Here is a 57,671-nt window from a genome sequence, read left to right as displayed (position 1 = left end):
TTTAACCGTCCGGAACAAAACTTATTTGGTTCGGCCTTTGCCCTATTTCCTGACGGCCATAACACGGTGTTCGACTTTTGTTTACAACTATGGACCAGAGGCGGTAATCTATTGGATAAAAATGGTTCAATCAATATCAATACCCCCGAAGCCATAGAAGGATTGGAATTTTACAGAAACATCATTAAAGACACCAATGCCATGCATCCAAAATACAAGGATTTCGATTCCGTAAAATCCGGTATGGCCTTTGCCAATGGAGAAATAGCCATGATGGTCAACTGGTTTGGTTTTGCATCGATGTGCGAAGTATACCAGGACTCCAAGGTAAAAGGATGTGTAGACATCACTCACGTTCCCGCTGGTAAAAATGGACAAGGCGTTTCCTTAAACGTTTATTGGCTTTACACCGTTGCAAAAGGCAGTAAACACAAAGACATTGCCTACGACTTTATAAAATATGCGGTAAACCCCGAAAACGATAAATTACTCACCCTAGAAGGTGGCATAGGCTGTAGACAATCGACTTGGACAGACCAAGACGTAAACCAAACCGTACCGTATTACCATAAATTAGATATGCTGCATAGCAACGCAAAAACATTACCTCGCAAAATGAACTGGAGTAAAATCTCTGAAGTTATCGATGTGATGGTTACAGAACTTTTTAGTACTGATAAAAAAGTAGCCGAATTGGTTAGTGAAGCACAACAAAAAATTGATAGTATAGAAAGCCCATGATACCCATTATATCCAAACAAGAATTACCTAAAACCAACATACCCATAGTCATTATAGGCGCTGGAGGCATTGTAAAAGATGCCCATTTACCTGCATATAAAAAAGCAGGTTTTGATGTTATTGGGATATACGACCTCAATCCTGATAATTCAAAAGCATTAAGTGAGCAATACAACATTAAAACCGTATGCCATACCATTGAATCTTTGGTTGCATTGGGGAAAGAGCACCATGCTATTTTTGATGTGACCGTTCCAGCGTCAGAAATCGCAAATATCCTACCTAAGTTACCCGACAATTCAGCAGTCTTAATACAAAAGCCTATGGGTGAGAACCTTCAAAATGCTGAACATATTTTATCCATTTGCAAATCCAAAAACTTAACTGCCGCCATGAACTTTCAGTTGCGTTTTGCCCCTTTTGTAAATGCTGCCAGATCCATTATTAATTCTGGTGCTATTGGTGAGGTTTATGACATGAAAGTAAAACTATGCACTTATACACCGTGGCACCTGTGGGATTTTTTAGCCAAAATTTCACGTGTTGAAATCTTGTACCACAGTATCCATTATATTGATGTTATACGCTCTTTTTTGGGAGACCCCAAAGGTATTATGGCAAAAACCGTAAAACACCCAAGTTCTAGAGTGGCCTCAACAAGAAGTAGTATTCTATTCGATTATGGTGATGAAATAAGCGCCTCTATTAACACAAATCATGACCATAACTTCGGAAAGGAACACCAAGAAAGTTTTATAAAATGGGAAGGCACCAAAGGCGTTATTATAGCAAAAATGGGATTGCTTTTAGATTATCCCCATGGTGTTCCAGATGCATTTGAATATTGTGTTTTAGATGAGCATGGAAAACCCGAATGGCATTCGGCCACCATTGAAGGAAGCTGGTTCCCCGATGCATTCATCGGCACCATGTCCAATATCATGCAATTCGTCGAAGGCTCTCAAGACGTATTGATATCCTCGGTTGAAGATGCCATAAAAACCATGGAAATAGTTGAGATAGCATACCAATCGAGTGATTCGGGAAGCAAAACATTAATGGACAACATATAAACCCATCAAAAAAACACTAAATTTAAACCACAAATGAATCAACTTTTAGTACCTCATTTACACTGCTCAGTTTAAACCGCCCGAGGTGGCTCACTTTGACCGCCCTATCCAGTCTTTACTCTCTTTATCAAATGCAATTAAATTGAATAGTTGCCGCATTCTGGAATATACTCCATTGCTGAACCATTTTAATTATTAATAATTCTTATAAATTCCTTTTTAATTCCATTTCTTACCTTTTCTGGTATTTCTAATTCATTTGTAATATGTTCCCAACTCTCGATTACATTTTGAACTTCTTTAATAATTCCTTTTGGATTTTTTATTGCATAGGTTTCTGCAATGGTCATGATATCTTCTAAAGTAATATCTGCTCTTTTATCATTTATAGACAGCGCTCTAGAAATATTATTGTAATTGAAATTAATATTTAATGGATATGTTAAATCGTAGGCTGGTGCCAAACCCCAAGCATCGGTTTCCTTATTGTATATAAAGCTGTGGTTTTTTAAATGGTCGTCTATATTTGCAAAAACGAGATTAAAGACCATCCGTTTAAACAATTCTTGAATATCCTTGTAGGGTACTTTAAGATCTAACGCTAACTTGAACACATTTTCATAGCTCGCGTCATCTGGTTTTTTGAAATCCCAACCCGTCAACCCAGTTGCTGTTAGTACATGTTGCTTTTCTCCATTTTGCCTATCGTATCGCAGGGTAGCGAAATGTTTATTATCTATTAATTTGGAAGGCATCATTTGGATACCTGTCCCTTTGGCCATTAGATAGTACGCATATTCCACTTTTTCCTTATTATAACCCCATTCTTCGTTCATATATAACTTTACCAAATAGTGATTATATGCGTCTGAATACTCAATATCTCCAGGTATTATTTTGCCTGTCTTTTTATGTTCAGAGATTAAAATTTTAGGACGTGCGCCTCCTGCAGAGGTTCCTATTTTGAATATATTTAACAGTGCCGCATCGTTCAATGCTTCTGCCGCCGTTTCATTTTTTAAATCCAACACTTTATTTAATACCTCTACAATTTCATCAATATTGATTGTTGATGATTTTGGTATTTTGGCTGTAGGATGATATTCTAATGCACCCATTCCACGATTAGACACATAGGTTAACTGCTCTAATGGTTTTATTTTTTTGAATTCTTTATTTTTAGCTTCAAACCATTCCTTGAAGATGATGTTACCAAACATATCAGGTAACGAATCGGCAATCATTGGTGGCAAGCCTCTAAAGGTTTCCCCTTCAAATTTATTAAATACTTGTACTGGTTTTATTCGCTTAAATACGTAGGGAAAAATGTTGGTGTATTGATTGGATTCTAAAAAATCAGGGTTGTATTGAAAATAGGATGCCCTTTTGTCTACATCATAGACCAGTTTTCCTATCTCTTGACCAAATAACATAACTTCTATGATATTATTTTTAGCCATCTTTAATATAATGAGTTTATATCGTTAGACTTTTCAATATCCTTTAAGGCTTGATATAAATTGTTTAGTAAATCGAAATGGTTAGCAATTTTCAACACTGTATCTAATGTTGCATTTTTTCCATTCTCAAATTTTTGAATGGTATAGCGAGAGATATCCAATGCTTCTGCAAGATCTTCTTGAGACATTTCGTAACTTTGTCTCTTCTGCTTACAAAGCTCACCCAATTGCAATTTTACATCTTTTATTGTAACTGCATCAATCATTTTATTGTTTATTATAATACACAAATATAGTAAAATAAGCTTAATTGTTTATTATAATACACATTTTTTAAATTCTTTTATCTTTACTCATTTGGTTAAAAGCAATCAAATTGAATAGTTGTCGCATTCTAGAACGCACTCTAACCGTACCTTTCTTCTAATTCTTGAGCATTTAAATTGGTTGTAGCGTGTATTCTAATTTTACTTTGCATAAACAAATCATATCGAGATAAAAGGATTTCTCCCATCACATTACAGTCCTTCCCAAAATGTCTTCCAGTTGTTTCTACACCCAAATCGTCAAAACAATAAAAATTAATGTTACCATATTCTTGGATAGTTTTATACCCAATGTTATTGAAAGCAAACGTTATATTTCTTGCTGGAATAACTTTATACGATTTATGATGTGGCACAATGTGCCTTAACAGTTTCATTATAGGCTACGACTGAAATGCTTGTGTCTTTTAGTTTTAATCTTGTTTTGATGGCTTCCTTATCTAGTAACTTTATGGTTCTTCTTATTTCTAAAGTAAATGTTGTTCCTGAATAGTTTTCTAGTGTTTTTTGTTTTTTGAATATGGCGGTTTCTTTGGTTTTTGATAAGAGTTCGAATGGTTCTGTATCTATCATATTGGGTACTTTCCAATTCTCAAAATCGAAGGTAGTTCCTTTTTGAAAGTACAATGAAAACTGTCCACCTTCGGGTCCTAACCATAGGCGTTCTTCGCCTCCAAAAGCGTTAAACTGAGGATTTATTTTTTTTGAGGCAATTAGGTCATGGTTTATCCAACCGAAACTTTTTCCATTATCTCCTCCTAGGGTACTGGTCATTACTCTGCCTTGTAGCTCTGGCGAGACGAGTATTGCTGATTGCTCTGCTTTATTTTCTAAAACTATGGTGTTTTTATAATGCTGTGTTAAAAATTGCTTGTCGTAGCCAAAGGTACCTTTAGATAAGATTACTTCCTCCTTGGATTCTTGATTAGTTATATTTTTTGCAATATTACCCTGGCAGGACATGAATAATGAAAAAACACTTACCAGAATTATTTTAAATGTAATGTTAATTTTAATCTTCATTTTGTCTTACTTCATATCTTATCAAATAAGCTTCATCTCCATTATGTATCATTGATATTCCCCATTTCAAGCCCTCGCCCTTAATTGTTGAATCGGTTAAATCTTGTCGATATACACCTGGTGCTTTTGGTCTATTTTTTACTTTAATGCCTAGCTTATTACTTGTGAAATCAACACCGTTTGGTGCGTACTCTAATGTATTACTTATAGATGCCAAAGCCCCAATTCCAACTCCTTCTTGCCACAACATTACTTCATGGCTCCCTGGCAACAATTGTCTGTCTAATTTAGTGAACGGCCCCTCTGGATTCTTGGAAAAGGCAACCCCCATTTCTGTATGCCTCGGTCCTCCAATCCCATGTCCACGGCTTCGTCCTTTATAATAAAGCCAATAAAGTCCATTTCGATACAAAAGTACAGCATCATCAATTCGGTAACTATCAAACTTTTCAGGCTCAACACTTACCCTGAGAATAGGTTCTATGCTTGACCTCACAAATGGTCCATTTGGTAAATCTGATATGGCCAATCCAATGGCTGTGATGTCTGTAGTTGAATTGTTTTCGAACTCTCCATTTTCATTACCTGGAGTAGGTTTAACTCCTGTGTAATACATATAATATTTATTATTTGCAAAAATGATATTGGGAGTAAACGTTGCTTGTGAATCAAACGCATTCTTTTCTCCTAAACCAAGGATTTCACCTTGTTCTGTCCAAGTATAGCCTTCATCGGTTGAAGTGGCGTACCAGATTGTACCCCAATAACCTGGGGAAACCCCATACACCTTGGTATAGTAGACGTAATATACATCACCTACCTTTATGACATCACTCGGGTCTCGGCGTGTACAACCTGTTTCATTACCGATACCCGTTATTTTATCATATTCAAATTCTATTTTAGAAAATTTCTCTTTTATGGATTCTATATTTTGCCCTTGGGTTAGTAGGTAACTTAACAGGCATAGAATTGTTACTATGGTAATTGATGTGTTTTTCATTTTAATATTTTCTGTGTGTTGTAAATAATCATTTTCTTATTGCTCTATAGGTATTAATCCTGATCTTCTTTTGTTTTTATTTAAGCTTTCTTCAAAATCCTTTGAGCGTTGTGTTAACTGTTTTACTATTTCTGTATGTTTCTCTGCAACATTTTGTCTTTCTCCAATGTCATCCTTTAGATTATACAATATTGGTTTTTCTCCTAGAAATAATTTCCAATTCTCGCTTCTTATGGCTTTCAGTCCCCTATTCTGATCCATGTAAAAAAACTCCTTTCTCGGTATCCTATTCTTTTTGCCCAATAATAAATTGGTAATATCAACACCATCTATTATTCTTTCCTCTTTTAAGTCAATATTGATCAATTTCGCCAAAGTTGGGTAAAAATCAATGCTGGCTGCTATTTGTTCACATACACTTCCCTCTTTAATCATTCCTTTCCACTGCATGATGCATGGCACCCGAAACCCTCCCTCAAAACATACACCTATTGCGAATCCCATCTTACGCACCTGAACTCAACCCCTGTGAACAAATTTGGCAGTATATCAAGCAACGCTACAAAAATCAAAGATTTGAATCCATGGAAGATTTAAAAAAGTGGTTGCATGGAACGGTCAACAAAATGAGTGCCGAAACTATTAAATCAATTACAGCAAATCATCATTATATAGATGCCTTTATAGCGACATCATAAAGTTAAATTGGTATAGTATGCTTATATCCTCTTTTAATAAAAAAGCCACCAAAAAAATACAATTTTTCTAGTGACTTTTTAATTAAACTAAACTAACTCAAAAAATTAAGGTGCTATAAAACTCAATGTCCAATCTCTTACAGTACCATCAGCTGAAATCAATTTGTATTGATAAGGACCACTGGAAAAATCATTTAAAAGTCCGGCCTTTGGAGCATTACCTATTGGTTCTATTTTTTCCGCCCTATGAACAAAAAATATTGCGACATTACTAAGATCTGTACCTGCCAATAATGTAGTTACCGCAGTAGCCGCAGTACTGTCTATAACTGTTGATACATCGACTAGATTCCTACGAATTCCATCAGTTAATTCTCCAGTTTCAAAAAACTCTTGTAGTTCGTGACTTTCTACTAAGTGATTAAACACCCTTACTCTATCTATAAAGGCGTGATCTCCAAACTGACCGCGATCTAACTCTACTCGAGGGTCACAAGACGTTAAAATAGTTACTAACCCAATGATTATATATATTGTTTTCTTCATCGTATATTATTTTATGTATTTAACTTTTTATATTAATTCCACCCTGGGTTTTGAGTAAGCGTGGTTCCATTTTCTCCATAGAGATCAATTTGACTACTTGGAATAGCATTCAAATAACTTCTCGGATCTACAAAATACCCTTGTCCGCCTTCAATAAATTCAGGGATTTTAAAAAAGGGATTTATCAATCCGTTAGGATCTGCCTTTACATCTACATCAGCTGTTATTTGAAACGGAGTTGCCGATCCTGTTAGGCCATCTGCAATTAATTGTGCCGGATCATTAAAGTAATCTAAAAATTCTTGTAAGTGAGCTCCTTTAGGCCGATAGCCATTAATTGCGCTTTCAAATATTGCCCATCGTTTTAAATCATTTATCCTAAAGCCTTCGTTTACAAATTCAATAGAACGTTCTCTACGTATTTCATTAACAATATTAGTTCCTGATGGGTCAAACCCTTCAGTGGCACTATAACTAATCGCCCAAGAATTAATAGCATTTAAGTTCATTGCTGGTGCTCCCACGCGTCCTCTCAACACATTTACAGTAACATCTATATCAGACTGCGTAATAGTTCCTAAAATAGCTTTTGCTTCTGCCATTGCCAATAGAGCTTCGGCATACCTAATAAAAATATCATCTGCTGTTCCTGCACGATATCTTGTTACATCACCTAAAACAGCACCTTTCCATTGTCTATATCCTGTAGATGTAGAATTCCCTGCTGTGGGTTTTATATTAGGGTAACGAAAAGGAGAATCTCCTTGACTCGTTCTTCCTGGTAATAGGTTCATAGGGCCTCTGTCCGGAGTCCATATGGTCTGTTTAAACCTTGGTTCCAAATTTTGTCCTTTTTCATTAAGTGTGGTTAAAGGTCTAGCACTTAGACTTTGCGGTATTCCATCGGCATCCAGATATAAATTCACTAGACGGTCTGTAAATCCAGGTCCAGAATCAGTAATGTTATTATAAAAGTTATGACTGTTGGTCGTTATGATTTCCGTATCATAAACTCTATACCAAAATACCCCGGGAGTAGATTCACCATTTGTTATGGCAAACAATTGATTATATGGTTCATTAAATATGCCTCCATTGGTATAAATACTACTACCATTTTTAGCAATTAATTGCTGTACTGTTGGCTCTACCATTTGTAAAAAGGTTGTCCCATCACTATTTGGTTCTGAATGTGGTGTCGCATTTTGTGCATGATAATACTGCCAAGTACCTTCAAATAGTGCTACACGAGCTTTCATTGTAAGTGCGGCATCTTTATTTATACGTCCCGCAACCGCTGGACCTGTTCCTTTCCATGATAAATTAACAATGGCGGAATCTAAATCTTTAAGAATAAATTTAGCTACTTCAGAGCGAGAATTCCTCTCTTTAAATAGTTCTTCATCTCCAGTTCCTAATGCTTTATCTATAATAGGAACACCTCCAAAGTTATTTAATAAATTAAAATAATGCCATGCTCTAAAAAAGTAACCTTCTCCAATAAAATGATCACTGTTATTGTCTCGAGAACCTAAGTTAGTAGTAGAATTTTCAATAAAAAAGTTAGTCCTTCTAATATTATCATAAGCAGTATTCCATGTACCACTATTTATAGGAGCAATACCAGAATCTCCTTGTTGAAATAATGATCCCGTGGGGCTAAAATTGTTAATCATAAAATCAGAACCAATATCTTCTCCTTTATTATTAGATCCTGCAAGGCCAGCTTGAAAGTCATAGCGAGGCATAGTTGCACCATATAATCCATTTACATAAATTTCTAAATCAGCATTACTACTAAAAAAAGTATCAACACTTAAATCATCTAGTGGCACCCTATCTAAAAAATCTTTACTACAAGCAGTAAGGGTAATACATGCCAACAATACTAATGTAATTTTATTTATATATATTTTCATAATTATAGTTTTAAGTTATTTATAATCCAATATTCAAACCTAATGAGAACGTTCTTGAAGGTGGGTAACCTTCTCCTGAAGATGCTGCAAGTAACTGTGGATCTAATTTTATAAATGATTTGTAGAAAATAAACCCTAGGTTCTCACCACTAGCATAAACATTTAGGCTTCGAAGCCCCATTTTTTGCACGAGGTGGGTTGGTATATTATAACCTAATCTAATGTTCCTGATTCTTAAATGTGCTAAGTTTAATAAATATTGATCTGTTGGTAGTCTGTTTTTTCCGTGATAACCATTTCGTGGTAAAAATGCTCCAGGGTTATTGGCAGTCCAATACCCTAGGTCTGTAGTTTCCTTGAAAAATGGCGCAAAAAATACACTCCCCCCTTGACCCCATATATATTGGTTCCCACTAAACCTTTTCCAATGTCCAACCCCGTCTGCATTCATTGAAATATTAAAATTGTTCCATTCTGCGGTCAACGAAAAGCCATACCTGTATCTCGGGTAGCTATAGCTATCTGTTAATGTTCTATCACCCAAACTATACCATACACCACCATTTCCTTGGTTAATAACACCATCTCCGTTGGTATCTTGTATTGAAAGATCACCTGGATAAATCCATGTGCCAGTATGAGGTACAATATTATTTAATTGTGTGCCATTTTGGATAATTCCATTTGATGTATATAGTCTGTTCTGTCCAAATACCTCTCCAGGAGTCCATTGCCCTCCAATAGCCCCAGTACCATTATGCTCATATTTTGTAACATAACCTACATAATCATTCATTCTAGCACTTAAGCTATATTTAAATGGTTTACCTAATACACTAAAAGATTGGTCTTGCCATTTTACACTTACCTCCCAACCTCTGGTCTCAGATTCGGAATTATTGGTAGCTGGAGGTGTTGTTCCTAATACTTCTGGCAATGGGTTTGGTGGCCCGGATTGATCTCTTGTGGTACGTTGGTACCAATCATAATTCAGCTCTAAACGATTGTTAAATGCTAAAACATCTAACCCAATTCCTATAGAGGTTGGTTTTTCCCAAGTAAGGGTTTCAGGAACTATGGCAGGTATTCTAGCTGCCGTAATTGTAGAACCTCCTAAAGCAATATTGTTAACTTGGTTAACTGGAATAGTAGGAGAAAATAAATAAAAATTATTATCACCTCCCAAAGCATTTACATTAGCATTTCCGGAAGTAGCCCAAGAGCCTCTAATTTTGAAACCGGAAATAACGTCTTTAACAGGCCAGAAATTTTCTTTCGCTACATTCCATGCTCCAGAGAATGATGGAAAAAACCCCCATCGCTTATCAGCTCTAAACCTTGAAGTAGCATCATATCGTCCGTTAAACTCCAAAAAGTACTTTTGATCATAGTTGTAGGAGAAGCGTCCAAAGTAGCCACGAGTGGCCCAATCTAATAAGTCTGTCTGTAGCATTATCTATATCTCTCGATGTTCCAACAGTTGGAATAGCCGGAGATAAAAAATTGCTGGAATTAACTTGTAACTGGCTTAAATTATTTTCTTCTTGTTGGTAACCTGCCAATACATAAAAGTTGTGTTTTTCCGCAATAGTACGTTCATAAGAACTAAATAGGTTCACAGTACTATAGGCTGTGTTTTGTGTGCGTTTAATTAAGCTGGATCTGGGTGCTGATCTTTGCGTGCGCACTTCTTGACCATTAGGTAGTACCTGAAATACTGGCAGTGTAATTCTTGTAAAATCATTAGTATTAGCTCTCCAGGTATACTGTCCCGTTATTTTCCATCCTTTCAATGGTTTAAGTACCATCTCTCCAGATAAAGTTATATCATTTCTTTTAACACCTTCACTACCGCCTGGGCCTAAGGTGTTCGCCGTTGTATTAAATCGATAAACACTTCCATTGGGGTTGTGGGTAGGAAACCATGGGTAGGAACGTGCTATAACATTCCAAATTGTTCTATAGTTTCGACCTTGTCCCAAAACATTAGGACCTTCTTCTTCTGTTCTTACATAATTAGTACTTAATTTTACTTGCATCCAGTCTGTTACATCGGCTGTATACCTACCTAAAACAGAATAACGATCTTTATAATCATCAATACCTTTAAATATCCCATTAGTCTCGTTATAACCCAAGCCCATATAAAATGAAGTTGTTTCACTACCTCCAGAGACGTTAAGGTCATGCTGTTGGCTAAATACGGCTTTTTTAAGACCCTCATCAAACCAATTGGTATTGGCAAATCCATTTTTCCAAGCTGCCCATTGGGTAGGATTAAGAGCAAAAGTACCAAAAGGCACATGTTCAGGATCTAATCCATCAAAAATGGGATTGCTAAAATCTCCAGCTCCAAAAGCTCTGGCTCTGTCTATATTTAGTTGTGGATAAAAATCTGGTCGGTTATTGTTTCTAAACGCATTATTTGTGAATTCCATATGATCCCAACTATCGTTGGGTGTTGGTTGGTTGGGATTTGTAACAATTCTTGTATTACTGGAATAGTTAATTTGGAACTTTTGGTTTTTCTTTCCGCCTTTTGTTGTAATCAAAACAATACCGTAAGGTGCTCTAGACCCATAAATGGCGGTAGAAGCAGCGTCTTTAAGCACAGAAATGTTTTCTACGTCATTAGGGTTTATATCATTGATATTTCGTTCTACACCATCTACCAAAACAAGTGGTGATCCTTGTTGGTTTATCCCAGTAAACCCACGAATGTTTAAATTAACACCCGCCTCTGGTGCTCCACTTGGCACGTTAACATTTAACCCTGCAACTAATCCTTGTAATCCATCTCCTAAAGAACGTAATGGTCTTTGTTGAATCTCTTCAGCAGATATGGTAGCAACAGCTGTGGTTAAGTTAGATTTTTTTAGCGAACCAAATGCTACCACTACTATTTCGTCCAATCCAGTTGTGTCTTCTTCTAATACTACAGATATATTAGTCTCTTTATCAACAGTTATTTCTTTTGTAGCATAACCTATATAAGAAATTACAAGTATTGCATTTTCATTAGTAGTCGTTAAAGAAAATTTACCATCAAAATCTGATTGTGTGCCATTTGTAGTTCCTTTTTCAAGAATTGAAGCTCCTGCTAAGGGAATTCCGCTAGCATCGATTATAGTCCCTGAAACTTGGAATTGCTGTATTTCCTTTATAATATTTAAAGCTTTTTCTTTATTTAAAGCTTTTTCTTTTATAATGATACTATTATCTTCTTCAATCTCAATATCAAGATTCCCTTGTGACAAACTACGTTTCAGTAATTTGTTTGTTTTTATAATTCCTTTCTTTATTTGAACTTTAGGAAAAGTTTTAAATATCCCTTTTTCAAAAAAGAATTTATAGTCCGTTTGGTCCATAATTAGTTCAAAAACCTGCTCAACTGTTAAGGTTTTATCTTCTTCAACTACAATTTTAGAATTTTGAGAGACAATATTGATAGGTGTTAAGGAAAAAACCACTGCGCAAAATAAGAAAATGGATGTTCTCATAAGGTTCATTAAAAGTCGCTTTCTGAACAGAAAACAACTATTACTTAATATAATTTTCATAAATTTGTATGTTATTAGTTAGTTAGTTAAACATTATTAATTAATTGATAATAATTCAGCGGGGATATAGTTTTTTCTTTCACGGGCTAAACTTTATCCTCCTTTTTTAATTGTTTTTTTACTTCATAGGCGTTGTTGGTTTTAGTTTATTATTATTTAGAGTTTCTAAGTGTTATTTTAAATCATTGAACTCATCTTGACTTTTTGTGTATAGAAAACATATAAGTTTTTCATTTTTTTAAATTCTTAGATTTTTGGTAACTTATCAAAATCGGCTTCTCTATTCTAGTATTAAGGTTTTGTTATTTATTTTATAATTATTTATTGAAGCGGATTTCATAATTGATAAAACTCTCTCAATACTTTGAGTTTTATCTATAACACCTAAGAATTCGACTGATTCCAGCTCTTTATTCATAAAAACAACATCAACATCATACCATCTAGATATTACTTTCATGATATCTTTTAATGGTTTTCCTTTAAAACTAAATATTCCCTTTCTCCAAGATGTTTCAGAATTCACATTTACCTCAGTAATTTTAACCTCGTTAGTTTCTATATCTAAAATTGATTGTTGATTGGGTATCAAATTTTGTTTTATTCCTAAGCTACTCACTTCAACCTTACCTTCTATTAGTGTTGTATATATGTTTGATTCTTCTTTGTAGGCTTTTATATTGAATTCTGTTCCTAAGACTTCTACTTCCTGAGATTGATTAAACACCATGAATTTGGCTCCTTTATGTTGAGTACTTGGAGACACATCAAAATAGGCTTCTCCATACACTAATTCTACGCGTCTGGTTTTACCCTCAACAAAATTTACAGGATATTTTAACTGAGATTCTGAATTTAACCAAACTTGAGTGCCATCTGCCAACTTTATAAAATATTCACCGCCTCTGGGGATGGTTAGGTAATTATATACAATCTCCTCTGTTTTTTGTTTCTTTTCTTTATAAACAATCTCTTCACCATTACTGCTTACATTTTGTGTTTTAAAAGTATTGCCTTTCTCTAAAAGTACAGTTGAACCATCCTCTAATGTTAAGGTTGCTTTGTCTGTCCCTGGTTTAATATTTTCCTGAACGACAACAGTAGTATTTTCAATATCATTGGTTGATATTTTAACGATAAAAGGCAATGAAAATAGTAATGCAATAAGTGCGGCAGCACCTAATCTATAAAATGGATTTGACTTTATTATATATATTAAAGATTTGTTCTTTCTAATTTCATTAAATAATTTTTCTTTGATGTCTTCAACATCTGGCTCATTCATTCCTATAGTGATTTCATAATGTGACCTAACATAATCTTCGAATAAAGATTCATTTTTCGGATTTAAAATCCATTCTTTTAAATAATCTAAATCTTTACTATTTAAAGATCTATTTAAAAACTTGATAATTAATTTTTCTGTATTTTTATTTATCATATCCCTCTTCCTTATTAGTATTACAAAGCAAAATTGTTAAACCACTACTATTTATTTATTTTTTTTACATTTGCCTTAAAGTTTAATGAAATTCTATATTAAGTTAATAAAAATGTTTAATGAATTTTAAAGAAAATAAAATATTAGTAGAAGCTCTAAAAAAAGGCAAGAATGAAGCCTATTTATACTTAATTAACACTTACTCTAGAAGACTTTTTGCCTATGCATTAACTTTAATTGACGATCATGCTCTCGCTCAAGATATTTTACAAAATGTATATCTAAATGTTTGGAGACATCGAAAAAAGCTGAAAACAAAGTATACTATTCAAAGTTTTTTATACAAATCGATCTATAATGAATTTATTAATCAGCATAAACACAAGCAAGCTTTAAGTGTTTTAGAGGAAAAATATGCTAATTCACTTGAAAAAGTTGTCAATAATACTGAGGAATTAAACATTGATCGAATAATAAATCTTGTAAATAAAGAAATAGATAAGCTTCCTCCTAGATGTAAACAAATATTTATACTTAGTAAAAAAGAAGGGCTTTCTAATATAGAAATATCTGAATACTTGGGGATATCTATTAATACGGTTGAAGTGCAAATAACAAAAGCTTTTAAAGTTCTTAGAGAAAAACTCGGTGATAAGGTTAGACCCTTACTTTTGTTATTGTTTGGCTTCAAAAACGAAATTAGAAGATCAAATCTATATTGATATTGTTACACCATTTTAGCACAACTAATGGTTTTATTTATGATAATACTTATTATAGTTTCTCTTAATATCTAGGATATATAAATATAGCAACTGAATACAAAACAGTCTTTTATCCTCTGTAAACGTTCAATTGTAAATTCAGTGTCTTCTAATAACCCTAATTCTCTTTCGTTTAAATATGCTCTATCGTATTTATCATATTTTAGTTGAAATTGAATAAATGGGTTTTTATGCATCCATTCCAATTTTATTGCTAGGTTTATCATTTTCTTGAAACGTTCTAAATGTTTCATAACGCCATTATTGGATAACATCAATTGTTTTTTGGAGTTTTTATACGTTCTTAAGTATTGCTCAAAATCTGTGATGAACCTAAAGTTCAATTGTTTTAAATAACTTTTTTTCTTTTGTAAATACTTATTTAGGTATCTCTCTGTGGTGTAATAGTTCTTCATGGTTCCTGCTTTTAGAACATGCCCCATATTGTCATTGTGGTAAGCTATTAATTCTTTTAAGGTTTTGCTATTATCATCTTCTCCTAAATATCTTGACTTAATTGCTTCTGAAGATAATACCTTGTCTTCTGCTATCAGTTCTTTTTGGCACTCAAGTAGTTTACTATATACTTGGTCTAAATAGGTATTTAAGGCCTTTATTTTTTCTGAGTTGCCTCGACCTCTGTTCTTTGAGCTATCCCAATGATTCTGGAATACGCTTCTTTTTAGACTCATCTCTGCTCGTTTACCTTTTACGGTGATACGTACATAGATGGAAACTTCGTTGGGATTGCTTCTTGATTTTCTTGTAAAGAAAATAACTGTGAAAGTGCTTTTTGTTTTCATTTTAAATGACTTTTTGTTAAACAATAATTTGTAAAGACGAAAGTCAAATTATGTCTTAAAGCTCTTTTAAAATTACTACATTTTCAGTGAACAATTGCACACCGATTTGCACACCTTTTTAATGAGTTTAGATGCTTTTATTTGATGTCAAATAAAATGTGTAAAAACAAAAAACACTGATAATCATACGATTAACAGTGTTTTGATGTAACCTATTACTAGGTTCGTCGGGGTGGCAGGATTCGAACCTGCGACCTCCGCGTCCCAAACGCGGCGCGATAACCGGGCTACGCTACACCCCGAATTATGGTTATCTATAATGGGATGCAAATATAGTTTATTTATTCATTTTGGAATTACAATTTTTTAAAAAATATTTATAATTTAAAATGGTATTTTAGATCCAATAATTTCTTAACATTTACGGTGCAATATATATTGAAAAGCATATTTGTTTTTATTGTTTTTAACCTGTTTTTTACAAGTTATTGTCAATCAAAAATAACAGGAAAAGTAATTGAAAGCAGTAATAATACTACCTTAAGAATAGTAGAAATAACCAACTTAAGCACTAAAGAAAAAATAGTTTCAAAGTCTGATGGTACATTTGAAGTTTTACAGCAAGGGCTTTATTCATTTAAAAAAGAAGGTTACGAAATTAAAAATATAGAATTAAATTTTAACCAATACTACATTATTCAGTTAACCCCTAACCCATCTGAATTAAATGAAGTTATTGTAAATGCAAATCAAATCCCTAATAAACTTAAAAAGGAAACTGCTGCAATTAGTATAATTTCTTCAAAAAATATCCAACGTTCAAATCATATAAATTTTGCCCCTGTTTTAAACAGAACACCTGGAGTTTTTATGCAAAGTGGAGCTCTTAACACAAACCGGATTACAATAAGAGGTATAGGTTCTAGAAATCTTTTCGGTACTTCAAAAATTAGAGCTTATTTTAAAGACATTCCTTTAACTAATGGTAGTGGAGAAACTAACATTGAAGATTTTGAATTGGCATCGATTGCGCGCTTTGAAATTATTAAAGGAGCCGTTTCTAGTATTTATGGTGCCAGTCTTGGCGGTGTTATTCAATTAAAACCGCAATATGCTACTTTAAATAATACCGAATTAGATTCTGAAATTTCTTTTGGTTCTTTTGGCTTAATAAAAGGCATTATAAACATAAACCATGGCACAACCAAAAACAGTTTAAGAGCTATTTATAGTAATACGTATAGTGATAGTTATCGTGAAAACAATGAATACGACAGACAAACGTTTACATTTAATACCAATCATTTTATAAATAAAAACAACGAGCTATCATTTTTATTAAGTTATGTTGATTTAAAAGCTTTTATACCAAGCTCTATTAACGAAGATGCTTTTTTAAACAACCCCAAATCTGCAGCATATACATGGAATCGATCTCAAGGTTTTGAAGACTCAAAACGAGGCATCTTTGGGGTTTCTTGGAATCATGACTACAACAACAATTTAAAACAAGTTTCAAGTATTTTTACTTCTTTTAGAAATGCCCATGAACCTAGACCTTTCAATATTCTTAAAGAAAACATATTTGCCATAGGTTTTAGAACGCGTTTTTTAGGCACATCAAAATTATTTAATAAAAATCTAACATGGTCTTTTGGTGGTGAATTATTTAGAGACACATATAAGTATAAAACTTTTGAAAATTTATATGCCGATTTCCCTATTGGAACTGGAAGTGTTGAGGGTATTAATCTATCAAACTTTAAAGAAAAAAGGAATTACTACAACCTTTTTGCTGAAACTAACTTTGAAGCTTCAAACAAAACAACCATTTCGTTGGGCTTAAATTTAAATAAAACAGGTTATAATTTAGAAGACAATTTTACGGTTTCAAATCAAAACCCAGATCAATCGGGTAGCTTTAAATTTAAAAATATAATATCTCCAAAACTAGGTGCATCTCATTTACTTTCAAAAAACTTAAGTCTATTTACAAGTGTTAGTCATGGTTTTTCACCTATTTCACTTAATGAAGCGTTATTACCTGATGGACAAATAAACACGAAACTAAAACCCGAAACCGGTTGGAATTTTGAAATTGGAACTCGAGGAACAGCTCTTAATAATAAATTACAGTATAATGCTTCGGTTTATCGTTTAGATATTAAAAACCTATTGGTTTCAAGAAGGACATCTCAAGACGAATTTATTGGTATTAATGCAGGTAGAACGCAACACGATGGTTTAGAACTAGAATTAAATTACTTATGGCTACAAAACAAGTCTATTTCATTAAGTTCATTTCTAAATTACACACATAGCAACTATAAATTTAAAACGTTTTTTGATAACGACTATAATTTTTCTGGGAATGACTTAACTGGTGTGCCTGCTGAAGTTTTTAATACTGGCGTTGATTTTAAAACTAAAATAGGATTCTACGGAAATATTAATTACCAGCATGTAGGGCGCATACCTATAACCGATAACAATAGCTTATATTCAAACAGTTACAGTTTAACAAACCTTAAAATAGGGTATCAATTAAATGCAAATAAAAAGCTAAAATTAAATACTTTCTTAGGTATAAATAATATCTTTGATAAACATTATGCATCTCAAATTTTAATTAATGCCTCAAGTTTTGGAGGGAATGCACCAAGATATTATTATCCAGGAAATCCTATAAATTATTTTTTAGGGCTTAACATTAATTATATTTTTTGACAAAAACTTATTTTTAAAACACTTAAAATGAAACATATTCACTCTATACTAGTTATTGTATTTATTTCATTTACAGCATGTGCACAACAAGCTGAATCAGAAATAAAAGCAGAAGAGCCTTTAAACTTAAAATACACAACTGAAATTGTAGTTCCAGATTTAAATATTCCTTGGGGCATGACTTTTTTACCAGATAACAGCATACTTATTACAGAGAAATCTGGCGAACTCATTCATTTTAAAGAAGGAAATAAAATAACAATTGAAGGTGTCCCTGAAATTTATGCACGCGGTCAAGGTGGTTTATTAGATATTGAATTACATCCAGATTATATAAGCAATGGCTGGATTTATATATCGTATGCTTCGCAAGAAGGCGAAGGTGAAGGCGGAAACACAGCTATAACCAGAGCTAAATTAAATGGACATGCATTAACAGATAAACAATTAATATACAAAGCGAGCGAGAATACTAAAAAAGGGCAACATTGGGGCTCTAGAATTGAATTTGATGATGCAGGGTATTTATATTTTTCTATTGGAGACAGAGGCAACCGAGATGTAAACCCACAAGATATAACAAGAGATGGTGGGAAAATTTATAGATTAAATAGTGATGGAAGTATTCCTGAAGACAATCCGTTTGTTGATACTTCCGGTGCAATTTCAGCAATATTTAGTTACGGACACAGAAACCCACAAGGCATGGTGAAAAATCCATTTACAGGAGCTATTTGGGTAAATGAACATGGGCCTAAAGGTGGTGATGAGATAAATATTATTGAAAGCGGTAATAACTATGGCTGGCCTGTTATTTCTTATGGCATAAATTATAGCGGTACAACGTTTACTGATATTACCGAAAAAGAAGGTATGGAACAACCATTATTTTACTGGGTACCATCTATCGCTCCTAGCGGAATGGCAATCGTAAATTCAGATAATTATCCTGATTGGAAAGGAAATGTTTTAGTGGGCTCTTTAAAATTCAAATATTTAGAACGTTTAGTTTTAAAAGACAATAAAGTTATAAAACGTGAAAAATTATTTGAAGACATTGGTCGTGTTAGAAATGTAGTTCAAGCTCCAGATGGCTATATCTATGTTGCAGTTGAAGGAAATGGTATTGTAAAAATTGTTCCAGAAAAATAAATTTATATGAAAACAATAGCATTAAGTTTTATAAGCCTTTTTTCAATAATTGCTCTAAACATAAATGATGACATTTATCATAAAACAGACCCTTTAAAAGAAAGCATTGAAAGAGGAAGCGAAATTTATGCGGATTTTTGCGTAACCTGCCATTTACCAGACGGAAAAGGTGTTGAAGGCACATTTCCACCATTGGCAAATTCAGATTATTTAAAAAACAACAGAGAAGCCAGTATTAGAGGTGTTAAATATGGGCAAGATGGAGAAATTACCGTTAACGGAAAAACATATAATAGTTATATGGCTTCATTAGGTTTAGATGATAAAGAAATTGCAGATGTTATGAATTATATTACCAATAGTTGGGGTAATAAAAATGATAAAATAATAACAGAAGAAGAGGTTTCAAAGATTAAAAAATAAGTTATTTTTTATCATTTTAGATTTATCATTTAATTAACTTTGTAAAAGCCCCTTAAATAATAAATCATGCTAATAATAGGAATTGCTGGTGGTACTGGTTCCGGAAAAACAACCGTTGTTAATCAAATTTTAAATGAACTTCCCGAAGAAGAAGTTGGTGTTATTTCCCAAGATTCTTATTATAAAGACACCTCTCATTTAACTTACGATGAGCGTGTGAAAATTAATTTTGATCATCCAAGGTCTATCGATTTTAATTTATTAGCAAATCATTTACAAGATTTAAAAAAAGGGACACCAATACATCAACCGGTATATTCGTTTGTAAAACATAACAGAACGGGTAACACCATATTAACGCACCCAAGAAAAGTAATGATTGTTGAAGGTATTTTAATACTTACAAACCCTGAATTAAGAGCTATGTTTGATATTAAAATATTTGTACATGCTGATAGCGATGAACGCTTAATCCGTAGGTTAAAACGTGATATTTCTGAGCGTGGTCGAGATTTAAACGAAGTACTTTCGCGTTACCAAAACACGTTAAAACCGATGCACGATCAGTTTATTGAACCCATGAAGGAATACGCAGATATTATTATACCAAACAATAAATACAATACAGTTGCGATTGATATTGTTAAAACTATTATTAATGAAAAATTGTAATGGCACAATTCAAAAAAAATAAATACTTAAAACCTTTTAAAAATTGGTTTATACTCATCCTTTTGGGTTTTGCAATTTGGATGCTATTTTTTGATACAAATTCTTGGCTAATTCACCATGAGTTAAATAACGATATTAAGGCTTTAGAAAAAGAAAAAGAATATTACAAAAGAGAAATAGAAAAAGACAATAAAACTATAAAAAAACTGAGCACAGAAGAAGGTTTAGAAAAGTTTGCTCGAGAAGAGTATTACATGAAACGCGACAATGAGGAAATTTTTATAATTGAATACGAAGACAGTTTAAAGACAAAAAAAGATGACTAAGCAATTGTTTGATGATTTTAGCTCGGTATCGGCAAAGCAATGGAGGCAAAAAATTCAAGTCGATTTAAAAGGTGCTGATTATAATAATACCCTTATTTGGAATTCTAACGAAGGAATTTCAGTAAAACCTTTTTATCACGCTGATGAGTTTGACACGTATCCAAAGCCATCAAATACTAGAGCTACACAATGGAAAATTTGTCAATCTATTTTTGTTGCAGATGTTAAAAAATCTAATCTAAAAGCTATTGACGCTATTGAAAGAGGCGCTGAAAGTATTAAATTCATTATTCCAAATGATTCCATTTCTATTGACGATTTATTGAAAAACATCAACTACGCTTCTACCCCTATTTATTTCGATTTACGGTTTTTAAATGAAAATTATGTCAAACAACTTTCTGTCATTCCTGCGGAGGCAGGAATCCAAGTCCAAACAGACATCATTGGAAATCTAGCGCGAAACGGCAACTGGTTTAACAATTTAAAAGACGACCATAAACACTTTGAATCTATCGTAAAAAGCACAAATAGTTTTAGTGTAGATGCATCCTTATATCAAAATGCAGGTGCTAATATGGTACAACAATTAGCTTATAGTTTAGCACATGCCAACGCGTATTTAAATCATCTAGAAAGTGTCATTGTGATTGAAGCGAAGCAATCTTTAAATATCAACTTTCAAATTTCAGTTGGTACCAACTATTTCTTCGAAATCGCAAAACTCAGAGCACTAAGAATGCTTTGGGGCACTTTGGCTTCAGAATACAATATTAATAACGATTGCCATATTTTTGTAACACCAACACAACGCAACAAAACGCTTTACGATTACAATACCAATATGTTGCGCACAACAACCGAATGCATGAGCGCTATTTTAGGTGGTGCAAATACCATTTGTAATTTGCCTTACGATACTATTTACCATAAAAATAATGAATTTGGCGAGCGCATTGCCAGAAATCAATTACTTGTTTTAAAACACGAAAGTTATTTTGATAAAGTTAACAACCCTACTGATGGCACATATTATATTGAAAGTTTAACCCAACAACTCGCAGAAAAAGCTTTAGATTTATTTAAAGATATTGAAGCTAATGGTGGATTTTTAAAGCAACTAAAGGAAGGCACTATTCAACGTAAAATAAAAGAAAGTGCAAATAAAGAACAGCAACAGTTTGATGCAGGTAAAGAAGTCCTTTTGGGAAGTAACAAACACCCAAATGCTAACGATAAAATGAAAAATGAACTGGAGTTATATCCGTTTGTAAAAACCAAGTCGATAAAAACACTAATAGAACCCATTATTGAAAAACGACTTGCAGAAACATTAGAACAAAATCGATTAAAAACTGAATAATTTTAAATTTTTACTAAAAAATGAAAACACAATTTTTAAAACTTTTTTTATTTACATTAACTTTTAGTTTAACAAGTTGCAACCAAGAAAACACATTATCTGAGTACAAATATGCTGATAAAGGATTAGTTTTAAGCTGCGAAAATGTAAACTCTAAATTGTACAGCGAAGCTTTATTTGCTTTTGAAAATGATATTTTAAATTATTATAAAAAAAATAACACCAATTCTTCATTATTACAGGCTTATAGTCAATTTTTAAGAAATGCTGTTTACGGAAAATTAAAATTTGAAGATATTGTATCACCACATACAGTAAAGGTTTTTGAAGCTCTTAAAAAAGAAGACAACTTATGGGTTGCCAACAACCCACAAAGCTATCTCAATTACAAGAGTCCTTTGGTAAAATGTATTGGCATTAATATGCAAAATAAAGATTTAAAAACAACATTTAATGCACTTATTGGCATAAACAACATGAGTCCTAGACTCTTTGGCACTCCGTTAATGTCTAATTACCGAGATCTTCTAAAAGATAAATATTTAGCCGCTTACGTAGCTCTCGATTTGTATTACGCAAAGCTGTTTAATAAGGATTTATCAAAACCAAATATTGAAAAACCAGCAGAAAAAGTAGATTTTAATAAAATACCACAATAGTAAAATTAGGTAAACCTAAAATGTCTAGAAAAAACCTTCAACATATCAAATTAAAGTTAGTAGTTAATAGCCAAAAGCCAATAGCTAATAGCTCTTTTTTGACTGCTGAGGATATTCCTGTAAAATCAAACTATTCAAAAAATGATTTACAAGATATCGAGCATCTCAACTTTGTTGCAGGAATAGCGCCAAATCTTCGCGGACCATACAGCACTATGTATGTTCGCAGACCATGGACTATTAGGCAATATGCAGGATTTTCAACTGCCGAAGAAAGCAACGCCTTTTACAGACGAAATTTGGCTGCTGGACAAAAAGGTTTATCTGTCGCATTCGATTTAGCAACGCATCGTGGTTACGATTCAGATCACGAACGTGTAGTTGGCGATGTTGGAAAAGCTGGTGTTGCCATCGATTCGGTTGAAGATATGAAAGTACTTTTCAACCAAATTCCGCTCGATAAAATGTCGGTTTCCATGACTATGAATGGTGCCGTATTACCCATTATGGCGTTTTACATTGTTGCCGCCGAAGAACAAGGTATTAAAACAGAACAGCTTGCTGGCACCATTCAAAATGATATTTTAAAAGAATTTATGGTGCGCAATACATACATATATCCGCCAACACCATCAATGAAAATCATTTCAGATATTTTTGAATTTACTAGCAAAAACATGCCTAAATTTAATAGTATTAGTATTTCTGGCTACCACATGCAAGAAGCTGGCGCCACTTGCGATATTGAATTAGCATACACCCTAGCTGATGGTTTAGAATACATTAGAAAAGGATTAGAAGCTGGTATGGACATTGATACTTTTGCACCTCGACTATCTTTCTTTTGGGCAATTGGTATGAATCATTTTATGGAAATTGCCAAAATGCGAGCAGCTCGTATGCTTTGGGCAAAACTCGTAAAACAGTTCAACCCTAAAAATCAAAAATCATTAGCATTACGTACACACTGCCAAACTAGTGGCTGGAGTTTAACCGAACAAGACCCATTTAATAACGTAGCACGAACAACTATTGAAGCTGCTGCTGCTGCTTTTGGAGGCACACAAAGTTTACACACAAATGCACTAGACGAAGCCATTGCTTTACCAACCGATTTTTCTGCTCGTATTGCAAGAAATACTCAAATATTTTTACAAGAAGAAACTAAAATTACTAAAACGGTTGATCCTTGGGCGGGTAGTTTTTATGTTGAAAAATTGACTCATGATATCGCTCAAAAAGCATGGACTTTAATTGAAGAAATTGAAGCCCTTGGAGGTATGACAAAAGCTATTGAAGCTGGTATACCTAAAATTAGAATTGAAGAAGCTGCCGCACGCAAACAAGCCCGTATAGACTCTGGGCAAGATATAATTGTTGGCGTTAATAAATACAGATTAGAAAAAGAAGACCCTATTCAAACATTAGAAGTTGATAACCAAACAGTTCGTAATCAGCAAATTGAAAGTTTAAATAAAATAAAGGCAGAACGAAACTCTCTTAAAGTCAAAGCTGCTTTATCAAAATTAACGGAAGCTGCTAGAACAGGACAAGAAAATTTATTAGCTTTAGCTGTTGAAGCTGCACGCGAAAGAGCAACTTTAGGGGAAATTAGTGATGCTTTAGAAGTTGTTTTTGGGCGTTACAAAGCACAAATTAAATCATTTTCTGGTGTGTATAGTAAAGAAATAAAAGACGATAAAAGCTTTAAAAAAGCCAAAGAATTAGCAGATATTTTTGCAGAACAAGATGGGCGACGACCACGAATTATGATTGCAAAAATGGGACAAGACGGACACGACCGTGGCGCAAAAGTAGTTGCTACGGGTTATGCCGATGTTGGTTTTGATGTAGATATTGGTCCGTTATTCCAAACACCACAAGAAGCTGCAAAACAAGCTGTGGAAAACGATGTGCATATTTTAGGCGTTTCATCTTTAGCAGCAGGACATAAAACTTTAGTACCACAAGTTATTGAAGCCTTAAAAAATTACGGTCGCGATGATATTATGGTTATTGTTGGAGGCGTAATACCAAAGCAAGATTATAAATATTTATTTGACGCTGGGGCTGTGGCTGTTTTTGGTCCAGGTACAAAAATTAGTGATGCTGCTATTAAAATTTTGGAGATTTTGATTGATTAACAATCCCAACAACTAACAACTAACAACTAGTTAATGAAAACAAAATATTTCCTTTTAACCTTACTTTTTGTTTTCTTAACTAGTAGCATTTGTTCTGCCCAAGAGACAATTTTATATAAACAGATTGATACCACTAAATTATTTATTGATATCTATTATCCTCATAAAGTTGAAGCCAATAAAAATTATCCTGCTATGATTTTCTTTTTTGGTGGAGGTTGGATTGGTGGTAATAAAACCCAATTCACCAAACACGCTGAATATTTTTCAAAAAGAGGAATGATATGTTTTTTAGCTGATTATAGAACTAAAAGTAAAAATAAAACAACTCCTTATGAATCACTTAAAGATGCTAAATCTGTTATTAGATTTATTAGAAAAAACGCAATGCGTTTCCATGTTGATTCAACTAAGGTTATAGCATCTGGTGGTTCAGCAGGAGGACATCTTGCTGCTGCTACAGCATTAATCCAAGATTACAACGAATCTACAGATGATTTATCAATAGATTGTACACCAAATGCTTTGGTGCTTTTTAACCCAGTGATAGATAACGGCCCAGGCGGTTATGGCTATGAAAGAATTGAAGATAACTACAAAAAGTTTTCTCCTATACATAATATCAAAAAAGGAGCGCCTCCTACCATAATATTTCTTGGTACTATGGATAAACTTATTCCAGTAGTAACTGCTAAATACTACAAGAATGTTATGAATAAAGTTAAAAGCAGATGTGATTTAAAACTTTATGAAGGTGAAAAACATGGTTTCTTTAATTACAAAAATTTTGAAGCTTATAAAAAAACCGTTACCGAAGCAGATAAGTTTTTAGTATCACTTGGATACTTAAAAAATAAACCTATTGTAAAAATAGAATAGTTTCAGCCAATTAAATTATCATTAAAAGTAAAATACAATATATTCGTTTATATCATTTTTTAAAACCTTTATTAAAATGAATACTTTAAAAATTTCAATACTAGCTATCTTCATAATATTTTTTAGCTGTAAAAAAGATAAACCAATAGTAGAAAAACAATGGTACAAAGGAAATCTTCATACCCACTCCTATTGGAGCGATGGTGACGAATTTCCTGAAGTTATTATGGATTGGTATAAAAGCAACGGCTATCAATTTGTAGCTTTAACAGACCATAACACATTGGCAGAAGGCGAAAAATGGAAAACCATTTCAAACGACTCCATTTATCAAAAAGCGTTTAAAAATTACTTTAACAGTTATGGAGACGAATGGGTAACTTACAGAAAAGATTCTTTAGAAAACATACAAGTAAGACTTAAAACTTATAATGAATATAGAACTAAATTTGAGGAGCCAAGTGAGTTCCTAATTCTTCAATCTGAAGAAATCACAGATGGTTATAATGGTAAACCCATTCATATAAATGCAACCAATGTTAAAAGAAAAATAGAGCCTCAAGGAGGGAATAGTGTTTTGGAAGTCATGCAAAATAACTTAAATGAAGTAGCAAAACATAAAGAAGAATTCGGCACACCAATAATTGCTCACATTAACCACCCAAATTTTGGGTACGCCATTGGTCTTGAAGATATGATAGCTTTAAAAAACGAACAATTTTTTGAAGTTTACAATGGGCATCCAGCAGTTAATAACTCTGGAAATGACGCGCATATTTCAACAGAATTAATGTGGGATTATATTAACATTGCTTACATTGAAAACCATAAACCATTAATGTACGGTCTTGCCACAGACGATTCGCACCATTACCACAGAAAAGGCAGCAAATGGAGTAATGCTGGTAGAGGGTGGATTATGGTTCAAGCTGATACACTAAGTCCGAAATCTTTAATAAATGCTATGGAAGCTGGGCAGTTTTACGCAAGTACTGGTGTTGAGCTAAAAGAGTTAACTTTTAATAACAATATACTTTCAGTTGAAGTAAAAGCAGATAAAAACATTACTTACAAAATATCATTTATTGGATGTAAAAAAGAGGAAGGTGAACCTGAAGAATTTGCTTTCTTTGAAAGCAACAAGGCTAGTTTTAAACTAACAAAAGACATGCTTTATGTAAGATGCAAAATAACCTCATCTAAATTGCATAAAAATCCTGTAGAGGATTTGCTATACGAAAATGCTTGGACACAACCAGTTACGTATTCAGAATAAAGTCAAGATGAGTTCATTAATAATAGAAATTAATCTACTTTTTTATCACTTTTAATTTCTGGAGATTTTTCAAAATCACCTGCATTTACAACAGTCCATTTATCAAATGTTTTAAAGTATTTTTTAATGACTTTGTTTACATCTTCAACAGTTAAGCTGGTAACACGATCTTCAATAGCCTTATGAAACATCATATCTCTATCGAAATATAAATTATTGTTGATTGTAGAAGATAATTCATTGTCTTTAGCTCTAGATACATTTTGCCCTTGTACCCAGCTAGTAATAGCTACTTTAAGCTCATCTTCGGTAATTCCATCAGCAATAAAACGTTCAATTTCTTCGCTAAACCCTTTTTGCACTTTTGATGCGTTTTCTGGTGCATATATAGCATAAACCATAACCGATGATTTCTTATCTTTCTCATCACCATCAACACTTACACGTCCACCAGCACCATAACTTATACCGTCTTTTTGACGTAAACGACTAGCAATTCTAGAGTTCAAAAATCCACCGCCAAAAATAGAACCTGCTATTTGAAGCGCTGCATAATCTTTATCCACTTGACTGCCTTCAAAAGCTAAAACACCTATACTTATAGCATTCTTTTTATCTGGAGTTTTAATTTTTTCATTAGCTGGATTATTAGCTATGTATTTATCTGATATTGGTTTGTATGCTTTATTAGATTTGAAATTAGAAAATTCTTTTTCAAAATAATCTTTTAGAGCCTGTTCATCTATATTTCCAATTGCAATTAATGTTGCATTATCTGAAATACCATAAAACTCATTATAGTAATCTTGAATAGCATTAATAGTTACAGCATTAATAGCTTCAATATCTTCTTCAATAGTTGTTCTATAAAGTGGATGCCCTTTTTTATAATTCTGGTTAAGTAACCCTAACCTTTTACTTGCTAAAAACTGTGGTTCTGTTTTATTTTGCTCTATACCAGCTAATTCTTGAGTTTTTAACTTGTCTAATTCCTGTTGGTCAAACTTAGGGTTTTTTAGCATTTCAGTCATTAAAGCCAATGTTTCCATTAGGCTTTCTTGGGTAGTACTTATACTTGCAGTAGTACGACCATTAGAGCCTCCAAAACGAATAGACGATTTTAAGGCACTCAACTTGTCTTCTATATCTTGTCTTGATTTACTTTGGGTTCCTTTATTAAGCATTCTTGCTGTGTAACTAGCAACTTTTCCCTTATTCATAAAATCATTTACATTACCATTTCTAAAAGTAAATGATAGGGTTACGGCTTTTCCTCTGTTATTCTTTTTAATAAAACCGTACTCTATTGGTGTTTTATTTAAAGTTCCTGAGTCTAATCTGTTTTGAATATTCTCGTAAGACACATCAAAAGCTTCTCCTGCTCCATAACCTTCTTTTCCTTTATAGTTTTTTACTAAATCTTCAAGCCCATTTGTATGCTCAATTTCTACACGAATAGGTGTTTTTGTTGGATTAAAATTACCAACAGTTCTATTGGTATGTATTAAATAGCGTTGTGCTGCAGCATTTACTTTTTCCGCAGTCATGCTTTCAATTCTATCCCTTGTTATAAAGGCTAATCGCCAATCGCCAGCACCAATAAATTCACTCATATAAGTTCCTAAATAAGCAGAATTTCTACTTATCTGATCTATCTGCTTTAACAAATTAGCTTTAGCGCGTTTAACTTCCTCCTCGGTAATTGGTTTATCCTTTAAACCATCTAACACAGATAATAAAGTAGTTTCTGCCTCTGCCAAAGATTTATCAGAAGGTACATCAACATTTATATACAAAAACGATGGTTCTTTTGTAAATGGAGAAAACGACCATATAGTTGATGCTTTTTTACCATCAACTAAAGCTTTATATAATCTTCCAGAAGGTTGATTAGTTAAAACTTCTTCAGCAACTGCCAATGTTGCATAATCTTCATGAGATCCAGCTGGAGTATGATATAATGCCGATACAACTTGCAAGTCGCCTACACGGCTTAAATTGACACGTTTTTCACCATCTTGAGCAGGCTCTATAGTTGGTACATCTCTTAATGGTGTTACAGGGTTTTTAATACCAGCAAACTTTTTCTCAATTAAAGCTAAAGTTTTATCAGTATCAAACTTACCTGTAACCATAAGTACAGCATTATCAGGGCGGTAATATTTTTTATAAAACGCTTGTAAATTTTCAATAGGCACACGTTCTATATCAGATCGATTCCCTATAGTAGATTGCCCATAATTATGCCATAAAAATGCAGCACTAATAACGTTTTTCATTAGTACACCTGTTGGCGAATTTTCACCACTTTCAAACTCATTTCTAACTACTGAAAATTCAGATTCTAAATCCTTTTTTGCGATATAAGAATTTACCATTCTATCCGCCTCTAAATCTAAAGCCCAATCTAAATTTTCGTCTGTAGCATTAAAAGTTTCATAATAATTAGTTCTGTCGTACCAAGTTGTTCCGTTTGGCCTAGAGCCTCTTTCTGTTAATTCTTTAGGAATATCTGGATGATTAGGCGTGCCTTTAAAAACCATATGTTCTAACAAATGAGCCATACCTTTCTCTCCGTAACCTTCGTGTCTCGATCCTACCATATAGGTAATATTAACAGTAATGGTTTGTGCAGAATTATCGGGAAATAACAATACTTTCATACCATTGTTTAACTTGTATTCTGTAATACCTTCTACACTAGCTGTTTTTTTAATTTGCGCTTCAATAGCAACTGAAAACGAAACTAATAAAATAAAGCAAAGTGAAATTTTTAATCGATAATTAATTTTCTTCATGATATATATGATGTTTTGAGTGTAAATATAAAATAACTAATTCTTTTATTTTGTTAAACTTTTAACAAAAAAAATAGAGATTTCTCACATCTAAATGTTACTAATCGAATGTTAACAACTTCAATTTCTTATACTCATAAATAATTGTATTTTTACGCCTAACAAAACCAAATTATTAATGGGTAAAATCATTGCAATTGCTAACCAAAAAGGAGGAGTTGGAAAAACAACAACCTCAATAAACTTAGCTGCTTCGCTAGGTGTTTTAGAAAAGAAAGTATTACTTATAGATGCTGACCCTCAAGCAAATGCAACTTCTGGAATTGGAATTGATGTAGAGACTATAGAAATTGGCACCTACCAACTTTTAGAACATTCTAACACAGCTAAAGAAGCCATTATACAAACCGAAACACCGAACCTAGATATTATTCCGGCGCATATCGATCTTGTTGCTATTGAGATAGAACTTGTTGATAAAGAAGCACGTGAATATATGTTAAAAAAAGCCTTAAATGCTGTTAAAAACGATTATGATTTTATTATAATTGATTGTGCGCCATCATTGGGGCTGTTAACTTTAAATGCACTTACAGCTGCCAATGCTGTAATTATACCTATTCAATGCGAGTACTTTGCTTTAGAAGGTTTAGGAAAACTTTTAAACACTATAAAAAGTGTACAAAAAATACATAACCCAGATTTAGATATTGAAGGTTTATTACTTACCATGTACGATTCGCGTCTACGATTATCTAACCAAGTGGTTGAAGAAGTACAAAAACACTTTAATAATATGGTATTTCAAACCATTATACAACGTAATGTACGTTTAAGTGAAGCCCCTAGTTATGGAGAGAGTATAATAAATTATGATGCTGGTAGCAAAGGTGCTAGTAATTACTTAAGTTTGGCAAAAGAAATTATCAATAAAAACTCCTGAAATTATGGCGAAGGCAACCAAAAAACAGGCTTTAGGAAGAGGTTTATCGGCGCTTTTAAAAGACCCCAGCAACGATATTCAATCTGTACAAGATAAAAATGCTGATAAAGTTATAGGTAATATTGTTGAGCTAGATATAGATTTTATTGAAGTTAACCCGTTTCAACCTCGCACAAAATTTAGCGAAGAATCACTTCGAGAGTTAGCATCATCTATAAAAGAATTGGGTATTATTCAACCTATTACGGTTAGAAAGCTCGGTTTAAATAAGTATCAACTCGTTTCTGGTGAGCGTCGCTATAGAGCTTCTAAATTATTAAGTCTAGAAACTATTCCAGCTTATGTAAGAATAGCAAACGACCAAGAGTCCTTAGAAATGGCTTTGGTTGAAAACATTCAACGTCAAGATTTAGATCCTATTGAAATTGCGCTATCATACCAACGTTTAATTGACGAAATTAATTTAACTCAAGAACAAATGAGTGAACGTGTTGGTAAAAAACGATCGACAATAGCCAACTATTTACGCTTATTAAAATTAGATCCAATTATCCAAACAGGTATGCGTGATGGTTTTATTTCTATGGGACATGGACGCGCTTTAATTACTATTGATGATCAATCAAATCAATTAGACATTTACGAAAAAATACTTTCTAACAAATTATCGGTTAGAGAAACTGAAGGTTTAGTTCGTAATTTTAATAGTGATAAAAATGTAACAACATCTTCAAAAAAAGAGGATAATGAAGAGGTTCCTAAATACATAAAAAAAGGTATAACAGCATTTTCAGAATACTTTGGACACAGAATTGACGTTAAAGTCTCTAAAAATGGAAAAGGGAAAATAACCATTCCCTTTCATTCTGAAGAAGATTTTAATCGTATAAAAAAATTAGTTGAAGGTGCTAAATAAGCTTGTTTTATCTGTAATATTTGTACTTATAAGTTGCTTTTCGTTATTAGCTCAAAATAAAGAGAAGGAAGAAAAAATTGAAGAACTTTCAGAAGGCGTTATAGTTGATTCTATTGTTAAAGTTAAAGAACCTATCAATCCTCTTTCTCCTGCAAAAGCAGCATTTTACTCAGCTATCCTACCAGGTTTAGGTCAAGCTTACAACAAGAAATACTGGAAAATCCCCTTAGTTTATGTGGCTCTAGGTACCGGAATTTATTTTTATGTAAGTAACGACAAAGAATACAACCGCTATAGAGATGCTTACAAAAGCAGGTTAGCTGGTTTTACAAATGATGAATTTTATTTAGATTCTAATGGCGAGCAATTATCTACACCAAGAGTTACTGATGATGGCTTACAACGGGCCCAAAAATTATTCAGGCGTAATAAAGAAATTTCGCTTTTAGTTACAATTGGTATATATGCTTTAAATATTATTGACGCTAATGTAGATGCCCACTTATTACAGTATAATATAGACGAAAACTTATCATTAGCACCACATTATAAAATAAATAAAATTGATGCCAAAGGTAATGTTGGGCTAACTTTAAATTTTAAATTTTAGACCCATAATTGGATTAAAAACAACATTTAATATATGAATATAGCTTTACTCGGATACGGGAAAATGGGAAAAACTATCGAGCAAATTGCCATTAAACGTGGGCATAATATTGTTTTAACGGTTGATAAAGATGATGAAAATTACGATCTTACGAAAGCTGATGTTGCTATAGATTTTAGTATCCCAAATGTAGCTTTTAATAATATTTCAAACTGTATAAATAATAATGTTCCTGTTATTTCAGGCACAACAGGTTGGCTAGCTAAATATGATGATGCAGTAAATTTATGTAAAGAAAAAGATGGTGCTTTTATATACGCCTCTAACTATAGTTTAGGTGTTAATATTTTTTTCGAATTAAATAAAACGCTGGCTAAAATGATGAGTAATTTAAAGCAGTATGATGTTACCATGGAAGAAATACATCATACCCAAAAACTAGACGCACCAAGTGGTACAGCTATTACTTTAGCCGAAGGCATTATTGCTAAACACGCTGAATTTGATAATTGGAAGCTAAACGAAACTGGTAAAAAAACCATTCCTATTACGTCAAAGCGTATAAAGCATGTTCCAGGAACACACACCGTAAATTACGAAAGTGAAGTAGATACCATATCTATAGAACATGTAGCTCATAATAGACAAGGTTTTGCTTTAGGTGCTGTAATTGCTGCAGAATGGCTTGTTGGAAAAACTGGTGTTTTTACCATGAACGACGTGTTAAATATAGGTTAATGTTATACTTGTGTGTAACAGCAAAATATTACTTTGCAATTAACAAAACAATTAAACTAATCAATTGTCATTAGACAATTATCAATAAATTAAGTTATGACACTATCACAGTGGTTAATATTCATTCTAATTATTCAAGTTATTCATGGCCTTGGTACATGGAAATTGTATACAAAAGCAGGTAGACAAGCTTGGGAAGCTTTTGTTCCTGTTTATAACGGCGTTGTTTTAATGAAAATTATAAATCGTCCTTGGTGGTGGATTATTCTACTATTTCTGCCTATTGTTAACTTAATTATGCTAATTGCAATTTGGGTAGAAACTGCAAGAAGCTTTGGTAAAAACACCTATTTAGATACATTTTTAGCAGTCGTAACCCTAGGTTTTTATAATTACTATTTAAATTATATAGCTGATGTTCACTATGTAAAAGAAAGAGAATTACAACCTAAATCGGGTTCAGGTGAGTGGACAAGCTCCATTTTATTTGCTATTGTAGCTGCAACTATTGTGCATACCTATTTTATTCAACCTTTTACAATACCGTCGTCATCGTTAGAAAAATCTCTACTAGTAGGCGACTTTTTATTTGTTAGTAAATTTCATTACGGAGCAAGAATTCCAATGACCACTGTTGGAGCACCAATGGTACACGATACTATTCCTATTTTAAATAAAAAATCATACTTATTTAACGATCGCTTTGAAGAAAGAAAAACCTCTTGGATAAACAAATTACAATTACCTTATTTACGATTACCCGGATTTGAAAAAATTGATAGAAACGAAATTGTTGTTTTTAATCAACCAGCAGATACGCTGAGAAATATGAATGATTTCACTCCAGACAGAAACTATTACAAACCTATCGACAAAAAAACAAACTTAGTAAAACGTTGTGTTGCAATTGCTGGAGATTCTTTAGAAATTCGTGATGGTTATGTATACATAAATGGGGAGAAAAATGTATTACCTGATAGGGCACATTTACAATTTAGCTATTATGTACAGCCAAAAACAAATCAATTTAATGCGAAATATCTTAAAGAACGATACGATATAACTGATGGATTTGGTATTGTAAACCAACAAAATACATATGGCTTTTCTGCAATTTCTGATGAAGCCTTAGCAAAGTTTAAAAATCACCCAAATGTTGCTAGCATCACCCCTATTAAAGACGAAAAAGGTCGTAGAGACCCTAATATTTTTCCACATCATCCCGATTATAATTGGAATATCGATTTTTTTGGCCCACTTTATATTCCTGAAGAAGGAAAAACTATCGACTTAAATTTAAATGTTTTACCACTTTATAAACGTGTTATAACTGAATACGAAGGCAACTCACTTAAAGTTAAGGGTAATCAAATTTTAATAAATGGTGAAGTTGCAAATACATACACTTTTAAACAAAATTATTATTGGATGATGGGTGATAACCGCCATAACTCGATTGATGCTAGACGATGGGGGTTTGTACCTTTTAGCCATATTTTAGGTAAACCAGTATTTATTTGGATGAGTTGGGATGGTATTAAAAATCCGCGTTGGGAACGTTGGTTTACAACAGTTCACGGCAGTGGAAAAGCCACATCTTATCTAATTCCGTTTTTAGTTTTATTGTTTGGTTGGATTGGATTTAATAAATGGAGAAAACGCAAGAAAACAAATAGTTAATACATTTTGTCATTCCTGCGCAAGCAGGATTCTATTTTACAATATTTCAATTTATAAAATTCCTGTTTTAGCAGGAATGACAGTAACGAATGAACATCTTACTTCATCCAGCATACTTCCCAAATATTGCACATTTTGTTGCAATGGTACAAGCCAAAGAAGTTGTGTTTGAAAGTGATGATAATTTTGTAAAACAAACCTATAGAAATCGAGCTTATATCTACGGTGCAAATGGTAAATTAGCTTTAAATATTCCTGTAATTCATTCCCAAAAAAATCGTCGGAAATACCGAGATGTTAAGATTTTTAATGATGAAAACTGGCAAAGTCTGCATTGGAAATCGCTTCTTTCGGCCTATAGAACCTCACCTTTTTTTGAATACTACGAAGATGATATCAAACCTCTATTTAATTCAAAAGTAAATTACATTTTAGATTTTAATTTGAAGTGTATTGAAGTGATTTTTGATTGTTTACAATTAGATTTAAACACCACCAAAACTGAAACTTTTCAAAAATCTGTTGAAAACAAAATAGATTTTAGAGGTTTAGTAAATGCTAAAAAAGAACAACCTCAAAAGTTTGAAATTTACACACAGGTATTTAGTAACAAACACGGTTTTATTCCTAATTTGAGTATTCTGGATTTGTTGTTTAACGAAGGCCCAAATACTTTAGATTATTTAGAATCTCAAACACTTACTAAACAATAATGCTACAATTTTTTGCACATTATGGTTTTCATTTTTTAATACCGCTTGCTATAGCTTTAATATGGTTTAAATCAAATTGGAAGTATACCTTTTTAGTTATGATTTCTGGCATGTTAATAGATTTAGATCACTTATTAGCCACACCTATTTTCGACCCCAATAGATGTAGTATTGGTTTTCATCCGCTTCACTCCTATTTCGCTATTACATTTTATCTGTTTCTATTAATTCCTAAAAAATCTAGATTAGTAGCTCTAGGGTTGGTAATTCATATCATTGCAGATGTGGTGGATTGTGCTTTTATGTGATTTTTTCACGCAAAGACGCTAAGGCGCAAAGTTTTAAAAGATAAAATGGGTCATGCCTTTTTACATCTTTATCAAATCCACTGAATACTGAGACTGAGTACTGAATAGTTCCTACTGAGTACTCAAAGTTGCCATTATAGGGTAATGATCTGAATAATGGTCGTTATAAGCTTTAAACCCATTAACTGAAAAAGCATCATCAGTTAAAATAAAATCGATTCTTATAGGGAAGAATTTAAAATCGTAAGTTCGTCCAAAACCATTTCCAGCTTCAATAAAAGCATCGTTTAAATCCCCTTTAATTTTTCGATACACATACGAAAAAGCCGTATTATTAAAATCGCCACAAATAATCATTTTATAGTTGCATTGTTTTTTATGCATTAAAAATAATTCGCTTTGAAACTGTTGCATTTTAAAGGTGGTACCAATTCTTTTAAAAAGACGTTCGGAATCTTCTTTTTTAAGACTTTCAACTTTGGTATCAATACGTAATGATTCTAAATGAATATTGTAAACTCTTATTGTATCTACTCCTTTTACAACATCAGCAAAAATAGCATTATTACCTGTGTCTGGAAATTCAATAGAACCTGAATGCACAATGGGATATTGAGAAAAAATAGCTTGCCCGTACTTTGTTTTTTTACCCGAAAGCTTTTCAAATTTATACTTAAAAAAAGATAAATCAATATTTTTATGTGGATGGTACTCTTGAACGCTTATAACTTCTGGTGATTCGGTTTTTATAAAATCTACAATCTTAATTTCAACACTATCCTCATCAATCCATTTATAAAGATTAAATAACCTTACGTTATAATTCATAACTTTAAAATTATTAGGACTTTCAATATATTTTGAAGATGAAAACTTATACAACGAGCCAAAAAACAGATAACCTAAAAATAGCACAAGTAACGATAATACAAGCTCTTTTTTAAGTTTAATAAGCCAGTATAAAAAAAACAAAACATTGCATAAAATTAAAAATGCTACACCCAGACTAAGGACAGATAATACTGAAAAAGTTTTAGGTGGTGTATAAGGCAAAAGAAAAGATAATAAAAGAAATATTGCAAAAACTGCATTTATAAAGTAAATGATTTTATTTATAAAATTTAGTTTTTTCATGGATTTATGATTGAAGACGGATGACGGAAGACCGTTGACTCATGACTGATTTATTTTAAGTTTTTTCTAAAAGCTAACATCATATTCATTAAATAAAAAGATTCTTCATAAAACTTATTAAACTGATTTTTAGCAATATAATGTCGTCTAGATGCTTTATGCAAGCAAGTAATGACCTCAGCTAATGAACGAATGGAGTATCCAATAAACTTATTTTGCTCAGGGTTAGATTGACCAATAGACCCTTCAGAAATATTTAAAGCTACAGAGTCTATCGCTCTTAATAATTGAGAAGAAAGATTATAAATTTCCTTCTTTGGAAAATCATCAATTAACAAATTTATTTCTTCACCTAAATCCATAGCCTTTTGCCAAATCAATAATTTTTCAAATTTAAATTTGCTCATAATTATATTTTTAGTTCAATGCTCTTCGTCATCGGTCACCTGTCATCAGTCTTCACTTAAAAAACTATTTTCCTGCTTTAAAAAGAAACTCTTTTTCTTCGGCAGTTAAACTATCGTAACCACTTTTACTAATTTTGTCTAGTATAACATCAATTTTTTTCTGATTATTAAACTGATTAAACTCACCTTTAGTATATCCGCCAACTTTACTTTTATTTTTGTGAACCGTTTTTAAAGGTCTCTTTTTTGAAGGTTTAAATAAGCTTACAAAACCATCCATTAGCTTCTCGAAACCTTTCCCAATGTCTTTCCCTTTTAATAATTGTTTAGCGTAATAATAACCTAATAATGCACCTCCTAAATGTGCTAAATAACCACCAGCATTTCCATAAATAGGATCTGAAATACCTGAAATCAATCCTAAAATATCCAAAACAACAATAGCTACACCAATGTATCCTAGCTTTAAACTGAAGGTAAAAAAACGTACTTCTTGATTTGGCATGTAGGCACAGATAAAAATTAGTAATGCTCTTACTGCTGCAGACGCACCAACTAAACTTGAGTTAGCACCAAGTATATTTGGAAATAACGTAAAGCATAGCATATACAATACTCCGCCAGAAATAGCTCCAAGAAGATAAATATTGAGTGCCATTTTAGCACTAAATAAATTTAAAAACATACGGCCTACAAAATATAAAACCAGCATATTTAAAAAGATATGCCAGAAATCGCCATGTAAAAAAGCATAGGTGATAATTGACCAAGGTTTTAGTATAAAATCTGACAAATCACCTGGTAATTCAAACCAAGAGAAACTTGTTCTTAAAATTAAACCAATAACAAAAACAACAACATTAATAGCTATAATTTTTTCTAATACATTGAGTCTTGATAGTTTACTTTTTATGTCTTGAGAGAGTGGAGTCATTCTAATTCCAACGGTTTCTGTTAAACTGTGTTTTTTTCCAATACCACATAATTAAAAAGCCTGTTAATGCCCCACCAACATGTGCGAAATGCGCCGTATTACTTGGACTAAAAAACGACTGCCCTGTAATTCCAGAAACTAAATCTAAAATAATAATTCCAGGAATAAAATATTTAGCTTTTATAGGAATTGGTAAAAAGATGAGCATTAATTCTGCGTTTGGGTTCATCATACCAAAAGCTGCTAAAATTCCCATAATACAACCTGATGCACCAACCATAGTATTTCTTGCTATAACATTCATATCAAATAACGATTTGAATGCTTCGCTATTAATTAAATCTGGATTAAAATTATATTCAGCCAAAATGGGCATCATTTGCTTACTTAATATTTCCCCTTTTATATACTGTCCTTCACTAGCATCAATCGAAACAATTTTACTAATCATATCTCTACTCATATTTAAATCAGCAATACCACTTAAAGCAGAATAGTAATCAAAATAATAATACCCTACTTGTAAAGCCACTGCTCCCAATCCAGCAGAAAAATAAATAAACAAAAACTTTTTACTTCCAAGCACTTGTTCTACAGGCGTACCAAACATCCATAGTGCAAACATGTTAAATAAGATATGCATTATGCTAAAATTATTTAAATCTGCACCACCATGCATAAACATATGTGTAATAATTTGCCAAGGTTTAAAAGCTTCATGAGTAGGAAAATGCATCGCAAACAAATCGTAAAACAAAATGCCTTTACCAACAAATATCGTCCCAACAAACATTAATAAGTTAATGATTAATAAATGCTTAACAGTATCTGAAATTCTCATCATAATTTTAATCCTATTTTTAAGACCTTTCGTCTCAAAAGCTTTCGGGAGCGTTTAAGTTGACATAACTATTTCACTTCAACTTCCTTCTGTCTTCTATCTTAATTTATATAAATTTTTTATCTAATTCGTCAACACTCATGGTAATAAATGTTGTTCGATTAGTAGGCGATACATTTGGTTCTTTGCAAGCAAATAAACTGTTTACCAAATGTTCTTGTTCGTCTTTTTGTAAAGATTGCCCCGTTTTGATAGCTAAGCTTTTTGCCATGGATTTTGCCAACAAATCGGTAGCACTAAAATGTGTATCGGGCACCTCGTTTTCTACATCGCTAATTAGTTGCTCTAAAATAATAGATACTTCGCTTTCTGGTACGCTAATAGGCACACCAATAATCTCGACCGATTCTTTATTAACGCTAGAAAAGATAAAACCCGTATGCTCTAAATCATCTTTTAACTGATTTATAATGGCAATATCTTGTACCGAAAAATGAAGCTGAAGCGGAAATAGTAATTGCTGACTTACCGCTTCTTTAATCGTCATATTTTTCAAAAAATCTTCATACAAAATACGTTGATGCGCTCGGTGTTGGTCGATTACCAACATACCCGACTTAATTGTACTAACAATGTATTTATTATGTAGCTGATATGTGGTTTGAATTTTATCTACTTGCTTATCATCACTAAACATATTTCCTGTAGACTCTTCACTTTCAAAATGAACCTCACTAAAATCTTGCTGTGTTTTTGTGCCTTTTGATTCTAATCCAACATATAAATTTTCCCAACTTCCAACAGGTTCTTTTTTATAATTAGTTCTTTTTGTTTTTGAAGGTGCTTCTTCTTGAAACGGATTGAAGCTTTTATCTACTTCAATAGTTGGTGTACTTGTTTTAGTTTTATTATAACTGTATGGTGTATCAAGGTTCGAATCTCTTTCAAAATCTAATACAGGCGCAATGTTAAACTGTCCTAAACTGTGTTTTACCGCAGAACGTAATAAGGCGTATAAAGTATGTTCGTCATCAAACTTAACCTCTGTTTTTGTGGGGTGAATATTAATATCTATAGTTTGTGGATCGACTTCTAAATTTAAAAAATAACTTGGGTGCGTACCATTTTTAAGTAAGCCATCAAAAGCTGAGGCAATAGCATGGTTTAAATAAGCACTTTTAATAAATCTGTTGTTAACAAAAAAATATTGCTCACCTCTGGTTTTTTTAGCGTATTCTGGTTTACCTACAAACCCTGAAATTTTAAGTACTTCAGTATCCTCTTCAACGGGTACTAATTTCTCATTGGTTTTATTCCCAAAAATATTTACAATGCGTTGCCTGTAGTTACTAACAGGTAAGTTAAAAGTTTCGCTACCGTTATTATACATAGCAAAACTAATATTGGGATGTGCTAGCGCTACGCGATGAAATTCATCAATAATATGGCGTAACTCAACAGTATTCGATTTTAAAAAATTGCGACGTGCAGGTATATTGAAAAATAAGTTTTTTACAGAAATTGATGTACCCTTAGGCGTTACGGTTACATCTTGCGACGCGACTTTACTTCCTTCAATAATAATGGTATTACCCACATCGTCTTGCTCTTGTTTTGTTTTTAGCTCTACATGAGCAATGGCAGCAATACTTGCTAAAGCTTCGCCACGAAAACCTTTAGTATGTAGTTGAAATAAATCGTCTGCTGTTCTAATTTTAGATGTGGCATGACGCTCGAAACTTAATCGTGCATCGGTAGTACTCATACCTTTACCATCATCAATAACTTGAATAAGGGTTTTGCCTGCGTCTTTTATTATAAGCTTTATGGTTGTTGCACTAGCATCAATAGCATTTTCAATTAATTCTTTTACAACCGAAGCTGGCCGTTGTACAACTTCTCCAGCTGCTATTTGATTTGCAACGTGGTCTGGTAAAAGTTGAATAATATCTGCCATATATTATTTAGAAAAGAAAATAGATAAATCAAAATCGATGATAAATAAAAAAATAAGAACAAAAACAAAAACCAATATTATAATGGTTTTATTAAAGTCTGAATTATCTCTATTTCTACTATTTATTCTGGCTTCATTCCACTGTCCAGAAAAATCGCTTTTATTATAATTTTCGGCATAGGCATCAAACTTTGTTGCGTATTTTAATTCGTCTGTTTCTTCTTTCCCTTTGTAGTATCGTGGCGTATAATTAAACCTTTTGTTTTTAGGCAATCTTTTAATTAAAGTAAATTTTATAGGTCCCATAATATTACATTTTTATTTAGAGACTGTTTAAAATATGCATCTTATTTTTTTATGTCTCTTTTTGATGCATAATTTTGTTAAAATTTTAAACCGTAGCGGTGCTATGCTTGAAAATTTCGCCTCATTCTGCATCAAAAATAGTCTATAAAAATTCTAGTCACAAATCTTCAAACAGTCTCTTAGTTTATTTTCGATTCTAACCAAAACATACAAATCAATAATAATACCAAAATAATAATTAATACAGGCATAGAAATACCTCTTTTTCGCTTTCTAGATATGCCATCTTTCCATTTAAAAACAAAATCTGGTTTATTTTCAGATTCTTTTAAGGGATTCCCTTTTTCATCTTCCGAAAACCTAGGCTTATATTTAAAGGTTCTATGCTTACGTTGTTTAAACAAAGTTTATAGCTTATTTATCAAAAATACTTAAAAACGGACAGAAAACAGATGTTGAAATGCTAAAAAAATAAAAAATCTAAATTTCAAATAACAAAAACTAAAATACAAATTAAACTAAAAGTTAAAACAGGTGTTTTTTTAGGATTCAGGTTTTGGCCTTTTAAAATAGCTTAACTATTTTTACGTATTTCAGCCATTTTAATAGCGGCAACAGCAGCTTCAGTTCCTTTATTACCGTGTTTTCCGCCAGAGCGTTCTATGGCCTGTTGCATGGTATTATCGGTTAGTACACAAAAAATTACAGGGGTTTCGCGTTGCACATTCAAGTCTTTTATTCCTTGTGAAACGGCATCGCAAACAAAATCGAAATGCTTAGTTTCACCTTGAATAACACTTCCAATAGCAATAACAGCATTTACCATTTGTTCTTGCATTTTTTTACAGCCATAAATAAGCTCGTAACTACCAGGAACATTCCAACGTACAATATTATTAGGCAATACGCCATGTTCAATTAAAGTGTCGTGCGCCCCTTTATATAAACCTTCTGTAATGGTATCGTTCCACTCTGAAACAACAATCCCAAACCGAAATTTACTCGCGTTTGGGATTGTTGTTTTATCGTAGTCGGATAAATTTTTATTTACCGTTGCCATTTTATTTACTTGCTAATACTTGTGCTTTTCCAATAAAAACATCAACATTTGTAGCTTCAGTAGATGTTGTATAATCGTCTTTTATTCTTTTAAAATACTTTAAGGCTTTATCTGCTTTACCCAAATCTAGAGCAATAGCACCAGCTTTGTGTAAATACATTGGTGTTGTGTATTCATTATCGCGCATTTCGGCAGCTTGCTCGTAATAGCTTAAAGCATCCTCCTTTTGGCCTAATTGCACAAAAGCATCGCCAATATTTCCTTTTGCTAAAGCTGCTAAAATTTCATCATCACTTTTAAAATTGCTTAAATGCTCAACGGCATTTTTGTAATCTTTAAGTTTTAAATAAGCTGTTCCTGCATAGTAACTTGCTAAATTAGCCGATGGTGTTCCGCTATATTCTTTAATAATATCTAGCATACCATATTTACCTTCGCCTCCATTAAGTGCTAAATTAAATAGTGAATCTTTTGCTACACCATTTACTGCCTGATCAAAATACTTTTGCGCTTGAAACATATCGTTCATAGCATTTAATTGTTTTGGTTTAGCTATATATTCTTTATAGCCTAAAGTACCTAAAACTAATACAGCCACAAGCCCTATGATAATAAAAATGTACTTTTGATTTTTCTCAACAAACGCTTCGGTTTTCGATGCCGTTTCATCAAGGGTATTAAAAACTTCAGCTGTTGTTGATCCTTCTTCGATATTTTGCTCTTTCTCAGCTTTGTTCTTTGCTTTATATTTTTTCTTATAAGTCGCCATTATATACTATCTATTTAATGTGGCGCAAAAATATAATTTTTCTTCATAACTAAAAGCCTATTTATTTGATATTTTTCAATAATTTGCACTTCATTTTAAAGCACCATAGCTTCTTAATACTTAATATCTTACTTTTTGTATGATTTTAAAATCGCTTTCGTTACTCAATTATAAAAATTTTGATAGTAAATCGTTCACTTTCAACAACAAAATAAACTGTATTGTTGGCAATAATGGTATTGGAAAAACCAATGTTTTAGATGCTATTTATCATCTATCCTTCGGAAAAAGTTATTTTAATCCGGTAGCTACGCAAAATATTAAGCACGATGAAGCTTTTTTTGTAATTAATGGTGATTATGAAAAAGATGATAAAACCGAAAAAGTAGCTATAAGCTTAAAACGCGGACAAAAAAAAGTAATAAAACGTAACGGAAAAGCGTACGAAAAATTTAGTGAGCATATTGGTTTTTTGCCATTGGTTATTATATCGCCAGCCGATAGAGATTTGATTATTGAAGGTAGCGATACACGCCGAAAGTTTATAGATAGTGTAATTTCGCAAAGCGACAAAAGCTACCTAACCCATGTAATTAAGTACAATAAAGTGTTGGCGCAACGCAATGCATTGCTTAAATATTTTGCACTTAACCATACGTTTAATAAAGATACTTTAGAGATTTACAATAACCAACTAACAGAATATGGGACTGTTATTTTTGAAAAACGAGATGCCTTTTTAAAAACCTTTATCCCTATTTTTAAGGCGCGTTATGAGGCTATTAGTAATGGCAATGAGCAAGTAGATTTGGCGTACCAAAGCCACTTGTTTGATGATGATTTAAACACACTTTTGCAAAATGCCATAAACAAAGATAAAGCCTTACAATATACAAGTGTTGGCGTACATAAAGACGATTTATTATTTAATATAGAGAGTCATCCTATTAAAAAATTCGGTAGCCAAGGTCAACAAAAATCGTTTTTAATTGCTTTAAAATTAGCACAATTTGATTTTATTAAAGTGCAAAGCGGTGTAAACCCTATTTTACTTTTAGATGATATTTTTGATAAATTAGATGAGCAACGCGTAGCACAAATTATTAAATTAGTTGATGATGAAAATTTTGGTCAACTTTTTATAAGCGACACGCATGCTGAACGCACCGAAAATGCTGTAAAACAGGTGCATCAAAGTTATGAGGTTTTTAGGTTGTAATATTAAAAAAGATAAATAACCATATAAACCTCTATGGATTCAATTAATTACTAAGCTAAAATTTGTAATACACATTTAGTTTATTAATTGACTTTGTAAAAAAAATTGTCGTTCTTTGTTTAATTGGTTAATATAAGTCCATATAAAACAATGCATATTCGTGAGTTTAAACGAACTTCTCCAAAAAACAAATTTAAATTTAAAAATACGATAGCAAACATGTGTTAGGGATTGTAGAGAAAAGCCCACAGTGAGTTACGAGAGAGGACTGTAGGACTTCGCAAAGCCCGCCCACTTACCCTGAGGTTCTTGAAGAATTTAGTAACGCCAAAAAAAAAATTAATAAAAAATACCGTCTTATGCCAAAACGCAACAACGAGCATATCAGTATCTCAGACGCTTTAAAAGAATTTGTTGAAACCAACAAACTTGAAAAAGGACTAAATAAAGTTAATGTTGCAGATGCATGGGTAAAGCTTATGGGTAATGGCGTAAACAACTACACGACAGCTGTAAATTTAGAGCGCGATACACTTTACGTACAATTAAGCTCTAGTGTATTGCGCGAAGAATTAAGTTATGGCAAACAAAAAATAATTGATATGCTTAACGAAGAATTGGGTAAAAATATTATTAAAAAACTGATATTACGTTAATTAGCTATTTGTAAAAAAGATAAAAAAACCGATTAAATACTAAATGCTATTACTTTTTGTATTACCTTTGTGGCTTAATTAAAATAATACATATTACAATGAGTAAAGGTACAGTAAAGTTTTTCAACGATTCTAAAGGTTTTGGATTTATAGTTGAAGAAGAAAACAACAAAGAACATTTCGTACACATTTCTGGATTAATCGATGAAATTCGTGAAGGTGACAATGTTGAATTCGATCTACAAGAAGGTAGAAAAGGATTAAACGCCGTAAACGTAAAAGTAATCTAATACATATACTTTAACAATTACAACTAAGAGTCTATCATTAATTTGATAGACTTTTTTTGTGGCATCAAGTTTGCTTACTTATTAGTAATTAATTTAATATTTAAAAAACAATGAGTAAAGGAACAGTAAAATTCTTCAACGATTCTAAAGGATTCGGGTTTATAACCGAAGAAGGTTCAAACAAAGAACATTTTGTTCACATTTCTGGATTAATCGATGAAATTCGCGAAGGCGACTTAGTAGAGTTTGATTTACAGGAAGGTAGAAAAGGCTTAAACGCCGTAAACGTAAAAGTAATTTAGTGTAAAAAAGACAATCTGAGATTTTTATGCTCAGTGTTCTAATAAATTTGTCATTCTCGCGAAAGCGGGAAACTATACTTTTTAAAACAAAAAATCCCGCAACTTGGTTGCAGGATTTTTTTAGTTGTATTTTAATGTTTAGCTTAAAACATCTCTCTACCCGAGAAATGAAAAGCACTTTCAATAGCTGCATTACCATCACTATCACTTCCATGAACAGCGTTTTCACTAATAGAAACCGCATACATTTTACGTATTGTTCCTTCAGCAGCATCCGCAGGATTTGTTGCACCAATTAAGGTTCTAAAATCTTCAACTGCATTATCTTTTTCTAAAATAGCCGCTACAATTGGGCCGCGAGTCATATATTCAACTAACTCACCAAAAAATGGGCGTTCGTTGTGTATTGCATAAAATGCCTCAGCATCTGCTTTTGTCATTTGCGTTAATTTCATTGCTACAATTCTAAATCCAGAAGCTGAAATTTTTTCTAATATTGCGCCAATGTGTCCTTTTTCAACAGCATCTGGCTTAAGCATAGTAAATGTTCTATTTGTTGCCATTATGTATTTTTTATTTTGGTGCAAAAGTAACGTATTTCTGATTAAAAACAAGTCTATCAAATTCTAAAAAATTGTATATTCGCTACCTATGACAAAAGCAGATATTAAAAGCATAAAGCAACTATTAGGTAAGCCAAAAAAAATAGTTATTGTACCACATAAAAATCCTGATGGAGACGCTATTGGTTCTACCTTAGCCCTATATCATTATTTAATAAAACACCAACATAATGCTACGGTTATGGTGCCAAACGATTATCCTAGATTTTTAAAATGGCTACCTGGAAATAACAACATTTTAAAACATGATATCGAAACCGAAGCTTGTGAAACGCATATTAAAAATGCCGATATTATTTTTACTTTAGATTTTAATGCTTTCCATAGAACAGGTAATATGGAAACTGTTTTGGCAGAAAGTGAGGCTTTAAAAATTATGATAGATCATCATCAAGCTCCTGATGGTTATGCAACTTATATGTATAGCGATGTAAATATGAGTTCTACTGCAGAAATGGTATATCATTTTATTGATAAGCTGGGTGACACCAATAGTATTGATTCTAACATTGCAACTTGTATTTATGTTGGAATTATGACTGATACAGGTTCATTCAGGTTTCCGTCAACCACAAGTAAAACGCATCAAATTATTGCAAATCTTATTGAAAAAGGTGCTGATAATACTGAAATACATAATAATGTTTACGATACTAATAGCTATGAAAGACTACAACTTTTAGGATGCGCGCTAAGTAACTTAAAAGTAATTACAGAATCAAGAACAGCATATATTACTTTATCTCAAGAGGAATTAAACCGTTTTAATTACAAAAAAGGCGATACCGAAGGTGTTGTTAACTATGGTTTATCGTTAGAAAATATTGTTTTTGCTGCCATTTTTATTGAAGATAAGCAAGAAGGTATTATAAAAATCTCGTTCAGATCAAAAGGCAACTTTTCTGTAAACGAATTTTCTCGTGTACATTTTAACGGTGGCGGACATACAAATGCTGCTGGCGGACGTAGTGAAACATCATTAAAAAATACAGTCGACAAATTTATTAGTATATTGCCTAGTTATAATAAAGCCCTAAATAATGACTGAACAATTAACAATACTACTTGCATTACTTATTTTATGTGGTTGCAAAACTCCTGAAGCCAGAAAACCCATTTCGGTAAAAACAGGTTCTTTTATTGATGCTTCAGTTGAGCGAAACAAACAACTAAATGCCAAAGAGCAGGCAAGTATTCAAAAAATAATGGCGCTTAAAAAAGACAATAATTACATTGCCTCAGAAAGTGGATTTTGGTATTACTACAATACTAAAACGGATATTGACACTTTAAAAACGCCTAATTTTGGTGATATTATAAACTACAATTATAATATTAAAGACTTAAATGGCGTGCTTATATATTCAAAAGAAGACATTAAAACGAAAACCTACGCCATGGATAAGGAAGAATTATTTACGGGTTTACGTGAAGGCTTAAAACTTATGAAAACTGGCGAAACTGTTACGTTTTTATTTCCATCTCAAAAAGCTTATGGTTATTATGGCGATCAAAATAAAATAGGCTCAAATAGACCATTAATTTGCGAAGTAACCGTTAACTCTATTACCCAAAATCAATCTAAATAAATTATGCGAATTATTAAATTTTTAAGTTTAGTATTATTAATAAACTTAACTTCTTGTAAAGTACAATATCCAGATCTTGAAGATGGTATGTATGCCGAATTTATTACCACAAAAGGCGTTATGATTGCCAAATTAGAATATAAAAAAGCCCCCATTACTGTAGCAAATTTTGTTTCACTTGCCGAAGGAACAAATACTATGGTTGACAGTATTTATAAAGCAAAAAAGTACTACAACGGTTTAATATTTCATAGAATTAAAAATAATTTTATGATTCAAGGTGGCGACCCATTGGGTATAGGCACAGGAAATCCAGGTTATAAATTTAATGACGAATTTCATCCAGATTTAAAACATGATACTCTTGGTATTTTATCAATGGCTAATTCTGGAAAAAACACAAACGGCAGTCAGTTTTTTATAACCGAAACTCCTACGCCTCATTTAGATAATGTACATAGTGTTTTTGGAAAATTAATTTTAGGACAAGATGTTCTCGATACTATCTCCAATGTTAAAGTTGACACCAGAGACAAACCCGTTAAGGATGTGGTAATTAAAGAATTAAATATAATTAGAAAAGGAAAAGACGCTAAAAAGTTTGATGCTCCAAACATTTTTGTTAATCATTTTGCAGAAGTAGAACGTTTAGAAAAAGAAAAAACAGCAAAAGCAGAAGCTATTATTAAAGCCACCAAAGAGAAACTTAATAAACAACAAGAAAAAGCAATAACACTTCCTTCAGGGTTACAATACACCATTACAGAAAAGGGCAATGGTGAAAAATTAAATGAAACCCATAGCAGGGTTTTAACACATTATGCTGTTTATTTTGAAAACGGGAAACTATTGCAAACAAGCCGTTTAGAAACTGCCGAAGCACTAGATGCAGTTAACGAAAAGTATAAGTTAGCAGACCAATACCAGCCTTTTATTGCTAATTTAAGCCCAAATGCAAGAATGATTGCTGGATTTAAGGAAGGCTTGCAACAACTCAATGTTGGAGATAAAGCCACTTTATTTATACCTTATCATTTAGCTTATGGAGAAACAGGAAGTAGAGGTATTCCTCCAAAATCTAATATCATTTTTGAAGTTGAAGTTTTAGAAATTGTTAAATAATTTAGATACAGTTATAGCAAACCTTATATTTACGCTGAAAAACAAAACCTATGTATTTTTTAAAATTTGATTGGAATCCAGTAACAGGAATTGATATAGTTGGCAATTTTAAACTACATTTTTACAGCCTCATGTGGATTATTGCTTTTGTGGTTGGCTGGTATATTATGAAGCGTATTTTTACCAAAGAAAAAATTTCGTTTACCTATTTAGATCCTTTATTTATTTATACCGTTTTGGCAACCATGCTTGGTGCGCGTTTGGGTCATGTTTTATTTTATCAATCTGAGTTAATATCTGAAGACTTTTTTAGTGTTTTCTTACCATTTAGCTTTAAAAACGGAATTGAATTTACTGGTTTTCAAGGGCTTGCAAGCCATGGCGCAGCCATAGGTATTATTATAGGCATGTATTTATACCGAAAAAAATACAACTATAAATCTTTACTCTGGGTTTTAGACCGTGTTGTAATATCAGTAGCTTCTGGTGCTGTATTTATTAGAATTGGAAATTTTATAAACTCTGAGATTATTGGAAAAGTTACCGATTCTAATTTTGGTGTTCGGTTTATTCAAGATGAATATTACAAACGAGAAATTATTCAACTCACAGGCATAAAAGATGTAAAAAAAGCTTATGCAGCTATTACAGATAATCCTCAGTTTGCAGAATTATTAGAGAAAGTTCCATATAGACATCCAGCACAATTATACGAATCGTTTTGTTACATTTTTGTGTTTTTAATATTGTGGTATTTTTATTCTAAAACCCTTAAAAAAGACCAAACAGGTTTTCTTTTCGGATTGTTTTTAGTTTTACTTTGGACGGTTAGATTCTTTGTAGAATTTGTTAAAGAACCGCAAGGCGATGAATATATAAATTGGCTTGGTTTAAACACTGGGCAATGGTTAAGTATTCCGTTTGTAATAATAGGCTTGTATTTTATGTTTGTATATAAACCTAAAACCACTAGTAAATAAAATGTGTTTTAAGGCTTTAAAATTATTTTCATTAATACTAATTACAATAAGTATAACCGCTTGTAAAAATGATAAAAAAGTCATAAAACAAACCAAAGTTATATTTACTAAAGAAGGTGATCTTACCCTTTTTAAAACAACTACAGATTCAACACAAATAGTAATTGATATTGAAATTGCAGATACCGAATACGAAACTCAAACAGGTTTAATGTATAGAAATTCTATGCAAAACAACCAAGGCATGTTATTTGTTTTTAATGATGTTAGCGAGCGTTCCTTTTATATGAAAAACACCAAAATCCCGTTAGATATAATTTTTATTAATGATAATAATACCATTGTAAGCTTTCAAAAAAACGCAAAACCTTTAGATGAAAGCTCATTACCTTCAAACGCACCCGCTAAATATGTATTAGAAGTTAATGCTGGTTTAGTCGATACATGGAAACTCTCTGTAGGCGATAGTATAAGTTATACAAACTAGCTTCATCTAAAAAAAACACAACCTTTTTAAAGAGTTTGTAAAACGTGATACTGTAAATAAAAACACATAACTAAATCATTATAATTTGGGGTCAGATATATTTTTTATATATTGTGATGTGGCATATTCGTTAGAGTACTAAAAACGAAATAATTAATAAGAATGAAGACAATCTTATTTTTCATCTTAACCTTATCAATTGGAGCAAATGCCCAGTCTTTTATGATGAATCCCTATGGTAGGCAAAATACCACTTTACTCAATGGTAAGTGGAACGCCATCATTGATATGTACTCAAGAGGAGAGGTTAAAAAGTTTTATCAAAACCGCAAACCACGGTCGAAAACCGAGTTTATCGAATATTCTTTCGAGAATGGATTACGGCTCGATGTTCCGGGAGATTTTAACTCACAAACTCCTGAACTTAAGTATTATGAAGGAAACATATGGTATCAGCGTTATTTCAAAGTGAAGAAAAAACCTAGTAATAGACAATTTATCTATTTTGCAGCAGTAAGCTATGAAGCTACCGTTTGGCTCAATGGTATTGAAATTGGTCGTCATGAAGGTGGCTTTACTCCCTTTCAGTTTGAAGTTACTGATGTCTTGAAAGAAGGTGAAAATGACTTGGTAGTATTGGTTAACAATAACCGTAGAAAAGATGGTATTCCGGCTATGAACTTTGACTGGTGGAATTATGGTGGAATTACTCGTGATGTATTTTTCATTGAAACGCCATCAACCTATATTTTAGATTATAAATTACAACTAAACAAAGGAAGTAAAAATAAACTATCGGGTTATATAAAATTAGATGGTATAAATGTTGCACAACAGGTAGAAGTTTCGATACCCGAACTAAAGGTACATAAAACACTTGCCGCCGATGAAAATGGTTTGGCTGCTTTTGAAATTATTGCCAAACCACAACTATGGGAACCCGATTCCCCAAAAATGTACGATGTGAAATTTGTTAGCAATGGCGAAGCCATTCATGACAAAATAGGCTTCAGAACAATAGAGTTAAAGGGCACAGAAATATTACTTAATGGCAAACCTATCTTTTTAAAGGGTGTTAACTTTCATGAGGAAATACCTCAATTTATGGGTCGCGCTTGTTCCGATGCCGATGCGGCGATGATTCTAAATGAAGTCAAAGCATTAGGATGCAATTTTGCCAGAACCGCTCACTACCCTCAAAATGAACGCATCTTGCGCAAAGCAGAAGAGATGGGGATTACAATATGGGAAGAAATACCTATTTGGCAAGGCATTGAGTTTACCAATCCTATTATTCTAAAAAAGGCTGAAACCATGCTTCGTGAAATGATATATCGCGATAAAAATCGTTCCAATATTATTATCTGGAGTGTTGCAAACGAAACGTGGCCAACACCCGCCAGAGATAGCATATTGAGTGAATTAGTTTCGTTAACAAGAGCTTTGGATGACACACGTCTGGTAGGTGCTGCTTTTAATAATGCTAAATTCAACAAGTTAACATCAACCTTTAACATGAACGATAATCTTGCCAAGGTAGTTGATGTAGTGGGCATTAACGAATACGTAGGTTGGTATCAACCTTTTCCTACTGAACCTGAAAATATAAAATGGAATGTGGCTAATAATAAGCCGCTAATAATGTCAGAATTTGGCAGTGAAGCGCTTTATGGCCAGCATGGTGAGGCAGATGTAGCTTCTTCATGGAGTGAAGAATATCAGGAAAATAATTACAAAAAGAACCTGAGGATGTTCGAAAATATTCCTAACCTCTCTGGCATAGCTCCATGGGTTTTATTCGATTTCCGTTCACCCCTCCGGTGTCATCAAAGCAACCAGGAGGGATGGAATAGAAAGGGAGTGGTTTCTAACAAAGGACAACGCAAAAAAGCCTGGTATGTAATGAATCAATATTATAGTGAAACTAAATGATACTTATGTACTATGTTTTAGAAAAGCAGTAGAGATAAAAAAAAACAATACTACTAATACTTTGTTGTACTTTATTTTGAAACATACCAAGATGATAAAGGTTTTGTTAAAATAACATTTTATGGAAATAGAAAACTTAAATACCGTTCTAAGTGAGTCTAAGGTGAAAAACACGAAAAAGAACTTTGGAAAGCCATGGATCCAATATAAATGATTATATAAACAATCATTTAGGTTGGTGTCTGCGGAATATCCAGATTGGTCTTTTCAGACAGGTTATTATATAGGTTCTAAAATTGTCCAGTATTAATTTGAGACAAGTGCGAATAAAGAAGAAGACATAAAATAACAAACTATTTATATTCAGGCCGTTATATATTATACTATAACAATAAGAAACAATAATAAATTTTAAATAATGAGACTAAAAAAAATACTGATACTGATATTCTGCATTATAACATCATTCTCCTGCCGGAATAATTCTACACCGAGTAGTATTAAAAGCGTAGAAACAAGAGACTATACGAATTTGCGTTTTGATACGTTGTCAACCAATGTGGTAGATAATTTTTTTAATCATTCAAAAAGTAAACATGTTCTTGTAGAACCAGAATATTTTGTGTGGGGACTGTCTGTTATTGAATGGAAAGGTAAATACCATGCCTATTATGCACGGTGGAAAAGAAAAGATGGATTTAGTGCTTGGATGACAGACTGCGAAATAGCCCATGCTGTTTCTACAACTCCTGAAGGTCCATTTGAATTTGTAAATGTTGTTCTAGAAAGCAGAAAAAATAGTGGCTGGGATATTAACAATTCTCATAATCCTTATTCCATAGTTGCAAATGGCAAGATTTGCTTATACTATATTTCAAATGATATTACCAAATACAGCACAACCGAAAACGGAACACTTAAGCAACCCGATAGCTCCTGGCTTTCCTCAAACAGAAAATTATTGAGAAACAGTCAGCGTATTGGTGTAGCTATTGCGGAAGACCCATCTGGTCCTTTTATTCGATCCGAAAAACCAATCGTTGAACCAGACAATATTAAATTTAAAAACATAGCTGTAAATCCGTCAGTAGCCTTTCATAACAACCAATACACTATGATTATGAAAAGTGATGATGTAAATAAAGAAGAGTGGTTTAGAATTCAATTGGTAGGTAAAGCGCCAAAACCTGATGGTCCTTTCCAATTTTCTTCAAAACCGGTTTACGATAAAGTGCAAACGGAAGATGCCTGTATGTGGTTTGATAATGTCCTCAATACTTATTATATGGTTTGCCATGTGATGGGGAAAAGTGAATTGGCTCTTTTTAAATCAGAAAATGGATCTGACTGGCAGCCTGATGACAGAAAAATATTTATGAAAAAAGAATTCTCTCTTTCAGATGGGACTATTTGGAAACCTGAACGTGTTGAACGTCCTTTTGTTTTAACAGATAAAACAGGAAAACCTGTTATGATTTATGTTGCTGTTTTTGATAAAAATGTAACTGGCAATATTGCGATTCCAATAAAAATAGAATAGAAATATAAATTTAAATATCGATATAAGATAAAGGTAAATTTAAATAAAGTATCGAATGATATAAAGTTTAATTCGGAAAGTGTAAATAGCTACAAAGTTAGATGCAATTAAAAGTACAGCAGGTAATTTAATCGCAGTACTTCATGCTAACAACGCTAATTCATTGAAAATTTGGCTATAAAATTAATATTCTAATATTTCAATCATGAAAAAGTTAATAACTATTACATTTCTTGGAGTTTTGATGTTAAATGCTTGTGTATCAAATCAGAACACAAAAAAGAAAAAACCTAACATACTTTTTATAGCGGTGGACGATTTACGCCCAGAATTAAATTGTTTTGGTGCCAATCACATGAGAACACCAAATTTTGACAGGTTGGCTAAGATGGGAGTTCTTTTTAGTCGTGCTTATTGCCAACAGGCTGTTTGTGCCCCCTCACGAAATAGTTTGTTAACTGGCTTGCGGCCCGATGCCCTTGGAATATATGACCTTGCTACTTTCTTCCGTAAAAAGATACCCGATGTAGTTACACTTCCTCAGCATTTTAAAAATAACGGCTACCACACAGAGTCGATAGGAAAAATCTACCATATAGGACATGGAAACTCCGGCGATACTTTATCATGGTCGATACCAAAATGGAATATGGAACATGAAACCAAAAAATTGGTGAAAATTACAAGTGGAGATACTGTTGGCCTCGAACATGATTTTCCTTCCATAGATGGAAAAAAATTACCATGGTATTGTTCAAATGCTCCAGAAAAAAATATGTCGGATGCAATGATTGCTAACCATGCCGTGAGGCGAATGCAAGAATTAAAAGATGATAACAAACCTTTTTTCCTTGGCGTTGGTTTTAAAAAACCACACCTACCATTTGTGGCTCCTAAAAAATATTGGGACATGTATAATCCGGCCTCAATTGAAATTCCAAACAGAAACACTCCTCAAGGAATGTATTTTCAAGCTTTGCAAAATTTTAGAGGAGAGAAACACTATAAAACCGTTAGTGGAGAACTAAGAAAATACCATGGAATCCAGAAAAAGGGGCATTTAACCGATGAAGAATCCGTAAAAATGATACATGGATACTATGCAACCGTTAGTATGATTGATGCTCAACTTGGAAAGCTGCTTGATGCATTGGAGGAAAACAATTTGGCAAAGAATACAATTGTTGTTCTTTGGGGTGATCACGGATGGAAACTTGGTGATTATGGTCACTGGTGTAAACATTCGAACATGGAAATGGATGTAAACGCTCCTCTATTCATTGCCGCACCAAATTACACAAAAGGTGAATTAAGCGAGTCGTTGGCCGAATTTGTTGATATTTACCCAACGCTTTGTGACTTGGCTGGCTTGGAACAACCACTTCATCTGGAAGGGCAAAGTCTGGTACCAATTTTAAAAGACACAAAAGCTATTGTAAACACTGTGGCAATTAGTCAATATCCACGTGGAAAAAAACTGGGTTACGATAGAAAGGAAGAAATTATGGGCTATAGCATGCGCACAAACAAATATCGCTTTACAAGCTGGCAAAAATATGAAAATCCAAGTGAAATTGTGGGTCTTGAATTATATGACCATTCTTCAGGAAATAAGGTAGCTAATAAAAATTTGGCAAACGATGAGGCCTATCAAAAAGTGATTAAAGAATTAAGTAATCAACTTCGCGAAGAATTACTAAAATACAAATTCTTACCTGGCGATAAAAGTAAGAATTAATAGTTCCGTTTTTGAAGTTTAAAATACCTAATACCAACTAAAATGAAATCAAAATTAAACCTAATCCTACTTTTGTGTCTAGCAATTTTCCTTGTTGCCACTGCCCAGGAGCAGGAAATTCAACCGCTCGAGAATCCCATGTCGGTACAGTACCTCAAAAAGAATTTAAAAAAGTCGCAACCACGGTTGGTCCTCAACTCAAAAATTGAGAAACAATTAAAGAAGAAACTAGCCAACAATCTGGTGGTGAAGAACATATACAAGGCAATACAGTTAAATGCCGAATCGGTTCTCGAACAAGATTTGCTTACACGTAAGATTAAGATACAAGGAAGGCGTTTACTGGGTACTTCCCGCGAAATGCTTTGGCGTGTAAATATGCTTGGCATGGTTTACCGAATGGAAAAGGATCCAAAAATACTAAACCGAATAAACGATGAGGTAATTGCGGTTTGTAATTTTTCCGACTGGAATCCTTCGCATTTTCTTGATGTAGCCGAAATGTCTATGGCAGTTGCATTAGCACTGGATTGGACAGGTGGCGATTTACCGAAATCAAGCATCGAAATGGCCAAAATAGCCCTTATTGAAAAGGGTATTAAACCTAGCTACCAGAAAGGAACTGCTGGTTTGTTAAACGGCCACAATAACTGGAATCAGGTGTGTAACGGTGGAATGATTGCCGCATCGATTGCCATTGCTGAAAAAGATCCAGAACTGGCTGCGAAAACTATTCAGCGTTCATTAAATGGCATACCTCATGCTCTGACGCAATACGGTCCTGATGGTGTTTATCCTGAAGGATCAACCTACTGGGAATATGGAACTAGTTTTTCGGTGATGACGGTTGCTATGTTGGAAAGTTCGTTCGGAACCGATTTTGGAATCACCGATTATCCGGCGTTTAAAGAAAGTGCCGTATTCAGATATCTAATGAATACACCTTCAGGGCAATATTTTAATTTTGCTGATTGTGGTGACAAACGCAGTAAGTTAGGCGACATTACACTGGCTTGGTTTGGTGTCAAAACAGGTAATCACGCTTTTTATGAAAAGGATAGGTTTTTAATGCCTGCCAAAGATATGGGAAAACTTTCGCGTTTGTCTGGTGCTGGATTGGTTTGGTTGGCCCAATACGAAAAAAAATCCGAACAGAAAATACCTACGGTTTGGAAAGGTGATGGATCTAATCCACTCGTGGTTTTTAAAGGAGATGAGAACGACACACACAATTATTATTTTGGAGGAAAAGGGGGAAGAGCCACAACAGGTCATGGTAATATGGATGCGGGCTCCTTTATTTTTGAATTAAATGGTGTGCGCTGGGCCATCGACCCTGGAAATCAGGGATATTACGAGCTTGAAAAAACAGGTTTCAATCTTTGGAAAAGTTGCCAAGATTGCCAACGATGGAACTTGCTTACAAAAAATAATTATGGTCACAACACCATTACCATAAACAATGCACTTTTTGTAAACAACGGGCAAGCCACACTCGAGTACTTTCAGGCGGGAGAAAAACCAAAGGCTACCTTTGACCTGACGGCTATTTATGGAGAAAATGTAACTAGTGCAAAACGTACGTTTATAAAAGACGGCCCGGTTTCAGTTGTTATAGAAGATGAAATTGAAACTTCAGATAAAACAGAATTAATTACCTGGCAATTTATGACTACCGCCGATGTGGAATTTGTAAACGGTGGTGCCCTGCTAGAAAAAGATGGAAAAACATTAAAAATTGAAAACCTTTCACACCCAGAATTGAGTTTCTCGCTTGTTTCTCTTTATCCTGCACCCATGAAATTGGATCGCCAAATTGTAGGATTAAAACGTGTGGAATTAAGAATTCCTGCATGGACTATTAAAGGAAGTGCTACGAAAATTAAGGTACGGCTTATAGGAGAATAAACTTAATTTCATCATTGTAAATTACTACTGATGCGTTAAAAATTATTACTAAAAATTTAATTGTTCGTTGATATAGTTAAATCAAAATAAAACGTCATAATTTTACATAAAAAAATAGTTCATCAGGATTATAATTGTATTTACGTCTAATTGCTTTTGCTTGTGCCCATTTTTTCTCTATTGGATTTAAATC

At 32.9% G+C, this 57,671-nt stretch carries 56 protein-coding genes, 1 tRNA gene and 1 pseudogene (1 of these 58 running past the window's edge); 34 read left to right on the top strand and 24 right to left on the bottom strand.

Annotation, left to right across the window (positions count from 1 at the left end):
• Both L3X37_RS05290 and L3X37_RS05285 read left to right on the top strand, forming a co-directional pair.
• On the top strand, positions 1 to 741 hold the 3' portion of the coding sequence (locus tag L3X37_RS05290) for an extracellular solute-binding protein (RefSeq protein ID WP_262910786.1). 495 nt of this gene lie to the left of the window's left edge; only the last 741 of its 1,236 coding nucleotides appear in the window; the start codon falls outside the window, past its left edge; its stop codon occupies positions 739 to 741.
• Positions 738 to 1,814, top strand: coding sequence for a Gfo/Idh/MocA family protein (locus tag L3X37_RS05285; protein ID WP_237239127.1), 1,077 nt, complete (start codon positions 738 to 740; stop codon positions 1,812 to 1,814). Before L3X37_RS05290 ends, L3X37_RS05285 begins: the two co-directional genes overlap by 4 nt.
• A 188-nt stretch (positions 1,815 to 2,002) precedes the next feature.
• Here L3X37_RS05285 and L3X37_RS05280 read toward each other — a convergent pair whose 3' ends face one another.
• The 6 genes and pseudogenes from L3X37_RS05280 to L3X37_RS05255 all read right to left on the bottom strand — a co-directional run bounded on the left by L3X37_RS05280 (position 2,003) and on the right by L3X37_RS05255 (position 6,076).
• Positions 2,003 to 3,274, bottom strand: a complete 1,272-nt coding sequence (locus L3X37_RS05280; protein WP_237239126.1) for a type II toxin-antitoxin system HipA family toxin — start codon at positions 3,272 to 3,274, stop codon at positions 2,003 to 2,005.
• Between the two features lie 2 nt (positions 3,275 to 3,276).
• Complete coding sequence (locus L3X37_RS05275) at positions 3,277 to 3,540, bottom strand: helix-turn-helix domain-containing protein (protein ID WP_237239125.1); 264 nt, start codon at positions 3,538 to 3,540, stop codon at positions 3,277 to 3,279.
• Positions 3,541 to 3,607: 67 nt separating this feature from the next.
• Positions 3,608 to 3,980, bottom strand: a pseudogene (locus L3X37_RS05270) (ATPase); the annotation flags it as partial.
• Positions 3,943 to 4,563, bottom strand: a complete 621-nt coding sequence (locus L3X37_RS05265) for a DUF6786 family protein (protein ID WP_369409876.1) — start codon at positions 4,561 to 4,563, stop codon at positions 3,943 to 3,945. The pseudogene L3X37_RS05270 and the gene L3X37_RS05265, both read right to left, overlap by 38 nt.
• Positions 4,564 to 4,612: 49 nt before the next feature.
• Positions 4,613 to 5,626 carry a family 43 glycosylhydrolase gene (locus L3X37_RS05260; RefSeq protein ID WP_237239123.1) on the bottom strand — a complete coding sequence of 338 codons (1,014 nt, stop codon included), beginning with the start codon at positions 5,624 to 5,626 and terminating at the stop codon, positions 4,613 to 4,615.
• A gap of 36 nt (positions 5,627 to 5,662) precedes the next feature.
• Positions 5,663 to 6,076 (bottom strand): sulfatase/phosphatase domain-containing protein, encoded by a 414-nt coding sequence (locus L3X37_RS05255; RefSeq protein WP_237239122.1) that lies wholly within the window; start codon positions 6,074 to 6,076, stop codon positions 5,663 to 5,665.
• 5 nt (positions 6,077 to 6,081) lie between these two features.
• Between L3X37_RS05255 and L3X37_RS05250 the strand changes: the two genes are divergently transcribed.
• Positions 6,082 to 6,324 carry a transposase gene (locus L3X37_RS05250; RefSeq protein WP_237239121.1) on the top strand — a complete coding sequence of 81 codons (243 nt, stop codon included), beginning with the start codon at positions 6,082 to 6,084 and terminating at the stop codon, positions 6,322 to 6,324.
• Positions 6,325 to 6,429: 105 nt separating this feature from the next.
• On the opposite strand, the gene L3X37_RS05245 is transcribed toward L3X37_RS05250, so the two are convergent.
• The 5 genes from L3X37_RS05245 to L3X37_RS05225 all read right to left on the bottom strand — a co-directional run bounded on the left by L3X37_RS05245 (position 6,430) and on the right by L3X37_RS05225 (position 13,790).
• The gene (locus L3X37_RS05245; protein ID WP_237239120.1) at positions 6,430 to 6,870 is read right to left on the bottom strand and encodes a DUF5018-related domain-containing protein; all 441 of its coding nucleotides are present in this window, start codon (positions 6,868 to 6,870) and stop codon (positions 6,430 to 6,432) included.
• A gap of 32 nt (positions 6,871 to 6,902) precedes the next feature.
• Entirely contained in the window at positions 6,903 to 8,789 is a 1,887-nt protein-coding gene (locus tag L3X37_RS05240) for a RagB/SusD family nutrient uptake outer membrane protein (RefSeq protein WP_237239119.1), read from the bottom strand.
• Between the two features lie 19 nt (positions 8,790 to 8,808).
• Entirely contained in the window at positions 8,809 to 10,242 is a 1,434-nt protein-coding gene (locus L3X37_RS05235) for a SusC/RagA family TonB-linked outer membrane protein (RefSeq protein WP_237239118.1), read from the bottom strand.
• Positions 10,175 to 12,289: a SusC/RagA family TonB-linked outer membrane protein gene (locus tag L3X37_RS05230; RefSeq protein ID WP_237239117.1), complete on the bottom strand. Its 2,115-nt coding sequence runs from the start codon at positions 12,287 to 12,289 to the stop codon at positions 10,175 to 10,177. Before L3X37_RS05230 ends, L3X37_RS05235 begins: the two co-directional genes overlap by 68 nt.
• A gap of 340 nt (positions 12,290 to 12,629) precedes the next feature.
• Positions 12,630 to 13,790 carry a FecR family protein gene (locus tag L3X37_RS05225; RefSeq protein ID WP_237239116.1) on the bottom strand — a complete coding sequence of 387 codons (1,161 nt, stop codon included), beginning with the start codon at positions 13,788 to 13,790 and terminating at the stop codon, positions 12,630 to 12,632.
• Between the two features lie 119 nt (positions 13,791 to 13,909).
• Here L3X37_RS05225 and L3X37_RS05220 point away from each other — a divergent pair, with 119 nt between their 5' ends.
• Positions 13,910 to 14,512: an RNA polymerase sigma factor gene (locus L3X37_RS05220; protein ID WP_237239115.1), complete on the top strand. Its 603-nt coding sequence runs from the start codon at positions 13,910 to 13,912 to the stop codon at positions 14,510 to 14,512.
• 71 nt (positions 14,513 to 14,583) lie between these two features.
• Here the strand turns inward: L3X37_RS05220 and L3X37_RS05215 are convergent, their stop codons facing one another.
• Positions 14,584 to 15,357 (bottom strand): phage integrase SAM-like domain and Arm DNA-binding domain-containing protein, encoded by a 774-nt coding sequence (locus L3X37_RS05215; RefSeq protein ID WP_237239114.1) that lies wholly within the window; start codon positions 15,355 to 15,357, stop codon positions 14,584 to 14,586.
• 227 nt (positions 15,358 to 15,584) lie between these two features.
• Positions 15,585 to 15,659: transfer RNA gene (locus L3X37_RS05210), tRNA-Pro, on the bottom strand.
• A gap of 136 nt (positions 15,660 to 15,795) precedes the next feature.
• Here L3X37_RS05210 and L3X37_RS05205 point away from each other — a divergent pair.
• The 10 genes from L3X37_RS05205 to L3X37_RS05160 all read left to right on the top strand — a co-directional run bounded on the left by L3X37_RS05205 (position 15,796) and on the right by L3X37_RS05160 (position 26,978).
• Positions 15,796 to 18,084 (top strand): TonB-dependent receptor family protein, encoded by a 2,289-nt coding sequence (locus L3X37_RS05205; protein ID WP_237239113.1) that lies wholly within the window; start codon positions 15,796 to 15,798, stop codon positions 18,082 to 18,084.
• A 27-nt stretch (positions 18,085 to 18,111) separates the two neighbouring features.
• Positions 18,112 to 19,236, top strand: a complete 1,125-nt coding sequence (locus tag L3X37_RS05200) for a PQQ-dependent sugar dehydrogenase (RefSeq protein WP_237239112.1) — start codon at positions 18,112 to 18,114, stop codon at positions 19,234 to 19,236.
• A gap of 6 nt (positions 19,237 to 19,242) precedes the next feature.
• A complete protein-coding gene (locus L3X37_RS05195; RefSeq protein ID WP_237239111.1) occupies positions 19,243 to 19,659 on the top strand; it encodes a c-type cytochrome in 417 nt (138 codons plus the stop codon).
• Positions 19,660 to 19,725: 66 nt separating this feature from the next.
• Positions 19,726 to 20,331, top strand: coding sequence for a uridine kinase (udk, locus tag L3X37_RS05190; protein ID WP_237239110.1), 606 nt, complete (start codon positions 19,726 to 19,728; stop codon positions 20,329 to 20,331).
• Entirely contained in the window at positions 20,331 to 20,657 is a 327-nt protein-coding gene (locus tag L3X37_RS05185; protein ID WP_237239109.1) for an FtsB family cell division protein, read from the top strand. Before udk ends, L3X37_RS05185 begins: the two co-directional genes overlap by 1 nt.
• Positions 20,650 to 22,020, top strand: a complete 1,371-nt coding sequence (locus L3X37_RS05180) for a methylmalonyl-CoA mutase subunit beta (protein WP_237239108.1) — start codon at positions 20,650 to 20,652, stop codon at positions 22,018 to 22,020. The genes L3X37_RS05185 and L3X37_RS05180 overlap by 8 nt, the downstream gene beginning before the upstream one ends.
• A gap of 20 nt (positions 22,021 to 22,040) precedes the next feature.
• The gene (locus tag L3X37_RS05175) at positions 22,041 to 22,679 is read left to right on the top strand and encodes a hypothetical protein (protein WP_237239107.1); all 639 of its coding nucleotides are present in this window, start codon (positions 22,041 to 22,043) and stop codon (positions 22,677 to 22,679) included.
• Positions 22,680 to 22,699: 20 nt separating this feature from the next.
• Positions 22,700 to 24,823, top strand: coding sequence for a methylmalonyl-CoA mutase (scpA, locus tag L3X37_RS05170; RefSeq protein ID WP_237239106.1), 2,124 nt, complete (start codon positions 22,700 to 22,702; stop codon positions 24,821 to 24,823).
• 33 nt (positions 24,824 to 24,856) lie between these two features.
• Entirely contained in the window at positions 24,857 to 25,702 is an 846-nt protein-coding gene (locus tag L3X37_RS05165) for an alpha/beta hydrolase (RefSeq protein WP_237239105.1), read from the top strand.
• 76 nt (positions 25,703 to 25,778) lie between these two features.
• Positions 25,779 to 26,978 carry a CehA/McbA family metallohydrolase domain-containing protein gene (locus L3X37_RS05160; RefSeq protein WP_237239104.1) on the top strand — a complete coding sequence of 400 codons (1,200 nt, stop codon included), beginning with the start codon at positions 25,779 to 25,781 and terminating at the stop codon, positions 26,976 to 26,978.
• Between the two features lie 29 nt (positions 26,979 to 27,007).
• On the opposite strand, the gene L3X37_RS05155 is transcribed toward L3X37_RS05160, so the two are convergent.
• Positions 27,008 to 29,776 carry a M16 family metallopeptidase gene (locus L3X37_RS05155; RefSeq protein WP_237239103.1) on the bottom strand — a complete coding sequence of 923 codons (2,769 nt, stop codon included), beginning with the start codon at positions 29,774 to 29,776 and terminating at the stop codon, positions 27,008 to 27,010.
• A 178-nt stretch (positions 29,777 to 29,954) separates the two neighbouring features.
• Between L3X37_RS05155 and L3X37_RS05150 the strand changes: the two genes are divergently transcribed.
• The 7 genes from L3X37_RS05150 (at position 29,955) to L3X37_RS05120 (ending at position 35,684) form a co-directional block, all read left to right on the top strand.
• A complete protein-coding gene (locus tag L3X37_RS05150; RefSeq protein ID WP_237239102.1) occupies positions 29,955 to 30,719 on the top strand; it encodes a ParA family protein in 765 nt (254 codons plus the stop codon).
• A 4-nt stretch (positions 30,720 to 30,723) separates the two neighbouring features.
• The gene (locus tag L3X37_RS05145) at positions 30,724 to 31,635 is read left to right on the top strand and encodes a ParB/RepB/Spo0J family partition protein (protein ID WP_237239101.1); all 912 of its coding nucleotides are present in this window, start codon (positions 30,724 to 30,726) and stop codon (positions 31,633 to 31,635) included.
• Positions 31,625 to 32,245, top strand: a complete 621-nt coding sequence (locus tag L3X37_RS05140) for a DUF5683 domain-containing protein (protein ID WP_237239100.1) — start codon at positions 31,625 to 31,627, stop codon at positions 32,243 to 32,245. The genes L3X37_RS05145 and L3X37_RS05140 overlap by 11 nt, the downstream gene beginning before the upstream one ends.
• Before the next feature lie 33 nt (positions 32,246 to 32,278).
• On the top strand, positions 32,279 to 32,983 hold the full coding sequence (gene dapB, locus L3X37_RS05135) for a 4-hydroxy-tetrahydrodipicolinate reductase (protein WP_237239099.1): 705 nt from the start codon (positions 32,279 to 32,281) through the stop codon (positions 32,981 to 32,983).
• Positions 32,984 to 33,079: 96 nt separating this feature from the next.
• Positions 33,080 to 34,663 carry a signal peptidase I gene (lepB, locus tag L3X37_RS05130; protein ID WP_237239098.1) on the top strand — a complete coding sequence of 528 codons (1,584 nt, stop codon included), beginning with the start codon at positions 33,080 to 33,082 and terminating at the stop codon, positions 34,661 to 34,663.
• A gap of 89 nt (positions 34,664 to 34,752) precedes the next feature.
• A complete protein-coding gene (locus L3X37_RS05125; RefSeq protein WP_237239097.1) occupies positions 34,753 to 35,376 on the top strand; it encodes a WbqC family protein in 624 nt (207 codons plus the stop codon).
• On the top strand, positions 35,376 to 35,684 hold the full coding sequence (locus L3X37_RS05120) for a DUF6122 family protein (protein WP_237239096.1): 309 nt from the start codon (positions 35,376 to 35,378) through the stop codon (positions 35,682 to 35,684). Before L3X37_RS05125 ends, L3X37_RS05120 begins: the two co-directional genes overlap by 1 nt.
• 111 nt (positions 35,685 to 35,795) lie before the next feature.
• On the opposite strand, the gene L3X37_RS05115 is transcribed toward L3X37_RS05120, so the two are convergent.
• The 9 genes from L3X37_RS05115 to L3X37_RS05075 form a co-directional block, all read right to left on the bottom strand.
• Complete coding sequence (locus tag L3X37_RS05115) at positions 35,796 to 36,818, bottom strand: endonuclease/exonuclease/phosphatase family protein (protein ID WP_237239095.1); 1,023 nt, start codon at positions 36,816 to 36,818, stop codon at positions 35,796 to 35,798.
• A gap of 50 nt (positions 36,819 to 36,868) precedes the next feature.
• The gene (locus tag L3X37_RS05110) at positions 36,869 to 37,225 is read right to left on the bottom strand and encodes a four helix bundle protein (RefSeq protein WP_237239094.1); all 357 of its coding nucleotides are present in this window, start codon (positions 37,223 to 37,225) and stop codon (positions 36,869 to 36,871) included.
• Between the two features lie 64 nt (positions 37,226 to 37,289).
• Positions 37,290 to 38,159, bottom strand: coding sequence for a rhomboid family protein (locus L3X37_RS05105; RefSeq protein ID WP_237239093.1), 870 nt, complete (start codon positions 38,157 to 38,159; stop codon positions 37,290 to 37,292).
• Position 38,160: 1 nt separating this feature from the next.
• On the bottom strand, positions 38,161 to 39,003 hold the full coding sequence (locus tag L3X37_RS05100; protein WP_237239092.1) for a rhomboid family intramembrane serine protease: 843 nt from the start codon (positions 39,001 to 39,003) through the stop codon (positions 38,161 to 38,163).
• Positions 39,004 to 39,106: 103 nt separating this feature from the next.
• Positions 39,107 to 40,957: a DNA mismatch repair endonuclease MutL gene (mutL, locus tag L3X37_RS05095; protein WP_237239091.1), complete on the bottom strand. Its 1,851-nt coding sequence runs from the start codon at positions 40,955 to 40,957 to the stop codon at positions 39,107 to 39,109.
• A gap of 3 nt (positions 40,958 to 40,960) precedes the next feature.
• Positions 40,961 to 41,263 carry a hypothetical protein gene (locus tag L3X37_RS05090; protein WP_237239090.1) on the bottom strand — a complete coding sequence of 101 codons (303 nt, stop codon included), beginning with the start codon at positions 41,261 to 41,263 and terminating at the stop codon, positions 40,961 to 40,963.
• A gap of 179 nt (positions 41,264 to 41,442) precedes the next feature.
• Positions 41,443 to 41,667, bottom strand: a complete 225-nt coding sequence (locus L3X37_RS05085; RefSeq protein WP_237239089.1) for a hypothetical protein — start codon at positions 41,665 to 41,667, stop codon at positions 41,443 to 41,445.
• Between the two features lie 170 nt (positions 41,668 to 41,837).
• A complete protein-coding gene (gene ribH, locus L3X37_RS05080) occupies positions 41,838 to 42,323 on the bottom strand; it encodes a 6,7-dimethyl-8-ribityllumazine synthase (protein ID WP_237239088.1) in 486 nt (161 codons plus the stop codon).
• A 1-nt stretch (position 42,324) separates the two neighbouring features.
• Complete coding sequence (locus L3X37_RS05075; RefSeq protein ID WP_237239087.1) at positions 42,325 to 43,092, bottom strand: tetratricopeptide repeat protein; 768 nt, start codon at positions 43,090 to 43,092, stop codon at positions 42,325 to 42,327.
• A 139-nt stretch (positions 43,093 to 43,231) separates the two neighbouring features.
• On the opposite strand from L3X37_RS05075, the gene recF reads away from it, so the two are divergent.
• From recF to L3X37_RS05055, 4 genes are all read left to right on the top strand, one after another.
• A complete protein-coding gene (recF, locus tag L3X37_RS05070) occupies positions 43,232 to 44,311 on the top strand; it encodes a DNA replication/repair protein RecF (RefSeq protein WP_237239086.1) in 1,080 nt (359 codons plus the stop codon).
• Between the two features lie 359 nt (positions 44,312 to 44,670).
• Positions 44,671 to 44,967, top strand: coding sequence for a DciA family protein (locus L3X37_RS05065; RefSeq protein WP_237239085.1), 297 nt, complete (start codon positions 44,671 to 44,673; stop codon positions 44,965 to 44,967).
• A 98-nt stretch (positions 44,968 to 45,065) separates the two neighbouring features.
• Positions 45,066 to 45,257, top strand: coding sequence for a cold-shock protein (locus L3X37_RS05060; protein ID WP_237239084.1), 192 nt, complete (start codon positions 45,066 to 45,068; stop codon positions 45,255 to 45,257).
• A 110-nt stretch (positions 45,258 to 45,367) separates the two neighbouring features.
• Positions 45,368 to 45,559, top strand: a complete 192-nt coding sequence (locus tag L3X37_RS05055; protein ID WP_237239083.1) for a cold-shock protein — start codon at positions 45,368 to 45,370, stop codon at positions 45,557 to 45,559.
• Between the two features lie 143 nt (positions 45,560 to 45,702).
• Here the strand turns inward: L3X37_RS05055 and L3X37_RS05050 are convergent, their stop codons facing one another.
• A complete protein-coding gene (locus tag L3X37_RS05050; protein ID WP_237239082.1) occupies positions 45,703 to 46,122 on the bottom strand; it encodes a nucleoside-diphosphate kinase in 420 nt (139 codons plus the stop codon).
• 88 nt (positions 46,123 to 46,210) lie between these two features.
• On the opposite strand from L3X37_RS05050, the gene L3X37_RS05045 reads away from it, so the two are divergent.
• From L3X37_RS05045 to L3X37_RS05005, 9 genes are all read left to right on the top strand, one after another.
• Positions 46,211 to 47,230, top strand: coding sequence for a DHH family phosphoesterase (locus L3X37_RS05045; protein ID WP_237239081.1), 1,020 nt, complete (start codon positions 46,211 to 46,213; stop codon positions 47,228 to 47,230).
• The gene (gldI, locus tag L3X37_RS05040; RefSeq protein ID WP_237239080.1) at positions 47,223 to 47,771 is read left to right on the top strand and encodes a gliding motility-associated peptidyl-prolyl isomerase GldI; all 549 of its coding nucleotides are present in this window, start codon (positions 47,223 to 47,225) and stop codon (positions 47,769 to 47,771) included. The genes L3X37_RS05045 and gldI overlap by 8 nt, the downstream gene beginning before the upstream one ends.
• 3 nt (positions 47,772 to 47,774) lie before the next feature.
• Positions 47,775 to 48,893 carry a peptidylprolyl isomerase gene (locus L3X37_RS05035; protein WP_237239079.1) on the top strand — a complete coding sequence of 373 codons (1,119 nt, stop codon included), beginning with the start codon at positions 47,775 to 47,777 and terminating at the stop codon, positions 48,891 to 48,893.
• A 50-nt stretch (positions 48,894 to 48,943) separates the two neighbouring features.
• Positions 48,944 to 49,873, top strand: a complete 930-nt coding sequence (gene lgt, locus L3X37_RS05030; RefSeq protein ID WP_237239078.1) for a prolipoprotein diacylglyceryl transferase — start codon at positions 48,944 to 48,946, stop codon at positions 49,871 to 49,873.
• 1 nt (position 49,874) lies between these two features.
• Complete coding sequence (locus L3X37_RS05025) at positions 49,875 to 50,360, top strand: DUF192 domain-containing protein (protein WP_237239077.1); 486 nt, start codon at positions 49,875 to 49,877, stop codon at positions 50,358 to 50,360.
• A gap of 162 nt (positions 50,361 to 50,522) precedes the next feature.
• Positions 50,523 to 52,292, top strand: coding sequence for a glycoside hydrolase family 2 protein (locus L3X37_RS05020; protein ID WP_237239076.1), 1,770 nt, complete (start codon positions 50,523 to 50,525; stop codon positions 52,290 to 52,292).
• Between the two features lie 418 nt (positions 52,293 to 52,710).
• Entirely contained in the window at positions 52,711 to 53,832 is a 1,122-nt protein-coding gene (locus L3X37_RS05015) for a glycoside hydrolase family protein (RefSeq protein WP_237239075.1), read from the top strand.
• Positions 53,833 to 54,037: 205 nt separating this feature from the next.
• Positions 54,038 to 55,570 carry a sulfatase gene (locus tag L3X37_RS05010; protein ID WP_237239074.1) on the top strand — a complete coding sequence of 511 codons (1,533 nt, stop codon included), beginning with the start codon at positions 54,038 to 54,040 and terminating at the stop codon, positions 55,568 to 55,570.
• 42 nt (positions 55,571 to 55,612) lie between these two features.
• Positions 55,613 to 57,478 (top strand): heparinase II/III domain-containing protein, encoded by a 1,866-nt coding sequence (locus L3X37_RS05005; RefSeq protein WP_237239073.1) that lies wholly within the window; start codon positions 55,613 to 55,615, stop codon positions 57,476 to 57,478.
• Positions 57,479 to 57,671 lie beyond the last annotated feature (193 nt).

It is taken from the genome of Wocania arenilitoris (genome assembly GCF_021728535.1).
Lineage (GTDB): Bacteria > Bacteroidota > Bacteroidia > Flavobacteriales > Flavobacteriaceae > Wocania_A > Wocania_A arenilitoris.
The sequence above is the reverse complement of the archived record's forward strand: the minus strand, read 5'-3'. Positions and strand labels throughout refer to the sequence as shown.

What these genes read in the sequence shown, in the direction of transcription:
- L3X37_RS05285 (WP_237239127.1), top strand. Translation starts at nt 738, where the DNA reads ATGATACCCATTATATCCAAACAAGAATTACCTAAAACCAACATACCC.
- L3X37_RS05280 (WP_237239126.1), bottom strand. Translation starts at nt 3,274, where the DNA reads ATGGCTAAAAATAATATCATAGAAGTTATGTTATTTGGTCAAGAGATA.
- L3X37_RS05275 (WP_237239125.1), bottom strand. Translation starts at nt 3,540, where the DNA reads ATGATTGATGCAGTTACAATAAAAGATGTAAAATTGCAATTGGGTGAG.
- L3X37_RS05265 (WP_369409876.1), bottom strand. Translation starts at nt 4,563, where the DNA reads ATGTCCTGCCAGGGTAATATTGCAAAAAATATAACTAATCAAGAATCC.
- L3X37_RS05260 (WP_237239123.1), bottom strand. Translation starts at nt 5,626, where the DNA reads ATGAAAAACACATCAATTACCATAGTAACAATTCTATGCCTGTTAAGT.
- L3X37_RS05255 (WP_237239122.1), bottom strand. Translation starts at nt 6,076, where the DNA reads ATGCAGTGGAAAGGAATGATTAAAGAGGGAAGTGTATGTGAACAAATA.
- L3X37_RS05250 (WP_237239121.1), top strand. Translation starts at nt 6,082, where the DNA reads ATGGCACCCGAAACCCTCCCTCAAAACATACACCTATTGCGAATCCCA.
- L3X37_RS05245 (WP_237239120.1), bottom strand. Translation starts at nt 6,870, where the DNA reads ATGAAGAAAACAATATATATAATCATTGGGTTAGTAACTATTTTAACG.
- L3X37_RS05240 (WP_237239119.1), bottom strand. Translation starts at nt 8,789, where the DNA reads ATGAAAATATATATAAATAAAATTACATTAGTATTGTTGGCATGTATT.
- L3X37_RS05235 (WP_237239118.1), bottom strand. Translation starts at nt 10,242, where the DNA reads ATGCTACAGACAGACTTATTAGATTGGGCCACTCGTGGCTACTTTGGA.
- L3X37_RS05230 (WP_237239117.1), bottom strand. Translation starts at nt 12,289, where the DNA reads ATGAGAACATCCATTTTCTTATTTTGCGCAGTGGTTTTTTCCTTAACA.
- L3X37_RS05225 (WP_237239116.1), bottom strand. Translation starts at nt 13,790, where the DNA reads ATGATAAATAAAAATACAGAAAAATTAATTATCAAGTTTTTAAATAGA.
- L3X37_RS05220 (WP_237239115.1), top strand. Translation starts at nt 13,910, where the DNA reads ATGAATTTTAAAGAAAATAAAATATTAGTAGAAGCTCTAAAAAAAGGC.
- L3X37_RS05215 (WP_237239114.1), bottom strand. Translation starts at nt 15,357, where the DNA reads ATGAAAACAAAAAGCACTTTCACAGTTATTTTCTTTACAAGAAAATCA.
- L3X37_RS05200 (WP_237239112.1), top strand. Translation starts at nt 18,112, where the DNA reads ATGAAACATATTCACTCTATACTAGTTATTGTATTTATTTCATTTACA.
- L3X37_RS05195 (WP_237239111.1), top strand. Translation starts at nt 19,243, where the DNA reads ATGAAAACAATAGCATTAAGTTTTATAAGCCTTTTTTCAATAATTGCT.
- udk (WP_237239110.1), top strand. Translation starts at nt 19,726, where the DNA reads ATGCTAATAATAGGAATTGCTGGTGGTACTGGTTCCGGAAAAACAACC.
- L3X37_RS05185 (WP_237239109.1), top strand. Translation starts at nt 20,331, where the DNA reads ATGGCACAATTCAAAAAAAATAAATACTTAAAACCTTTTAAAAATTGG.
- L3X37_RS05180 (WP_237239108.1), top strand. Translation starts at nt 20,650, where the DNA reads ATGACTAAGCAATTGTTTGATGATTTTAGCTCGGTATCGGCAAAGCAA.
- L3X37_RS05175 (WP_237239107.1), top strand. Translation starts at nt 22,041, where the DNA reads ATGAAAACACAATTTTTAAAACTTTTTTTATTTACATTAACTTTTAGT.
- scpA (WP_237239106.1), top strand. Translation starts at nt 22,700, where the DNA reads ATGTCTAGAAAAAACCTTCAACATATCAAATTAAAGTTAGTAGTTAAT.
- L3X37_RS05165 (WP_237239105.1), top strand. Translation starts at nt 24,857, where the DNA reads ATGAAAACAAAATATTTCCTTTTAACCTTACTTTTTGTTTTCTTAACT.
- L3X37_RS05160 (WP_237239104.1), top strand. Translation starts at nt 25,779, where the DNA reads ATGAATACTTTAAAAATTTCAATACTAGCTATCTTCATAATATTTTTT.
- L3X37_RS05155 (WP_237239103.1), bottom strand. Translation starts at nt 29,776, where the DNA reads ATGAAGAAAATTAATTATCGATTAAAAATTTCACTTTGCTTTATTTTA.
- L3X37_RS05150 (WP_237239102.1), top strand. Translation starts at nt 29,955, where the DNA reads ATGGGTAAAATCATTGCAATTGCTAACCAAAAAGGAGGAGTTGGAAAA.
- L3X37_RS05145 (WP_237239101.1), top strand. Translation starts at nt 30,724, where the DNA reads ATGGCGAAGGCAACCAAAAAACAGGCTTTAGGAAGAGGTTTATCGGCG.
- dapB (WP_237239099.1), top strand. Translation starts at nt 32,279, where the DNA reads ATGAATATAGCTTTACTCGGATACGGGAAAATGGGAAAAACTATCGAG.
- lepB (WP_237239098.1), top strand. Translation starts at nt 33,080, where the DNA reads ATGACACTATCACAGTGGTTAATATTCATTCTAATTATTCAAGTTATT.
- L3X37_RS05125 (WP_237239097.1), top strand. Translation starts at nt 34,753, where the DNA reads ATGAACATCTTACTTCATCCAGCATACTTCCCAAATATTGCACATTTT.
- L3X37_RS05120 (WP_237239096.1), top strand. Translation starts at nt 35,376, where the DNA reads ATGCTACAATTTTTTGCACATTATGGTTTTCATTTTTTAATACCGCTT.
- L3X37_RS05115 (WP_237239095.1), bottom strand. Translation starts at nt 36,818, where the DNA reads ATGAAAAAACTAAATTTTATAAATAAAATCATTTACTTTATAAATGCA.
- L3X37_RS05110 (WP_237239094.1), bottom strand. Translation starts at nt 37,225, where the DNA reads ATGAGCAAATTTAAATTTGAAAAATTATTGATTTGGCAAAAGGCTATG.
- L3X37_RS05105 (WP_237239093.1), bottom strand. Translation starts at nt 38,159, where the DNA reads ATGACTCCACTCTCTCAAGACATAAAAAGTAAACTATCAAGACTCAAT.
- L3X37_RS05100 (WP_237239092.1), bottom strand. Translation starts at nt 39,003, where the DNA reads ATGATGAGAATTTCAGATACTGTTAAGCATTTATTAATCATTAACTTA.
- mutL (WP_237239091.1), bottom strand. Translation starts at nt 40,957, where the DNA reads ATGGCAGATATTATTCAACTTTTACCAGACCACGTTGCAAATCAAATA.
- L3X37_RS05090 (WP_237239090.1), bottom strand. Translation starts at nt 41,263, where the DNA reads ATGGGACCTATAAAATTTACTTTAATTAAAAGATTGCCTAAAAACAAA.
- ribH (WP_237239088.1), bottom strand. Translation starts at nt 42,323, where the DNA reads ATGGCAACGGTAAATAAAAATTTATCCGACTACGATAAAACAACAATC.
- L3X37_RS05075 (WP_237239087.1), bottom strand. Translation starts at nt 43,092, where the DNA reads ATGGCGACTTATAAGAAAAAATATAAAGCAAAGAACAAAGCTGAGAAA.
- recF (WP_237239086.1), top strand. Translation starts at nt 43,232, where the DNA reads ATGATTTTAAAATCGCTTTCGTTACTCAATTATAAAAATTTTGATAGT.
- L3X37_RS05065 (WP_237239085.1), top strand. Translation starts at nt 44,671, where the DNA reads ATGCCAAAACGCAACAACGAGCATATCAGTATCTCAGACGCTTTAAAA.
- L3X37_RS05060 (WP_237239084.1), top strand. Translation starts at nt 45,066, where the DNA reads ATGAGTAAAGGTACAGTAAAGTTTTTCAACGATTCTAAAGGTTTTGGA.
- L3X37_RS05055 (WP_237239083.1), top strand. Translation starts at nt 45,368, where the DNA reads ATGAGTAAAGGAACAGTAAAATTCTTCAACGATTCTAAAGGATTCGGG.
- L3X37_RS05050 (WP_237239082.1), bottom strand. Translation starts at nt 46,122, where the DNA reads ATGGCAACAAATAGAACATTTACTATGCTTAAGCCAGATGCTGTTGAA.
- L3X37_RS05045 (WP_237239081.1), top strand. Translation starts at nt 46,211, where the DNA reads ATGACAAAAGCAGATATTAAAAGCATAAAGCAACTATTAGGTAAGCCA.
- gldI (WP_237239080.1), top strand. Translation starts at nt 47,223, where the DNA reads ATGACTGAACAATTAACAATACTACTTGCATTACTTATTTTATGTGGT.
- L3X37_RS05035 (WP_237239079.1), top strand. Translation starts at nt 47,775, where the DNA reads ATGCGAATTATTAAATTTTTAAGTTTAGTATTATTAATAAACTTAACT.
- lgt (WP_237239078.1), top strand. Translation starts at nt 48,944, where the DNA reads ATGTATTTTTTAAAATTTGATTGGAATCCAGTAACAGGAATTGATATA.
- L3X37_RS05025 (WP_237239077.1), top strand. Translation starts at nt 49,875, where the DNA reads ATGTGTTTTAAGGCTTTAAAATTATTTTCATTAATACTAATTACAATA.
- L3X37_RS05020 (WP_237239076.1), top strand. Translation starts at nt 50,523, where the DNA reads ATGAAGACAATCTTATTTTTCATCTTAACCTTATCAATTGGAGCAAAT.
- L3X37_RS05015 (WP_237239075.1), top strand. Translation starts at nt 52,711, where the DNA reads ATGAGACTAAAAAAAATACTGATACTGATATTCTGCATTATAACATCA.
- L3X37_RS05010 (WP_237239074.1), top strand. Translation starts at nt 54,038, where the DNA reads ATGAAAAAGTTAATAACTATTACATTTCTTGGAGTTTTGATGTTAAAT.
- L3X37_RS05005 (WP_237239073.1), top strand. Translation starts at nt 55,613, where the DNA reads ATGAAATCAAAATTAAACCTAATCCTACTTTTGTGTCTAGCAATTTTC.